Raw genomic sequence first — 55784 nt, 5'->3', positions numbered from 1 at the left:
GTGGTGCCGATCTGGTCGGCCGGCTCATCAAGCGCCCAGCCGCCCTCGACCGACCAGGCGATCTCGAACAGCGCGCCGCCCGGCGAACGGACGTAGCAGGACTTGAAATAGTTACGGTCCTTCTGGTCGGAAACGTCGGTGAATCCCAGCCCCTCCAGATGCGCCTTCAGCTGCAGCTGGTTCTGCTCGTCGCCGGTGTTGAGCGCCAGATGATGAATAGTGCCGCCGGCAAGCGTCCACGTGCCCTGCGGGCTATTTGCTTCATGCAGGATTTCTACCATGCTGTTGGGACCGTTTGCGTTTGGGACGGAGAACATCAGTCCCTCGTTGCTGTCGGCTTCCTTCGTCATCGACAGGCCGACAGTCAGGAAGTCATCCATGGCGGTACGGTCAAACACGGCAATCGCCGCGCCGTAGATACCCTTGATACCATGCTCGGCCGTAACCCCTTGCGCCTCATTGACGATGGGCGGCCGGTTGTCGGAAGGGCTTTCCACCAGTTCATGGGGAATGCCGCACGGATGTTTGAAGGCGACGCGCGCGATGCCGAAGCGAGATATCTTCGCAGCCTCGATGCCACGGGCATTGAGCCGCTCGACCCAGTAGCCGCATGCACCGGCGGGGATCGCCTGCTGGATAATCTTCGACTGGTTCGTACCACGCCTGCCGAAAACGGCGGGTTTGCGGAACGGAAAGGTGGTGATGATCGTCGAAGCCTCGCCGCTGCGAGACCCGTAATAGAGATGATAGACAGGGATGCTGCCATCGAACAGCACGGTACGCTTGACCGAATAAAGGCCCAACGCTTTGGTGTAAAAATCATAGTCCTCTTGCACACCGTCGGTGCAAAGGGTCAAGTGATGATAGCCGCTGACAAGTGCCATCGTTCTCCTCCTATAAAACAAACGATCGTCCCAGGGGAGCGGCTCCTCCTCCGCATTCCTCCCCATCGGTTCGCAATCAGCTCTCAGCCCCTCGCCAACCACTGCCAATATAGCTGATCTAAAACGGCGGTTGATGAGATTGTTCATAAATACTATAGCATTTTGCTATGAAGATCGTGGAACATCACCTTGTTCAGCTCGCCGCCGTCATCGAGACTGGAGGCGTAACGGAAGCCGCCGCCATGCTCGGCATGACGCAGTCGGCCGTATCGCGAACCATCTCCATCCTGGAGAAGCGGGTGGGTGAACCGCTATTCGTCTCGGGGCGACGGCCAATGCAGCCGACACCGCTCGGCGAACAGCTTGGCCTGCAGGGCAAAGCGATCTTCGCGTCATCGCGCAAGGCGATGGAAATCATCCGCAGTTTCAAGTCGGGTTCGTTCGGCCGCGTGCGGATTGGCGGCGTGCCTTTCTTCATGGATGCGGTTGTCTCGCCCATGATCGCCTCGTTCCAACGCGACGAGCCGGGGATCATGGTGCACCAGTCCTACGGCAACTATTCCGACCTGGTAAGCGAGCTCGAATCCGGTCAAATAGATGTCGCGGTCACACCGACGGGCTCCGCCGATCTTCGGGCCGACCAGCAGTTCGAACCATTGCTGCCTGCCCGAAACGTCCTGGCCTGTGGCGCTGGCCATCCGCTGATGCGCAAGCGCAATCTGGCAATCGAGGACATCCTCAACTACCCTTGGGTCGCTCCCCTGCCCGGCTCGCCGCTGGTACTGGACTTGCACAATATTCTGCTCACGCTCGGCATAGAGGAGGTTTCGATCCGTTATGCCGGAGGCTCTCTGATGAGCGTCTTGAATTATCTGATCGGAACGGACGCTCTGGCAATCCTGCCGCTTTCCGTCGCTTACGCGTTGCGCCGGGAAAACAGGATCAGCGTCATTCCGCTTGATATCCCGCAGCCGGAACGAGCACTGGGGATCATGACGAGAACGAAGCCCTATTCAAATCCGGCCGGACGCAAGCTTGTTGGACATCTGCGGCGCGAATTCTCCGAGCTGCGTCGATCAGTCGAAAAGCACGAGCGCGAAATCCATTGGGCTCACGGGCCTTTCATGGCCGAGCGCGAACGAAAGGGCCCGGACTGAGCCGGGCATGAGCACACAGACGGCTCAAGATATAAGAGAGTCAAACGCAAGTTGTCGCGTCCCGCTCCTTGGCATCGTCCGCAGAGTTTAGCTCTTCTTCGAAGGTGCCAACACGAAATCGTATTCGACCTCCCAGAACCAACCTGGAAACTCAAGCTCGCGTGCCCGCACCGCATCGTCGACCCGCTTGAATTCGGCCAGCAGGCTTTCCTTGACGCCGAAGACGGCGTCTGAGTTGATATAGGGATCGTGAGGATCGAAGATGTGTGTCGTTAGCGTCTCGAACCCGTCGGCCTTGAGGATGAAATGCAGGTGGGCTGGGCGGTACGGATGGCGGCCGAGCCCCGCCAGTAGCTTGCCGACCGTGCCGTCGTCGGGGATCGGATAGAACTTCGGCTTGACCGCTCGGAACCAGTAGCGACCGTCCTCGCCGGTGCGGAACACGCCGCGCAGATTGAAGTCGGGCTGAATGCCCTTCTGCTGGACGTCATAGAATCCTTCGTCATTAGCCTGCCAGACGTCGAGCACGGCATTAGCAACCGGCCGGCCATCGATATCGAGAATGCGGCCATGAATGACCATATCCTCGCCTTTCTGATCGAGGCAGATGTTTGCCCCCATCGGCAATTCGGGCGCGTCCGCGACATGGAACGGTCCGAGCACGGTCGATTCCGACGCACCCGACGGCTTGCGGTTGTTGATCGCATCGACAAGCATCGACACGCCGAGCACGTCTGAAAGCAGGATGAACTCCTGCCGCCACTCGTTGCAGAGATGGCCGGTCTGGGTCAGGTACATGATCGCTTTGAACCATTCATCCTGCGTCGGCTCGATTTCCTTGACCGCCTCATGCAGCTTGCGCGTGATGACCTCGATCACCTGCTTCAGCCGCGGATCACGCGCATTGGCGTTGCGCCCGGTGACGACCTCGACGGAGTTCTCCTCCGTGAAAAATCCCTTTTCATGCGTTTCCATAGCGAAATCTCACAGAGCTAGAACAAAGGATAGCGCGCGACGAAGCTCCGCCACCGGGTCTTCCGCGATGGTTTCGCGACGCCAGCAGACATGTTGGTCGGGTCGCACGAGAATGATGCCGCTGTCGCGGACTTCGCGCAGATTGGCCCAGTCGCCGGTCAGATCCTGCCAATGCTGGCGCGGCCCGATGACATGGGCTTCGATGTCGAGACCAAGTTCACGGCCGAGCTGCTTTGCTGCCTCGACCCAGCTGCGGCCGCCAATGCCGGTGAGCACCGTAAAGCGGCCCTTGCCGCAAAGATCGAGCGTCGAGGCCTTGGTTCCGTTGTCGGCAAAGATCCAGGCATGCGGCAGCCGCGCGCCCGGCCAGGTGGTCGGCTGGTAGTGCAGCTCCGCATCCTTCTCGAAGGCCGGCTCCGGCTGACCGTCGGCGAGAACGGCCTCCGACCGATAACGCTGGTTCATCTCGACGCCGTGAGCATCGAATTCATAGACCTTGGCTGCGATCGCCTGACGGATGGCAGCGCGCTGCGTTTCGGCCGCCGCCGTATCGTCGCAGCGCGCATCCATGTTCTGCTGCATTTTCACGGGGTCGATGGAATCGAGCAGGCCAAGCGCCTTGAAGATCGGTCCGAACTCCTCAATCGACTTATTGGCTCGGGTCACGATCTGCTTGGCGATCGGCGCGCGCTCGCGCTGGTAGCTGTCGAGCAAGGCGGGACCAGCCTTGCCTTTCAACACGTAACTGAGTTTCCACGCGAGATTGAAAGCATCCTGGATCGACGTATTGGAGCCCAGTCCGTTCGACGGCGGATGCCGATGGGTGGCATCCCCCATGCAAAAGACACGGCCGTTCTGCATTGTGGTTGCATAGAGGTTATTGACGGTCCAGGTCGAAACCGACTGAATTTCCACCGCCAGCTCGCGATCGCCGACAAGGTCACGCACCACCTTGGTGGCGAAGGCCGTGTCTACGTCCGGCGCTGGCTGATTGATGTCGTATCCCCAGACGATCAACCATTCATTCCACGGTCGAACCATGCGCACCAGGCCCATGCCAATGCCGCCGACGTCGGCGCCTGGCTGGACGACCCAGTAGAGCACCGAGGGGCGATGGGCGACGTATTTCGAAAGGTCGGCCTTGAAGAGGATGTTCATTGATCCGCCGACGCCCATACGGCCCTCGAAGGTGAGCCCCGCATCTTCAGCCACCTTGGAATTGCCGCCGTCGGCGCCAATCAGGTACTTGGACCGGACCGTGAGCTCCGCGCCGGTGAGCCTGTCGCGGCAGGTCGTCGTTACGCCGTCGGCGTCCTGCTCGTGGCGAATATATTCGGTCGACATGCGCGCCTGCGCGCCGCGCGAGCATGCCGTCTTGAAGAGCAACGGTTCCATGAAGGTCTGGGGCAGGTCGTTCATGTGCGAGGGCGACGACAGCTGGTGCTCGGCCCGGCTCACTGGATGCGTGCCCCAGCTGCGCATCCGGCCGATCTCTTCGCCGGCAAGCGAGGTGCAAAAGACATTCTGCCCCATCAAATCTTGCCCGGTGGCAAAGAGATAGGCCTCGTCCTCGACATCCTTTCCCAGATCGCGCAAAACCTCCATCGTACGTTGGTTGGTGATGTGCGCACGCGGCGTGTTGGCCAACCAACGGTAGCGGTTGATGACCATGGTCTCGACGCCGTAGCTGGCAAGCAGCGCCGCTGAGGCCGAGCCGGCAGGGCCGGTCCCTATGATCAAAACGTCGGTGTTGATGTCAGCCATGCGGCCCTCCCTTGATAGTCTTGGTCAATGGTCCGCCGGCAAGGATGCGGCGAACGGGGAAAAGTTGAAGTCCGGTGCGCTCGGTAAAGAGGCCCCACAGTCCGCGCGGGGCAAATAGCATGACGGCAATGCCGAGAAGGCCGAGAACGAGCAGATACCAAGAGCCATAATCGGCAAAAAGCTTCTGTAGAATGAAGAAGACGATGACGCCGACGATCGGTCCCTCGATCGTACCGATGCCGCCGATGACGACGATGAAGATCACATAAGCGGTCCAGTCGGTGACCGAGAAGGCGGCGTCTGGCGAGATGCGCGCTTTTTGTAGGTAAATGAGCGCGCCGGTCAGGCCCGTGACGAAGGCGGCGGCGAGATAGACGGCAAATTTAATGCGGTTTGGATCGATGCCGACCGATCTTGCCGCCTCGCGATTGTCACGCACGGCGGCAAGCCCCAGTCCCTGCTTGGAACGCAACAGCCGATAGGCAAAGCCAATGGCGGCAAACGCTAAAAAAAGCGCCAGCCAATAGCACACCATATCCGCGGCCTGGGCAGGCCGCACGCTGAACCAATCGGCGGCGAGGCGGGCGCCCGGCAGATCGCGCGTGATGCCGGAAGGCAACGATGTTCCCGTGCCGCCGCCGAGCGCCTTCCATTGCGCCAGAGACAGCCGCAAGACCTCGGCGATCACCCAGGTCCCGATCGCGAAATAGGCACCGTGTAACCGGAAGACGAAAAAGGCCGTGGGCACGGAAAGCATCATGGCGGCAAGCCCGCCGAGCATGATCGCGACAATAGGATTGAGCCCGCTGAGGATGACGGCGGCGGACATAATATAAGCCCCGAAGCCGACGAAGGCCTGCTGGCCAACCGAAACGAGCCCGGCATAGCCGGCAAGCAGGTTCCAACATTGCGCGAGCGTCAGCATCGTCAGGATGAAAAAGAGATTCTGAAGCGCCGCGCGTGGCACGAAAAAGGGAGCGGCAACGCCTGCTGCAATCATCGCAACGGCGAGAAGCACTGCAAACGACGAGGCGCGATCGCGAGTCGATACGGTCCAGCTAGACGGCGGCGCAGGCGAAGCGGAGTCGGGGGAAAGCGTATCGTGCACCATGTCAATCGACCGCCCTTGGAAAAAGCCCGCGCGGGCGGACCAACAGCACGAGAAGAAACGCCACATGCCCCGCGAGGATCTGCCACTCGGGGTTGACGGCTGCGCCGATCGTTTGTGCGACGCCGATGATCACGCCGCCTGCGAGCGTACCCCAGAAGGAGCCGAGCCCACCAATGATGACCGCCTCGAAGGCGTAGATCAGCCGCGCCGGCCCCATCGTCGGGTCGAAATTGGCGCGCGTGCCGAGAAAGAGGGCCGCGATCGTTACCACAACCATCGCGAGGCCCGTCGCGGTCGCGAAGATGCGGTCGGAGCGGATGCCCATCAGACCCGCCGTGGCGCGATCGTCCGAGGTGGCGCGGAAGGCGCGGCCGAGGCTTGTCTTGTAGAAGACGAGGTTGAGGCCGACGATGACGGCAATCGCCGCCAGGAAAGTCAGCAGCGGCATGGTGCCGACACTGATCGGCCCGATCTTGAGAGACGCAGTTTCCAGCGCGCCCACCGAAACGCGGCGGCTATCGGCAGAAAAGCCTTCCAACAGCGCGTTCTGGATAACGACCGAAAGGCCGAAGGTGACAAGCAGGGGCGGCAGTATGTCGTCTCCGATGGTGCGATTGAGCAAGAGGAACTGCAGGCCCCAGCCGACCGCATACATCACCGGAACGGCGACGAGTGCCGCGACGAAGGGATTGAGCCCGAGCGCGCTGACCAGCACCAGAAGCAAGAAGGCGGCCAGGACGATGAGATCGCCATGCGCGAGATTGACCAGCCGCATGATGCCGAAAACGAGGCTCAGGCCGGCAGCGAACAGAGCGTAGAGGCCACCAAGCAGAATTCCCTGTATAATCGTGTCGAGCCAGTTCATCCCGCATGCACTCCGAAATAGGCAGAATGGATGTCGGCGCGGCTAATTGCGTCCGGCGTTCCGGTCAGCGTCACCCGTCCCTCCATCATACAGTAGAGGCGGTCTGCTACCTTGAGCGCCTGGCCGATATCCTGCTCGACGATCACGATGGCGGCACCCTCGGCGCGGATTTTGGGGAAGGCCGCGTAAATATCGCGGATCACTACTGGTGCCAGGCCGAGGCTGATTTCGTCGCAGAGCAACACCCTTGGATTGGACATCAGCGCCCGGCCGATCGCCACCATCTGCTGCTGACCGCCCGATAGCGCCGTGCCGGGATTGTTGCGCCTTTCCCTCAAGACCGGAAAGAGCTCGTATATTGTCTCAAGTGTCCATGTCCCTTTGACGCTGCGCCCATATTTGCCAATCAGCAGATTTTCCTCTACCGTCAGAGACGGGAAGAGCTTGCGACCTTCCGGCACCATGGCGACGCCGAGCGCCATGACCTCGGGGGCTGGCAGCGCGCCGATGGGCCTTCCATCGAAGCTGATCTGGTTGGGCTCATTGGCAAGCATGCCCGAAATCGAGCGCATCAGCGTGGATTTGCCGGCGCCGTTCGCGCCGATGATCGCCAAAGTCTCACCGGCATCAAGCGTGATGTCGACCCCGAAGAGCGCCTGGAAGTCGCCATAGAAAGCCGTTAAGCCCTGTGTTTCAAGAAGTGCCATCAGACGTCAATCCCAAGATAGATCTGGCGGACCGCCTTCGATTCCATGATCTCGGTCGGCCTGCCGAGACCGACCACCTTGCCGAAATTCAGCACGAGAAGACGGCTCACTACGGAGTTGAGGGCATGAAGCACGTGTTCGACCCAGATGATAGCGACACCGGCTGCGTGGATCGTCCGGATTGTCTCCACCAGCTCGCCACACTCGCCCTCCGTGAGGCCGCCGGCGATCTCATCCAGCAGCAGCACCTTGGGCTCGGTCGCCAGCGCCCGCGCAAGTTCGAGGCGTTTGCGTTGAAGTAGGCCTAGACTACCGGCCGCCTGATTGGCGCGTGCGATCAGGCCGGTGTTCACCAGAATATCCGCGCAGCGCTCCGACACCTCCCGCTCGGTCTTTCGCGAACCGTAGGCCGCGGCGACCAGAAGGTTTTCGAAAACGGTCAGCTGCTGGAAGGGCTGCGGGATCTGGAATGTGCGGCCGAACCCCGCCAGGCATCGCGCCATCGGCGGCTGGCGCGTCACGTCTTCGTTGCGATAGATAATCCGCCCCTCATCGACGCGCAGATTGCCGCTGATGAGATTGAACAGGGAAGATTTTCCGGCACCGTTCGGCCCGATGATGCCGAGCGCCTCTCCGCTCTCCAGCGCAAACGACACGTCATCCGCGACCTTTAGGGCGCCGAAGCTCTTCGAAACATTTTCGAGGGCAAGTATGACCATCTTCTTCCTGATTGGTGTCCGTTTCGTCCATTCGCCGAATCGGGCGCATGACCGCCTCCTGGGCAGCCCCCGGCAGCGCATTACGCCGAGGCGATCGGCTCCATCTTGCCGCCCGCAGGAATATTGGGAGCGGTCCTGTTGTCGGTGATGACGAGATCGTAGCCACCGCCGTCCTTCAATCTCCACTGACCGCCAACGAGCGGTGTCTTGGCCACGTTCTTCGCGGCAAAAGGCGGAACATTGGCACCGTCCCAGGCGACCGGACCGACGATCGTGTCCAGCTTGGTCGCCGCGATCGTCTTAATTACAGCCGCGCTGTCCGTCGGGTCCGCCCGCTTCATGACATCCGCAGCCACCTCGAAGAGCGCGTGAACGAAGCCGATCGGCTGCGTCCAGGGCCGGCCTGTGGCTTTGGTAAAGCCTGCGGCGAGTTCCGCGGCGCTTTCTCCCGTCAGCGAGGACTTGAAAGGATGACTGGCCGACCACCAGACCTCGCAGGACAGATTGTGACCGCTTTTGCCCAGAGCCTCGACCGCCTGGGGGAACAGGATGGCCTTGCCGATGGAGGCGATTTTCGGATGGAAGCCCTGTTGTTTTGCCTGGTTCCAGAAGGTGGTGAAGTCCGGCGGGATCATGACGCCAGTGATGACCTCGCAGTTGCCCGACTTGAAGGCATTGATCTGTGCGGAAAAATCATCGGTCATGTTCTGGTAGCGGCCGGGATCGGTGAGGGTGTAACCGCCTTTTTCGAGAACCGGCGGGAAACCGACCACTTTATCGCCCCAGGCATTGCCATCCCCGTCGTTCGGGAAGAGGCCGCCCACCTTCTTGTTGGTTTCCAGCTGTTGCCACATGTTTGTGTAGACAGCGATCACATCCTCCAGGCCCCAGAAGAAGTGGAAGGCGCTGTTGAAGGGCTTCCACGATGACGGGTCACCTGGGTTGGCCTGCTGACCAATGAACCAGGGCTGCCAGGGCGCGGCCGTCGAGATGCAGGGCATCTCTTCCGCCTCGCAGGTGGTGGCGACCGGATTGGTGGTTTCCGGCGTCGATGCGACGAGCACGAGATTGACCTCGTCCTTGACGATCAGCTCCTTGGCGACTTCGGCGGCGCGGTTCGGGTTGGACTGGCTATCCTTGACTATAATTTCATAATCGAGCCCGGCAGCCTTGGTCTTGGCCAGGAAGCCATCGAGGATGAACTTGTCGGCCTCGGCGAAGGCGGCAAGCGGCCCGGTCTGCGGGCTGACATAGCCGAGCTTGATCGCCTTGCCCTTGGCGATCGCGGGCATGGCCAGGCTGGATGTCGCGGCAAGCGCGCTGGTCGCTGCTGCGGTTTTCAGCAGGTTACGTCTCGTAAACATTTTTGGTTTCCTCCTCCCAAAGTAAACACAAGCGTTTTAGAGTGGCGGGCGTTCTCCCGCCCATGCGTCCTGAAGCAGCGTTCGGATCGAGGCCCGCTCGATCGGCCGAGGATTGGCGTAAGGGTTGCGCGTGGCGATTTCGGCGGCGCGGTCGAGATCGCTCTCGGTGAGGCCGAAATCCTTCAGCGCCAGCGGCGAGCCAACGGATTTGGCGAAATCGTAGAGCCCCTGGCCCGGCGTGCCACCGAAAATGTCCCCGATCGGTGCAAGCAGCTCCGGCACCGCCGCAGCATTGAAGCCGATCGTATGCGGCAGCATGATCGCGTGTGTCTCTGCATGCGGCGTGTCGAAACTGCCACCCAGCGTGTGGCAGATCTTGTGATGCAGCGACATGGAAATCTGCCCAAGCACGGTGCCGCAGAGCCAGGCGCCATAGAGTGCCTTTTCCCGCGCCTCGGCATCCCGCGGCGCCTTGACGATCACCGGCAGCGCCTCGGCAAAGGCGCGCATACCCTCGATCGCCATCATGGTGGTGATGGGGTTGCGATCATCGGCATAGAGACCTTCGGCGGCGTGCGCGATGGCATTGAGCCCACTCGTGACGCTCATAGCGACCGGCAGGCCAAGCGTCAGTTCGGGATCGTAGATGACCACCTCCGGCACGATCCTCGGGCTGCGAACCGTCGTCTTGATGCCGCTTTCCGTCTGACCGAGGATCGGCGTTACTTCCGAACCGGCGTAGGTGGTCGGCACGACAAGCTGGTGAATGTCGGTACGGTAGGCCATTGCCTTGCCAAGACCGGTGGTCGAGCCGCCGCCGAGCGACACGACGCAATCGGCCTGAAGTGCGGCCGCGCGCGCCAGGGCCTGCTCGGTGACATCGACCGGAGTGTGCATCGTCGCACCCGCGAACGTGCCCACGGCAAGCGCGCCAAGACGAGCGGCCAGCGCCTCGCCGTCAGCGGCCTGCTGCGGCGTCGTCAGCACTAGCGCGCGGCGGCAGCCCAGCGTCTCGATCCATTGGGCAACGCCGGCGCTCGCTCCGGAAGCAAAGACGACGCGTGTCGAATGCGGCTGATAGGAAAAATCGAGTGTCATGCCGACCTGCGCTCCTCTCGCGCCCGCACCATTACGAAGGTGAAATCGAGCGACCAGCCATTGTCCCTGACCGGCGCTGGCCCATCGAGGCTGCCAACGGGCAGGAAGGTGCCAACCAACTCCTGCTTGACGCCAAACAGTGCGTCCTGCGACAGATGCGGATCGTGCCCGTCATAAACGTGGGTGCTGATCGTCTGGAAGCCGGGCGCGGTGATAGTAAAATGGAGATGCGCGGGGCGGCGCAGCGGATAGCCAATCGCATGCAGCATCCGTCCGACCGGTCCGTCGCAGGGCACGGCATAACCGCCCGGTCGAACCGTCCTATAGGAAAAGCCGCCATCTGCGTCGGTGCTGAAAACGCCACGCAGATTGAACTCCGGCTGGAGATCCGGCTGCTGGTTCTCGTAAAATCCCTGCGCATTCGCCTGCCACGTCTCAACCTTCGCGCCGGCGACGGGATTTCCGTCGAGGTCGGTGACGCGGGCATTGACAGCCAGCGGCTCGCCGATGCCGTCGAGCGATATATCCGCACCCGACATAAGCCGCGGCGCATCGGCGCGGTAGAACGGGCCGCGCACGGTGTTGGGCGTAGCACCCTTCGGTCGGCGGGTGTTGATCTCCTCCACCAGCGCCGTCACACCCAGAAGATCGGAGAGCAGTACCCATTCTTGCCGCTTATGATCACTTGCGTGACCAACTTCGGTCAGAAATTCGATGGCGTGTCGCCAGTCCGCATGGGTCGGCCGTGTTTCCTTGATGGCCTGGTGGATATGTCCGACCAACGCTGTAAGGAAGGCCGGTAGCGGTCCGGCGCACTGCGCCAGTCGCTCTGCCACAAGGGCAGCCGAATCCGCTTCTGTAAAAGACGTGATCCCCATACTTCCTCCTCAACTGCACGTTATCAGTTCGAAACGTAGCAGTTGATGATTTTTCTCCTATTTAATATAGCCGATTGCTATGAAGCTCGATGAACGACACCTGATTCAGCTTGCCGCCGTCGTACAGGCCGGCGGTGTGACGGAGGGCGCGGCCCTGCTCGGGCTCACCCAGCCGGCGGTGTCGCGTACCCTTGCCATGCTGGAAAAGCGGCTCGGAGAACCGCTGTTCGTCAAGGGCCGGCGGCCGTTGCAGCCGACCCCCCTCGGCAGGGCGCTCGCCGACCACGGTCAGGCCATGCTGGTGGCAGCGCGAAAGGCCTCGTCGCTTGTCGACGGCTTCCGACACGGACGGACGGGCGTGGTTCGCGTCGGCGGCACGCCCTTCTTCATGGATGCGCTGATCTCCGGCATGATCGCTGAGTTCCAGAATGCCACACCGGACGTGCGCATCGAGCAGAGCTACGGCTACCTTCCGGATCTGCGGGCGGCGATCGACGCCGATCGAATCGACCTTGCCATTTGCCCGATCGACGTGCTGGATGAGGGCTCCGGCATGCGCTTCCAGGAGTTGCTTCCCGGCCGCAATGTCGTCGCCTGCCGTATAACGCATCCCCTTCTCCTGAGACGCAAGCTCGCGCCTGCGGAACTCCTCGATTATCCCTGGATCGCTCCGCCCTCCGGCAGCCCGCTGTTTGCCGATCTGCACAGTCTCGTCCTCTCGCTCGGCGCCACCGAGGCGAAAATCCGCTATTCCGGCGGCTCGCTGGTGAGCGCAATCAACTATCTGAAGGCGAGCGATGCGCTCACCATCCTGCCGCACAGCGTCGTCTTCGCCTATCGCAACGACAAGTCGATCACGGCGCTGCCGGTCAACATTCCTCATCCCGAGCGCGCGCTCGGTCTCCTGCGGCGCACCGAGGAAATCCGCGTGCCGGCAGTCGAGGCCTTCTGCGCGCATATTCGCAAGAGCTTCGAAGACCTCAGACACCTGATCAAGCGCCACGAACAGACGGTGATCTGGAGCCTCTGACAGCTCACGGCGCTCCTCAAAAGGTTGCCGAATCGTCAGGCCACAGGAACAACGGTGCCAAGCCGGCGTCGGCGATCGGGCGCAGTCCATGCCAGGCGCGATTGGCATAGACCAGCGCGTCATCCGCCAGCCCCTCTTCTGTCCCGGGTGAAGCCTCAAGGAGTTCGGCTGAGACAAGGCAGGCTCCGGGGACCGGAAACAGTCCGCGAACCGCCGCCCGGAACCAGAGGCCGACATCCGGATAATACGGCTCGCCGCTATCAAGCCGCGCCCAACGGATGTCAGGCCCGAAGCGATCCCTGCCACGGGTGGCGCAGAGCCGGGCAAGCTCCATGTCGCTGCGGCGCACGAAATGCACGACCACCGTCTCAGCCCGGCGCACGGCGTGCGCACTGGAGGAATTATCCGACAGGGAGAAAGCAACCATTGGCGGCGAGGCGCTGATCGAGATCAGCGAGCTTACCGTCAGAGCCACTGGCCCGTCTCCCGGATCGGCGGTGATGATGGCGACACCCGCCGGATGGTGGCGGAAGGCCATCATGAAAGCCTCTGCCACGCCAGCGCCGGCCGTCGGTTGAGCTGCCCGCTCCTGCTTTTCGGACCGCGCCGTCATTTCTTCTCGACCAGATCGTAGAACTGCCAGACGCGATCGCTCCATAGCCCGCCGATCTCGCGGCCGGCGGCGCCGACAATGTTAGTGTTAATCGTAAAGTGGTTGGCCGCCACCAGCATCTCGCGGTAGGTGCGCTGCATGACGCCATCGCGCAACGACGCACCACCGGCAGCGCGATAGACGAAGTGGCATGCATCCACGCCCGCCTCGTGCACTTCCGACTTGGCGAGATGCACGAAGGTGATCTGGCGCGTCGAGACGCGCTTGCCCGCCTCGATCGAGGCCTCCAGGTCGCGCCAGACCTCAAACAAAAAGGCGCGGGCGGCGCGCACGCGGGCTTCCGCCCGGCCGTAATCGAACCAAAATTTATCACTCTCACCGAGCATGCCGGCGCGGCCGGTTTTGGTCACGGCAAACTTAGCCATTTCATCGAGCATACGGCGGGATGCGCCGATCGCCCAGCCTGAATGGCCGATGGCAGCCAGCCCGACGACGCCGAGGCTGAAGAATTCCTTCTGGCGCTGCGGCTCGGCGGTCATGATCGGAAAAACCATGTCGTCGGCGATGAAGACGTCCTTGGCGTCGTAGTCGATGCTGCCGGTTCCCTGCAGGCCGAGCACGCTCCAATTGCCGAGCAGTCCGTGCTCGCCGACCGGTGCGTGGGCGCAGAGCACCACGACGTTGCCATTCTCATCCTTGGCCGGATGACCTTTGCCGTCGTCGAGCAGGGCGGCGGTATGGGTGAATGTCGCGTGGTGAATGCCGCTCGCATAGGACCATTTGCCATTCAACAGATAGCCGCCATCGACCTTCTTCAGCATGCCGGTCGGCGTGCCCTGCCCCGAAAAACGGTTGTCGGTGCCGCCGCCGAAGAGCCGCGAGATCGCGGTGTCGGGCAGGAAGGCGGCAGACATCGCCCCGATGCAAGCATGCACCATCGACACCCAGCCGGCAGCGCCACTGTGGTAGGTAATGGCTTCGATCAACTGCAGGCCTTGCGTCGGCGAAAGCTGTGCGCCGCCGAGTTCCTCGGTCGCGAAGATATGCGACATACGCAGCGGCTTCAGCGCCTCGAAAGTGGGCTCATTCAGCTTGCCGAGCTTTTCGGTGGCCACCGCGTTTTCTTCAAGAACCGGCCCGATCTTGCTGATATGCTCGAGAAGGCTGGCGAAGTTTGTCTTGGTGCCCCAATATCCGGCACTATGTTTCAAAGGTGCGTTCATCTGTTCCTCCTGACAATCTGGTGTGTTCTCGCGGCAAGCTGTCTCAGCCGGCAAGGAAATCGCCGATGGCGGTCACCACGCGCGGGTCCTCCTGCATGGCGAAATGGCCGACCTCCGGCACCATGAGGGTGCGGGCGTTCGGGATTCGTCTCTCCCAGATCGGCGCCTGCGAAGCGGGCAGCATTCGGTCCTTCTCGCCCCAGACGATCAGCGTCTCGTTCGGGATGCGGGAAAGCCAGCGGCCGAGATTGGGATGGCCCATGCCGTGGGCCTTGACGATGTTGCCGAGCGCCCGCGCCTCCTTCTCGCGGGCGGCAAGGAAGGTGTCGAGCGGTGGGCATTCGGCTCCCCCCGGAAAATAACGCAGGGCAACGTCGACATTATGCGAGAGATAGCCGGGTAGCGCCTCGGGCCCGATCGCCGACAGGTCGGCGCCGGGGTGATCTGGATCGTTGAGGCCAGCCGGCGCATTCAGCACCAGCTTGCCAAAACGCTCGCCGGCGACGACGGCCATTTCGGCGGCCATCCAGCCGCCCATGGAATGGCCGAGGAGATGCGGTCGATCAAGATCGAGGGCGGCGACCAGATGCAGGTTGTGGACAATGATGTCCTGCATGCCTGTGACATGCGGCGCCTCGTCACTGTCGCCAAAGCCGGGATGGTGGGGCAAATAGACGCGGAAGCGATCGGCGAGGCCCCGCGCCCATTCCGTGCCTTCGATGGTGGCGGCGCCATGCAGCGCGAGCACGGCCGGGCCTTTGCCGATGACTCGTACAGCGGTCGCAACGCCCTCGATGTCGTAATGCACCGTTTCGAAATTCATTCCAATCCTCCTCCAATGCCGTTTCAGCCGACTGCGGGCGTAATCAGCACCTTGCATTGCGTTGTGCGCCGCCTGAGCGCTTCGAATGCGTCTGGTACAGCGGCAAGACCGATCCGGCCGGTCACCAGTGCCTGCGGCCGATGGCGGCCGGGGCCGAGCGCCTGCAGCGCCATGTCGAACTCCGCCATGGTAAAGAACACGGCGAAGATCACCTGTATTTCCTTGGAAATCGCGGCAAATGGATCCCATGTGTCGCCGCCGACGCAGAGGCCCACCGCGACCACCGTGCCATGCACGCGTACCAGCCGACAGGCAGCATCGATCAACCCGCGTTTGCCGACGCATTCAAAGACGATGTCCGGTGCGCCTCCGGTCAATGCGCGAAACTCCTCCGCCAGGCCTTCACCCGAGAGAGCAAAGGCGGTAGCGCCTATTTCTGCCGCGCGCTCTGCCTGATGGCGATTCAGATCGGCAACGACGACATGGGCGGCGCCGAGCCGTCTGGCCCAAAAGGCGACGAGCAGGCCGATCGGGCCTGCACCGAGGACCAGTACACGGTTGCCCGGCTTCAGCCCCGAACGCGTGACCGCATGCAGGCCGACTGCAACCGGCTCGGCCAGAGCCCCCTCCTCGGTCGGCAAATCGTCCGGCAGCCGACGGCACTGACGGGCAGCGACGGTGATGAATTCAGCATAGCCGCCGCCGATCAGTCGCATCTCGGCACACCACGCGGGTTCGCCGCTCGAGCAGCTGTCGCAATGACCGCAGCCGCGCATCGGCGCGACGGCAACCCGGTCGCCGGACTTGAAATTCGCGACCTTAGTGCCACAGGCCACCACTTCGCCGGAAATTTCATGGCCGAGGACGCCGCCTCTTTTGAGTGCGAAGGTTTCGGGATCTTCCGTCATGTGCAGGTCGGAGCCGCAAATGCCGCAGGCGGCAACGCGCAGCAATACCTCGTCGGCGCCGGGTTGCGGCGTTTCGATCGTTTTGACATCGAGCGGTCGTCCGACTGCCTCGAATAATGCCGCCCTCATCGCGGGTCCTCCAGAAGCGTGCGCCTCGTCGGGAACCAGGAGGCGTTTGTGGCCTTCTGGATCAATCCCCAGAGGCCACCGCGGGCAAAAAGGGCCATGATGAGGGTGAGCAGCCCGAGGACGACGAGATAGGTGGCGCCGTACTGTCCGAATAGACGGTCGGTGACAAAATAGACAAGCGCGCCAATCAGCACCCCTTCGAGCGAGCCGAGCCCACCGACCATGACGATGAAGATCGACACGTTCGCCCAGGTCGGGCTGTAGGCAGCCGGCGGCGTGATGCGTAGCTGCGCCATGAAGTAGATGGCACCGGCAAGGCCGGTACCGACGGCGGCGGCCACCCAGATCAGGAATTTCAGGAGGCCGACGTTGACGCCCTGGCTTGCCGCGGCAATCGGATTGTCGCGGACGGCGACCAGCGCCAAGCCATAGCGCGAACGCAACAGCAGATAGCTGCCGCCAACGGCGACAAGCAGCATCAGTGCCGCCAGTACCGAAATGCCGATTGCGCGTTCGCCAGGCGTATAGCTCGACATGACACGCAAGCTCATGCCAGCGCCGGCATTGACATAGCTGAAGACGGACGTGGCAAGGCGCATGACTTCCGCCACCACCCAGGTACCGATAGCGAAATATGGACCGTCGAGCCGATGGAGCAGGCCATAAGTGAGTGCCGCCAGTATCGCCGGTGCAATGACCGACAAAGGCACGGCGAGGAAGGGGCTCAAGCCCCAAAGCTGCGCCATGATGAACATCGCATAGGCGGCCGCACCGACGAAGGCCTGCTGGCCCACTGAGACAAGGCCACCATAACCGGCGAGCAGGTTCCACATCTGCGCGACGGTGATGTAGCAGCACAGTTCGACGACGTCGCGGATGAGGCCTTGGCTTGCCCAGAGCGGCATCGAAGCGACGGCCGCAAGCAGCGCGACGCTGATAATGAGCGCAATCAGGCTCGAGCGCGTCTGGCGCTGTACACGCGCAGCGGGCCGCGGGATGGCATCGGTCAAACAGGCGGCGAACGCATTGGTCACGGCTTCAACCCCTTCCTAGGAAGCCCTGGGGACGCAGGGCGAGGATGATCAGAAAAACGAGGTGGCCGGCGAGGATCCCGAACCCGGGATCGATGCGGAAACCGACGGACTGGCTGACCCCGAGCGCCATCGCTCCGAAAAAGGCGCCCCAGATCGAGCCCATGCCGCCGATGATGACAGCCTCGAAGGCGTAGATCAGCTGGAACGCCCCGTCGGCAGGCGCCACGGTCGAACGCAACGACTGGAAGACCGCGGCAAAGCCGAGGATCGCGACAGCGATTGCCGTTGCCCCGGTATAGACCGTCCTCGGGTTGACACCGGTCAGCGCCGCGGCTTCTACATCGGCCGAAGCTGCGCGCAGGGCACGGCCAAAGCGTGTCGAGCGCAACGCCATGTCGAGGCCGCCGGTCAGCACGGTCGCCGTCAGAAGCACGATCACTGGCAAGACGCCGACAAAGAGAGGCCCGAGTTGGAAGGAGGCATGCACGATGTCGCCGCCGCCTAGCGAGCGAGTGTCGGCTGACCATATCTGCAGCATGGCGTTCTGCAGGGCGATGGAGAGCCCGAAAGTGGCAATCAGCGAGGGAAGCGGATCGGCGCCGACGACACGGTTGAGGATGAGCCGCTGCAGGATGACGCCGATGACGGCCCCAAGCACCACGAGGATCACCAGTACCGACCACGGGCCGAGCGAGAAAGTGGTGGCCAGGCTGATGCCGATCAGCGCCAGGAGGATCACCAGGTCGCCATGGGTGATGTTGACGACACGCATGACGCCGAACATCAGCGCCATGCCGAGCGCGTATTGGGCATAGAGACCGCCGAGAAGAATGCCCTGGATGAGCCCGTCAAGCCACTGCATGAGCCCCTCCGAAATAAGCTTCGCCAATCGCTTCGCGCGAGACGTCAGCCGAGCGGCCGGTGAGGCTGACGTGTCCCTCAAGCATGCAGTAGAGCCGGTTCGACGAGGAGCGGGCTAGCCCGACGTCCTGCTCCACCAGTACGATCGCCGTACCGGTTTCACAGATCGACGGCAGCGCCTGGTAGATTTCCTTCACCACCTTCGGTGCCAGGCCGAGGCTGATTTCGTCACACAGAAGTACGCGCGGCTGGCTGAGCAACGCCCTGCCGATCGCCACCATCTGCTGCTGCCCGCCGGACAGGGATTCCACAGGCACGGCCTGCTTTTCCTTCAGGAGCGGAAAGAGCGCGAACAAGCGCTCCAGCGTCCAGCCAACGGCAGCGGATTTACCGGCGTGGTCGATGGCGACGCGCAGATTGTCGATCACCGACATGCCGACAAAGAGGCGACGGCCCTCGGGCACGATCGCTACGCCGTCGGCCACCATCCGATGCGGCTTGGCGCCTCCGACCGGCCGGCCATCGAGCTGTACCATGCCTGGCGCAACGCTCAGAAGGCCCATGATCGATTTCAGAAGCGTCGACTTGCCGGCACCATTGGCCCCGATCAGGGCGACGACCTCGCCCGCGGCAATCTCGAAGTCGATACCGTAAAGAGCCTGAAAATCGCCGTAGTGAGCGACCAGTCCGTGGGTGGAAAGCAGTGCTGCACTCATGCCTCGACCCCCATATAGACCCTTCGCACCTCCGGACTTTGGATGACTTCGGCCGGCACACCTTCCGCGATCTTCTCCCCGAAATTCAGCACCAGCATGCGGTCGGCAACGGCGAGCAGCGCGTGCAGCACATGTTCGATCCAGACGATGGTGACGCCACTGTCGCGGATGCGGCGAATAAGCGAGACGAGCGCCCTTCCCTCCTCGTCGGTAAGCCCACCGGCAATCTCGTCGAGCAACAGGAGCTTCGGCGACGAGGCGAGCGCACGCGCGAGTTCCAGCCGCTTACGGTCGAGCAGCGTCAGCGAGCCGGCTGAACGGTTCGCCTTGTCGGACAGCTCGCAGGCCGTGAGGATCTCCGCGCAACGCCGATAGCTCTCGGCATCCTTGGCACCGCTGCCGAAAAAGGCGGCGACGAGGAGGTTTTCGAACGTCGTCATACCGACATAGGGACGCGGGATCTGGTAGGTCCGGCCGATGCCGATTTTGCAACGGCGATAGGGCGGCTGGCCAACGAGTTTCTGACCGTCAAAGATCAACTCGCCACCATCGACGCGCATGTCGCCGCTGATCAGGTTGAACAGGGTTGTCTTGCCGGCGCCATTCGGCCCGACGATGCCCAGAACCTCACCAGAGCTGACCGTAAAACTCACCTCGTGCAAGACCTTGAGGGCCCCGAACGATTTGCTGAGGTCGCGTGCCTCGAGTAGTACGCCGTTTTCCATGCTCCTCCACTCCGGCTTTTTTGCCGCCGGCGGCGCGTTTAGGCGCGCCCTTCCGATCCTCCGTCCAATCCGCCCCGGCCCGATCGCATCGAGCAGGAGCGGCATCTCGCTTTGCCTTGGCTTCACGCCTTGCTTAGGCAGTCCGCCAGGGCAGCGGCACTATCTTGCGTTCCGGCTGGAAGAGCTTGTTGACGGTATTGTCGACGATCTTCAGGTCGTAGGGCCACTTGTCGCCCTTGACCCATTGCCCGCCGAAAATCGGTGAGGTCGCCACATTTTGGTGCGGTCCCTTGGCAAAATTGACCGGGCCGATCAGTGTCTGCATGTTGGTGGCAACAACCGCCTCGAGGTTGGCGGCGCGGTCGAGCGGGTTCTTGGAACGCTTGAGAACGTCGATCGCCACTTCGAGGATAGTGTGGCTGTAGCCGAGCGGCTGCGTCCACTGCTTCTTCTTTTCCGCTTCCCACTGGTCTGCGAGATCCCGGCTCACCTGACCGGTCAGCGTCGACTTGAATGGAAAGGCCGGTGTCCACCAGACTTCCGAAGACATACCCTCACCGAGCGAGCCCATGGCTTCCACGCCCGAGGCGAAGAGCAACGCGGCCGCGACCGTAATCGCCTTCGGCTTATAGCCCTGCTGGGCACACTGGTTGACGAAGGTCTTCAAATCGGCCGGATAGGCGATACCGCCGATGATATCGCAGTTCGCTTGCTTGAAAGCCGATATTTGCGCCGAAAAATCGTTGGTGCGCGGCTGGAAGAAGCCGGGAACGACGATTTCGAAGCCGGCTTTCTTGGTAGGGGCAGGCAGGCCGTAATCCATGTTGCCCCATGTTTCACCATCCGCGTTCTGCGGAAACAGCATGCCGACCTTGCGGTTGCTTTCCAGCGTGTTCCAGAGGCCGACATAGGTGTTCAGCGCTTCGTCCAGGCCCCAGAAGAAGTGATAGGTCCACTTGAACGGCTTGTCTTTGCCACCGCGCGGAAAGATGATCGCCTGCCAGGGCGCGCCCGTCGAGATGCAGGGGCATTCATTGAGTTCAGCCTGATCGGCAGCAGGACTTACAGTATCGGTCGTCGAGGCCGGCAGTAGCAGGTGAACGCCCTCATTGAGAATGAGATCGCCGGCAACTTCCGCGGACTTGTTGGGGTCCGACTGGCTGTCGCGGATCAGGAATTCGACATTGAAGTGGCCGGCCGCCGTATCCAGCCCGCCCTTGAGTTGTTCCTTGATCTTTTCCAGCGCCCAGCCGTCGGTCTCACCGAAAAGGGCGAGAGGCCCGGTCGCTGGCGTGATGAAGCCGACCTTGATGGTACCGGCCGATTGCGCGCGGGCAATCATCGGCGCAGCGAGCGCCGAGGCAGCAAGGCCAGCGCCTATTCCCTTCAGCACCGTGCGGCGCGAAGGCATCGACAAACTGCTTTTCGATTCCATTATTTTATCCTCCCTCTGAATCTCACTCGCCGGCTGCGATTTCCTCCTCCCGCATCCGGCAAAGTTCATTTATTTGATGCGGTGCATCGAACCTCCGTCGATGACAATCTGGCTGCCTGTGACGTAGGACGAGCAGGGCGACGCTAGATAGAGAGCAAGCCCCTTGATATCCTCGGGATCGCCGATCCGCCCAATCAGCGACTGCTGTTCGAACGCCTTGCGGTCCGCCGGTATTCGCAGCCTGCCGCCGGCAATGTTGGTCATGAAGGGACCAGGCGAGATACAGTTGACGAGAATACCGAACTGCCCCAATTCCATCGCCATCTGGCGTACGAAATGGTCGACGCCTGCCTTGGCTGGCATATAGGGCGTACCGACGATTGCCTCATTGATCTGAGCAGCGATGGACGAGGTGACGATGATACGACCGCCTCCCGTCGCCTTCATATGGCGGGCCGCATGCTTGACGGTTGTATAGACCGAGGAGAGATTGACCTCGATCACTCGATCCCAGTGATGATCGTCGAGAACATCGATGGCTCCGTCCTTGAGCCGCTCGCCTGTCGTAGACAGAAAGCCAGGCCCGGCATCGATTCCGGCATTTGCAAAGACGACGTCGATCCGTCCATGACGCTCGGCCACGGCATCGAAAGCAGCCGCCATGGTCGCCCGATCCGAGACATCGATCTCCAGACCGCAGACTTCAGCTCCATCTCGGGCGATTTCCGCCACCACACGGTCGAGATTGTCCGCATCCATATCGAAAATGCAGACACGCGCTGCATTGTCCGCCATTACCTCCGCATAGGCCCGTCCTATGCCACTCGCACCGCCGGTCACAATGACCGATTTGCCGCGAACGTCGAACATATCCTGCAAGCTCGTCATTTTTCCTCCCGTGCCGCCAGGGGCGGCATGCCCGAGCCTTGGCTCGAACTCCTCCATTCTGCCTTGCCCTCCCCGACGCAGCAGAATTGGTTCATTAGGACGAGAAATCTGAGCGGCCTGTCAAATAACACTGACGGCGAATGCGGAGAAGTTCTCCGGGTAAACTCCAATAACTTGAAACAGAACGATATTCTTTAAAGGAACTCTCCTCCCTACGTGGACTTGTCAAGGCGACCACTTGCTGAAAAGATGAAGTGACTTCATCAAATCATAAAGAGGCCATCCTAAAAAAGATCGCCGAACCGCTCGCTACGCAGAAGAGGTATTGATGCAGGGATTGGTCGAATCTTCGAGAATGCTGGATCGAGGCGGCAATCCGACCGTCCGGCAGCTTCTCTCCGGCCTGGTCTTCAATCCGAATGACGGAACGATCCAGCTGAATGGCGCGCGCATCGTTATGCAGCGCGCGTCCGCCCTTTCCGATCTAAGGCGGGAACTCGTGCGCTTGCTCGGCGAGAAGGAGGCGCGCGTCTTCCTTTTGCGCCTGGGCTTCATGTCCGGCCGGTCGGATGCACGCTTCGTGCGCGCCGGCTGGCCAAATCTGGACATAGGCGATGCCTTCACCGCCGGAACGCGGCTGCATACCTTCAGCGGCGTGGTGCGTGTCGAGACCGTCTTCAACACCTACGACTTTCGCAAAAAGCGATTTTCTGCCGAATTCCTTTGGCGCGACAGCGTCGAAGCCGCCGAATTCAGTAAGACGCGACTGGCATCTGAACCCGTTTGCTGGACACAGCTTGGCTACGCTTCAGGTTATGCCAGCGAGTTCTTTGATACGCTGATCGTGTACAAGGAGATCGAATGCGCGGCGCAGGGCCACAGCCATTGCCGGGTAGTCGGAAAGCCAGCCGATGGCTGGGGCCTCAGTGATCCAGAGGTGATGCTTTTCTGCGAACGTATCGACGTTGCCGACGACATCAGCACCGTCCCTGCTTCGCGCAGCAGCGCCGCGCGTGCTGCCAGCACCTCCCTCTCCAGCCTCGACCGCCTGATACTTATGCCGGTGCGCGACCGACTCGACCGCCTCGCGGCCACAACCCTGCCCGTGCTGATAACCGGTGCGCCGGGGACTGGACGCGGCATTGCCGCGCGCTATCTGCATCGCGGATCTGCTGCCACTGCCACCAATCTACGGCGGGTAGTTGGGATGCAAGTCGATCTTGCGCTTTGCGCCGAGGTCGCACGACCGGTTAAGGCAACCCGCCGCGCGCCTCAGCGCGAGACGATCGTGATCGACGCTGTCGAAACCATACCCGCCGACATTCAACCGCATTTTGCCCGGGCCGTCGAGGAGGGCATGGCGGAAGGAGGCCCGCGCATTCTTGCGATAGCGGACGAATACCAGGCATCGGAGATGCCGGCCTTTTCAACCGAGCTTCACTCGGTCTTATCGCCGCTGCACGTTCGTATGCCACCGTTGGCCGAGCGGGAAGGCGAGCGGCTGGCACTCGCCCACGCCATGTTACAGGAACTTGCAGTTCGCATGGGGCTAGAGCCTCCAAGCTTTGAGGCAGGCGCCAAAAAGCTGATCGAGACGCAACTTTGGCCGGGCAATCTGCGCCAGATGCGTGGTGTCCTTATCGCCGTGCTCAATTCGCTGATCACCGGCGCGACGATTTCCGCCGCTCAGATCGAAATCGCATTGGCGCGTCTTGCTCCCAATCCACGCAATAGCGCCACCGGATCCGGAAAAAGCGCAATCGATCCGAACCAGCTATTAGGATCCAACGGATTTTCGCTCGACGCTCTCGAGCACTCCTTGTATGAGATCGCGATGGTGCAGGCACAAGGGAACCTTTCGGCGGCCGCTCGCATGCTTGGCCTGACACGCGCACAGCTTGCCTATCGTATCGACAACGCACGGCGCAGCAAGTGAGGGCTATGCCGTAGCCCATGATGGCTCGGTTCCAGGCTACGCCGATTTCGAAACCGGTCTTGCGTTGGATGACGCGGAAGTCCGGGGCGTCTTCGCTCGCCGCTTGGCCGCAGACACTGTGTGGATCTGATTGATCGCCGCCGTGGGGAGAAGCATATCCACCAGCGCCCCGGCGCATCCCGCATAGGATCGTGGCGACTTCTATCCAAGACGACCGCGCGCCCGCTTGCATCCTTCCGGCAACGTCGCGGCACTTTCGATCAAGCCGGCAAGTTCATAATCAACTTTTCCATCGAGAAGTCCCGCGTCAAACTCACCCATGGTAGGCGCGTCATTGTCGATAGCCAGCCGGCGATGCGCTGGCCGGTCGCTTGTCCAGTGCGTGCTGTTCAGATAGATCGCTGCGACCTGCCAGATATTCAAACAACCGAGCGACCGCTTCCGCGCCGGGATCGATGTGGCCCTCAAGTTGCTTGGCATTGATGTAGGCGGCGCGTCCGGCCTTGGCATGGACGAGCGTGGCGGTCATGTCTGCGCCGGCGCGAGCTGCATGCGCCGCTGCTGCCAAACCGCCGTTGAGCGCATCCAGGGCCGGCAAGAGAGCATCGACCATGGTTCGGTCTCCCAGACGAGCACCGCCGATCTCCTGCATGCGGTAAAGCCCGGCCTGCAGCGCCTCGCGAATGGCGAGCCCACTCGACGCTCCATCGCCGGCAGCGGCAAAGAAGATCGCTAGAAGCACCCCCGACGATCCGCCCATAGTCTGACTGAGTTCCTGCCCCATAGCCCGGAAGAGTTGCGTATAGTCTGAAAGAGGAAGGCGGTCGAGCGCGTCGATAAGCGCGCGTGCCGCGCCGGCCAAGGTCGACCCCGTATCACCGTCTCCCGACTTCGCGTCAAGCGCGTTCAGATCCATCTCTGAGAGAATGAGAAGATTGCAGCAATCCGTCAAAAACTGGCGGGTAGGCTCGTGCTTCGATGCGAGAGGAGCAATCGGCGTCAGCCCATCCGGGAGTGCAAACGCCGCGGCCGGTTTGATCGCTGCCAAGCCTGGCCAAGCCGGTAGCGCGACCGGCTTGGCCAACAGCGCCAGTTCTTTCTTGTCGGCAGGAAAGACCGAGATAGAGAAGCCGTGCATGTCAAGCGACGTCATCATCGCAGCAGGTCCGATCACATGCGAGATCTTTCCTGAAATAGCCGATCGGGCAATTTCGTGGACAATGACCGACATTTCCAGCATCGATGCGCCGCCCAGATTATTCACGAGCACGACATGGGGCCTATCATCCATGGTTGCCGCAAGACGCTCAACCATGGCGGCAACCGCAGCTCGGACACCGGTATACTCTACCAGCTCGACACCGGCCTCGCCGTGGATCCCGAGCCCGAGTTCGGCGCGGCCTTCCGGAATCCTGTGTTCCTTCGGCGAACCAGGCACGGTGCATGTGTCGAGCGACATTCCGATCGACCGCGTACCCGCAATGACATGGCGCGCGGCTTCAGTGATAGTCTCCAGATCAGCATCGTTCTCCGACAAGGCTCCCGCGATCTTGTGAACAAAGAGCGTGCCCGCCACGCCGCGAGATTGCGGGAGATGCGGTAACGCGATGTCATCGTCCACAATGACCATGCTGACATTCAAGCCAAAGGCGCGAGCACGCTCCGCCGCCAAACCGAAGTTGAGGCGGTCGCCCGTATAGTTCTTGACGATCAGGAGGCAGCCGGCCGGCCCTGTGACGGACAGGATACCGGCGAGGATTGCATCGACGCTGGGAGACGCAAAAATATCTCCGCAGACGGCTGCGGTGAGCATCCCCTTGCCGACGAAGCCCGCGTGAGCCGGCTCATGGCCCGATCCGCCTCCAGAGACGATCGCGACCTTGCTCTTATCCCAATCCGAACGCACGACGACACGGATATGCGGAAAACCATCGAGGCGGCTCAGGGCGCCCCCCGATGCAACGAGAAGGCCCTCGATTGCTTCGGTGACCGCCTTTTCCCTGCTGTTGAGGAACTGTGACATTCTCGCCTCCCTTAAACCAAGCGCATGCCGGCCGCGTCGAAATAGAGCGGCTTGTTCGGCTGGATCTTAACGATCTCGCCACTTCTGAGGGCCGTATGAGCCTCGGTGACGGTGATCAAATTGTGTTTCTTGAACGAAAGATGCAGGCGCGTCTGATCGCCCAGATGCTCGACACGGGTAACAGTCGCCTCTTGGCCATCGCCTTGAGCGATATGCTCGGGACGCAGGCCTATCGATTTGGCGTTTGCCGGGGCACCGGGGAAAAGCTCGGCAGGCAGCACGTTGATGCGCGGCTGTCCGAGGCGAGTGGCGGCGTAGACGCTCACCGGCTGTTCATAAATTTCGCGCGGAGAACCGAACTGGGCGAGCCTACCCTCGTGAAGGACGCCGACATGTGTTGCCATCGTCATCGCCTCGACCTGATCGTGGGTCACGTAAAGCAAGGTTGCGCCGGATTTGGCTTGAATGCTCTTGAGCTCGATACGCAGATCGGCGCGCAGCTTGGCGTCAAGCGAGCTCAGCGGTTCATCCATGAGATAGATCTGCGGATTTCTGACCAGTGCGCGCCCGATGGACACGCGTTGCATTTCACCGCCGGAAAGAGCCGTCGCCTTATTATCGAGCTTATGGGAGATCTGGAGAATTTCGGCGACCGTGTTCACCTTCTCGTCAATTATGCGTTGCGGCGTCTTCAGCAAGGGCGACTTCAGCGGAAATTCAAGGTTCTGACGTACCGAAAGGTGCGGGTAGAGCGAATATTGCTGAAACACCATCGCGACGTTGCGCTGCGCCGGTGTCAGCCCGCGCATGGATCGCCCACCGATCATGATCTCGCCGACATCAGGGTTATCGAGCCCTGACACCATCCGCAAAGTCGTCGTCTTGCCCGCACCCGTCGGCCCCAGAAGAACGACGAACGAACCGTCGGGAACGATCATGGACAGCTCATCGAGTGCCCGGTGACCGGCGAAAGATTTCGTAATATTCTTCAAGATGACCTCAGCCACGGCGCAACACTCCCTCGTTGGCTTCGGAAACAAGCGCGGCCCCGGTCGCAGAGTTGAAGACCGTCAGGCTCCTGGAATCGAAGTCCAGTCCAATCAGTTCTTCGACATGTGCGACCTGGTGGGATGGTGTACGAACCTTGATCTCGCCATGCGGCGTGTCGATCGTGACGATCTGCGTCGTACCCAGATATTCCACGGCTATGACCCGCCCTCTATAAGCGGAATCGTCGTTGAAGCGTATGTGTTCGGGCCTGACGCCCAGCGCCAGCTTGCCGGCATGTTCTTCGCGAGACATTGGCACCCTCACCATGTGTCCGGCAAGGCTGACATGAGTTCCGCCGGTTCCGACCGAACCATCGAACTCCAGGAAATTCATGGGCGGCGAGCCGATGAACTTTGCCACGAATTTCGTCGCCGGCCAGTCATAGATCTCCTGCGGCTTGCCGAACTGCTCGACGACCCCGTGGTTCATCACCACGATCTTGTCGCCCATCTGCATGGCTTCCAACTGATCATGGGTGACATAGACGGTGGTGGCGCCCATGCGGTCGTGCAGTGCCCGCAGCTCTTGCGCCATGTGTTCGCGGAATTCGGCGTCAAGTGCGCCTAGCGGCTCATCCATGAAGAAGGCTTTCGGGTTGCGGACAATGGCGCGACCTACCGCCACACGCTGCCGGTCGCCGCCGGAAAGCCCGCCGATCGGCTTGTCGAGGATATTTTCGATCCGCAGGATCTTGGCTACTTCTGCGACCCGTTTTGCGACCTCAGCCTTTCTCATGCCCTGGCTGACCAACGGATAGGAAATATTTCTTCGGACATTCATATGTGGATAAAGAGCAAACATCTGGAAAACGAATGCGATATCGCGCTCGCTTGCCCTCTTCATCCCAACCTCTTCGCCACCGATATAGATTTCACCGCTGGTTGGCAGCTCGAGACCGGCCATCATCCGCAGGGTGGTCGTCTTCCCGCAGCCGGAGGGCCCGAGCAGCATAAAGAACTCCCCATCTTCCACGGTGAAGGTGGAAGACTTCACCGCGTTGAAAGCTCCAAAGTCCTTGCGCACATTGTGAATTCTGATCTGCGCCATGATTCACTCCGGGAAATGGCTGACGATGATGAACATGACTGTTCCTACCAGCGTCACTAGGAAGGAATAGGAATAAAGCGACAGCCACAGCGGCTGCATCAGCATGACGACGCCGAGTGCGATCAGGACCGAAGCGAGAATTTCCCACGCATCGCGGCGCAGGCGTACCAAGCGATTGAGAAACGTCGTCATTTGCGTACCGCTCCGAAGGTGATGCCGCGCAGCAGATGTTTGCGAAGCAGGATCGTGAAGACCATGACGGGAACCAGGAAGATCGTTGCGCCGGCGGCAACCGCTGGCCAGTCCTGGCCGCTGACGCCAATGATGGTCGGGATGAAGGGCGGCGCCGTCTGGGCATTGCCTGATGTGAGCAATACGGCAAACGCATATTCATTCCAGGCGAAGATCAGACAGAAGATTGCCGTTGACGCGATGCCGGTAACGGCCTGCGGCAGCACGACCTTGTAGAAGGCCTGGAACCGCGTATAGCCGTCGATCAGCGCGGCCTCCTCGTACTCAATCGGGATTTCGTCGATAAAGCCCTTGAGAAGCCATACCGACAACGACAGGTTGACGGCGGTATAGAGGAGGATCATGCCCGCATGCGTGTCGCTGAGGCCGAGCGATCGGAACATCAGGAAGATCGGAATTGCAACGGCGATCGGCGGCATCATGCGGGTCGAAAGAATGAAGAAGAGTAGATCATCCTTCAGCGGAACCTTGAAGCGGGAAAAGGCATACGCCGCCGTCGTGCCAAGCACGATGCAAAGGACCGTGGAGCCGAACCCGATGATGACGGAATTATAGAAGCGCTCGGCGAAGCGCGAGGCACCGGTGATGATCAGGCCGTCCTTGCGAACCAGCTTGTCGTACCACGTCGTAGGTTCACCAAGCGCTCTGAGTTGATCCTCAGGCACGCGAGTCCGGGTGGTAAAAAGATTGACATATCCCTCCATCGTCGGCTGGAAGACCAGTTTCGGCGGATAGGAAATCGCATCGGCTGGTGATTTGAAGCCGGTCGCGATGATCCACAGCAGCGGGAGGAGGGTTATGACGGAATAGAGGACGACTAGAATACCGGCAAACCATTTCTGACGTGCGGATGGCTCGGTTACGGAATAGCTGCTCATCGTTGTTTGACCCTATTTAGAGCTTTGACGTAGATCGATGCCAAACCGAATACGGTGACGAAAAGAATGACGGCGTAGGCGGATGCGTAACCGGTTCGCCATTGTTCGAAAGCGGCGCGCTTCAAGTTGATGGATGTCAGCTCTGTGATCGATCCCGGCCCGCCGCCGGTCAACTGTACGACGAGATCGAACATCTTGAAGTTCTCGATGCCACGGAAGAGGACCGCCAGCATCAGGAACGGCAGTACCATCGGGATGGTAATGGTCCAGAACTGACGCCATTTACTGGCACGGTCGCATTCGGCAGCCTCGTAAATGCTGCTGGGAATGGAACGCAGTCCCGCCAGGCAGATCAGCATTACGAAGGGCGTCCACATCCAGGTATCCACGATGACGATGGCCCATGGTGCCAACGTGGTGCTCGCAATCATCGAGAAGCTGGAGGGATCGTTCCCGGTCAGGAAAGCGACCACATAGTTGAAGAGGCCGATTTGCGGCTGGTACAGGAAGGTCCAGAAGTTGCCGACAACCGCCGGACTAAGCATCATCGGAAGCACGATGATCGTCGTCCACAGATCGTTGCCGCGAAACTTCTTGTTGATCAGATAGGCAAGCAAGAAACCGATCAGAACCTGCAGGATGATGGTCCAGATCAAGAAATGGGCGGTTGCCTGCATGCTCCGCCATACATCGCCATCCGTCAGGATATTGATGTAATTTCTCAGGCCGACAAACCGTATCGGCTCGTTGGGTCGGTTCACGCGGAAGTTCGTGAAGCTGAGGCGGATCGTCCAAATCAATGGAAAGATGTTGATGGCAAGCAGCAACACGATCGAGGGCGCGACGAAAAGCCAGGCTATGGCGCGATCAGAAAGACCTTTGACGCGCGCTGCGATCGCGGGCGGCGTCGCACCGGCAATCCGATCGATCGGTGAGTGGAGCATGTCCGTCTCCTTGGCATGAAATTGGTGGTGGGCAGAGCCAGCCCAGTCGGCACGGCTGACCCTGCGTGACGCCACTATCGGGGAATACCCCTATGCCGGCGTCAATATTTTCCGTCGTCCTGGAAGACACCCTTCCAGTCCTTGACGAGCCCGTCGAGCGCGTCCTTTGCGGTACCTTGGTTTGCGACTACATAGTCATGAAACCGCTTCTGCGATGCCTGCAGGAGGGAGGCGTAGGAGGGCTCGGCCCAGAAATCTTCGACGATTGCCATCGAATCGAGGAACGGCTTTGCATAGGGCTGGCTTGACGCAAAGCCCGGATCGTCCACGACAGCCTTCAGTGCCGAATAGCCGCCAAGCGCCCACCACTTTCGCTGGATCTCAGGTTGCGCGAACCATTTGATGTAATCGAGGGCCTCGGTCTTTTTATCGGAGTTGGCAACCACGGAGATGCCCTGCCCTCCGAGCTGGGCGAACTGTGCACCCTTCGGGCCGGCGGGGTTTGGGAAATAGCCGGTCTTTTTGCCACCGACATTGGCATCGGCATTGATGCCTGGCCAGGTGAAGGTGAAGTTCATCTGCAATGCGACCTGCCCTGACTTATAGGCATCGACGTCTTCGGTCATATAGGCATCGGAATGACCGGGAGGCGTGCAGCACTCATAGAGCTTCTTGTATTTCTCCAGGCCCGCGACTGCTTCCGCCGAGTTTACGAAGCCTTCCAGATCATAGGGTTTGTTCGGATTCTGATATTGGAAGCCGTAGCTATAAAGGGCATTCATTGCCCCCATGGTGATGCCTTCAGAGCCACGCTCGGTGTAGATTGCCGCGCCATAGACTTTCTTGCCGTCGATTTCGCGCCCCTGGAAGAAGGCAGCGATGTCCGTCAGCTCGTCCCAGGTCTTCGGAACGGCAAGGTCGCGGCCGTACTTCTTCTTGAACTCCGCCTGAAGCTCTGGGCGGGAGAACCAGTCCGCGCGATAGGTCCACCCAACGACATCGGCGAATGCCGGCAGCGCCCAGTAATTCGGTGTATTCTTTGGCCACTCGGCGTATCCGACCACGGTCGCGGGGATGAAATCGTCCATCTTGATTCCTTCCTTATCGAAGAAATCGTTGAGCTTGACGTATTGACCGTTTTCCGCCGCGCCGCCGATCCACTGGCTGTCGCCGATCATCAGGTCGCAAAGCTTGCCGCTGGAATTCAGTTCATTGAGCATACGGTCTGCGAAATTCGGCCAAGGCACAAATTCATAGTGCATCTTATTGCCGCTCTTCTTCTCAAAATCCTTGCTCAGCTCCACCAGAGCATTGGCGGGATCCCACGCCGCCCAGCATAGAGTCAGATCGGCGGCTTGAGCGTGCGACGCCGCGACCGCGGATACGGCAACATATATCCCTGCAGCAACTGCCGGGCTCAGCAAAAGAGACCTCATGGCTTCAATCCTCCCGTTGAACCTCTCGACCTCCATCGAGAAGATAAGTGAAAGCGTGACGGCCGGAATGTTGCGAAACGCACTCCGAACCCGGCCCATCTCCCTTCGATCCGACCCGATGGCCAGACAACAAAGAAATAACTGAGGTGCGCACCTCAATGCAAGCAGTTTTTGAGGTCCGCACATCAATTCTTGCCTTTCTCTCGTTTTTGAGGGAAATGTCTGCTGTCTGTAATTCAAGTGGAGCTATCATGCGGCCAACAGCAAAGGACCTTGCGGAAGCCGCCGGCGTAAGCCTTGCCACAGTCGACCGGGTTTTGAACAATCGCCCCAATGTGAGCAAGAAAGCGGCCCGCAGCGTTCAAGAAGCCATTGAACGCATTGGCTTTATCCGAAACCCTGCCGCCGTCAGCCTCGCACGCAACAAGAGCTATAAGTTTCGGTTCATCCTGCCAAAGTCGGGAGATCTTTATCTTGGCGAGCTGTTGCGTCGGGTGGAGAATCTCGGAGCGGCGCTCAAAAGCGACCTGACCGATATAGACTGCGTTCAGATCCCCACCGAGGACGCCCATGGTGTTGCGAAATATCTCACCGGCATCAGCGAGGAAACCGTCGACGGCATAGCCCTGATGGCGCCGGAGTCGCCCCAAGTACGCGATGCCTTGATGCGGCTTTTGGAAAGGGACATCAAGGTCGTCCAATTTCTGTCCGGTCAGGAAAAGCTTCCCGCCGCGGATTTCGTGGGCGTTGACAACTTCGCGGCAGGTGCAACGGCAGGACGATTGATCGGCACGTTTGTCCGTCAGACGCGGGGGAAGGTGATGATCGTCGCAGAGACCATGCAATCACTGGACAGTATTCAGCGGCGTCACGGCTTCGATACCATAATCAATGAGCAGTTTGCGAACCTCACCTGCCTTCCATCGATCGAGACACACGCTGACGAGAAGCGGGCAAGCCAGATTATCGGCCGCGTACTTGAGAGCAACAAAGATGTTGTTGCCGCCTACATACTGAGCTCAGAGGCGCGCATCCCCCTCTTGGCAGCCGCGGCGACAAGCGATCTGCGCAATCTATCGGTCGTGGTCCACGAGCGCACCCCTTTTACTGAAGAAGGATTGCGCGACGGCAGCATCAATGCGGTCATCGCGCTGGATCCCGGTCATGCCGTGCGCAGCGCGGTTCGCATCATGCGCGCTCGTGCCGACGCACGTGAGCTATTGGCCGAACAAGAGCGGTTACGCATTGAGATCCTCCTGAAAGAAAATCTGTAGACGCTCCTCTCCTTTAGAACGCCCGCACGCCGAGGTCCTGATGTGCGCAGCTCATATGGCATCGCATAAAAAACCGTTAGAGACATGCCATTCTACGATGCCTAGAAGAATGAGGCGGACATTTCCGGTGGGCCTTCGAGCGCATGCGCCATGAAGTCGAGCGCGCCTTTCAGTCGGTCGCGGCCGATCGGCCCGCCAAGGCAGATGCGCACGGCCTCGCTGACCGCACCATCGACAGTAAAGGCGTCGCTCGCCACGACGCCGATTCCGGAGGAACGCATGTGACTGCTGAAGGTCGACCGGGTCCAGCCGTTGGTTAGCGGCATCCAGATGTTGAAGCTGATCGGATCGGCCTTGTAGCTGCCCTCGGGCAGAATATCGGCCACCATCTGCTGGCGGGCAGCTGCCTCGGCGCGGATGAAGCGCAGGATCGAATCGGCCGTGCCGTCCTCGATCCAGCGCGTGGCGAGCGCAACCGTCATCGGCGAGGCCATGACATTGTTTGTACGCATGGCGCTGACGAAGGGCCAGATCGCCTTGGTGTCCGGAGCAACCACATAGGCAAGGCGAAGGCCGGCGCCGATGCATTTTGCAAGACCACCAATATGCCATGTCAAGTCTGGCGCGATGGCGCCAAACGGCGGCGGCCCGTGCAAAGGAATGAAACCGTAGGCGTCATCCTCGATAATAGGCACATGATATTTGCGGGCGACGGCGGCGATCTCCCCGCGACGCTTCTCGGGAATGGTCAGCGTCAAAGGGTTCTGCAGCGTCGGATTGAGATAGAGCGCTTTCGGCTGCAGCCGCTCGCAAGCCTCGGCAAAAGCAGCGGGCAATATGCCCTCATCATCCATCTGCAAGCCTGAGAGATTGAGGCGCAACTGGGCAGCGATCGAGCGCATACCCGGATAGGTAATGATTTCCGACAATACGGTCTCGCCAGGCTTTGCCAGAAGACCGAAGATCGCCAGCAGCGCCGGATGCGCGCCTGGCGTTACGAAGATACGCTCCTGCGAAGGCACCAGGCCGCGACGGCTGAGCCAGGCGGCAGCGGCATCCTTATCCATGCCCGATCCGCCGAAGCCCTGGTATCGCAGCAGCGGAACCAGATTGCTTGCCACGGCTGACAGGCCTTCGCGCATGCGGGCAATCAAATCCGCATCGTCAGGCTCCGGTGGAAGGTTCATCGACAAGTCCACCAACGAAGTTCGACGTGGATCGGGCATGGCATCGGACACGAAACCATGCCTTTCGCGATCTTGCCCGCCTGTGACGAAGGTGCCCCTGCCGACGTGCGAATCCACCAGGCCGCGCTTCTGCGCCTCGACATAACCGCGAGCCACCGTGGTGAAATCGATGTTCAGCCGCTTGGCCATCTCCCTTTGCGGCGGCAAACGGTCTCCCACCGCGAGCACGCCGCTTCTCAAATCCATTTCGATCAGGTCGGCGATAGCCATATAGCGAGGGCTGGAGGAGCGACTAAGGTCAGGATGCCAGTCTTTCATGTCGTGATCCGCAATGTGTGATGGGCGCATGGGCGAGCCACCATTGACCATATATTGTTGCAAAATTCCCTGTCACGGAAAAACGCCTGCGCATAAGTGCGATGCTTCACGAACAGTTACAGGTGATCATCATCACAATGGCAAATTGCATCCAAAATTGATCTCTTAATTGAATGTTTTTTTGAAGGAATTGGATGCAAATTGTGTAGCATCAATTTGGCGCGGCGCTTGTTATTTTATGGCACACCGCCACAAGAGCTCTTCTTGGGGGCGCCTAATCCGATACGCTCTCACCCGATTGGCAGTGGCCATCGCCGAAGCCACGCTCGCCAGGACGGACTATCCGGTGATAGGGGTCAATCGAACGGGTTATCGAGATATACCCGATCTACGAGCTTCAGGCTGCGGTCAGGCTGCAGGATGTAGGTCTCGCGCACTCGTTCACCCCACTGATCCGTGAATGTGTGAGGGACAATGCTGCCGACCGGTGACTTTTGTAACCGTTGGCTCGGCTGCCCGCCGTAGGTGATGCTTCCGGGAATAGGCTTCAGCCCCTCTTGGCTGGCTTGGCAGGCCGCAAGCATTCCCGCCAGAATTCCCGCTGCGACTATTCTTTTCATCGCCTGCTCCAATCTTGCTTCGATACACCAAACCAAATGTTGGTATGGAGGTCCACCAGTGGATCATGGATCAGCGAAGAGCATCAAGCCCGAATATTCGCCCTGCCACCGGAGATTCCTCCAATGACAGGGCGGACCGCCGACGGGTGATAGTGGTGTCGGCGACCGGGGGCGGTCATCCACTATCCGAATAGACCCGCGTTGAACACGGACCTTAGTCTGATGACGAGTGACACTCTTGCCAAGATGAACCGGAATTCGGTGGGTATCGAAACGCCGCAAAGGCCGGATGCCAATCACTGGCCGCGTCTGACCGCTTTCGCTCCATTATTCTTCCAGCTAAGCAGATAGGATCGTACAAGTGATTATTTGCGCTGAGGCTTAAAGTTGACGAGCAATGATTTAAGCTCGATTTCACGCACGCGGCGTGCCGCCTCGTCGGGGCTGACCCAATCAATCCGGCGCTGTCCTCGCTCCTTGAACTCCGCCCCGACCTCCTTCACTTCGATTTGGAACATGTCGACGACGCAGGGCGCGACTTTTCCGTCAGGGAGTTCTTTAAGATAGGTGTACCGGCCAAACGGCACCTTCCTTACCTTGCCACGAACGCCCGCCTCCTCCCAGGCTTCGATCGCAGCCGCTTCGTGAGGCTCCTTGCCTTTCATTGGCCAACCTTTCGGTACAATCCAACGGCCGCTCTCGCGTGACGTAATCACCAATATCTCGATTTCGCCTTCATCACCCTTGTAGCGGAAACAAAGAGCGCCATACTGATTGCGGAAAGCACTTGAAAACAGCTTCTCCGGCGTCCGCGCAAGCTGCTGCAGTAAGTGTTTCGGTTTGGGTGATGCAGGCTTTCCGCCTTGCTTTTTCGACTTCATGCCGTCCAGCTTGTCAGATTTTCACCCGTGCCTCAATTACGCTAGCGGCGTTTTGAACCCGAAGATACTGCTGGCGCCTACCTGATATGACGGGCAGGCGGCGCAAGTCGTTCCACCTGCCACGCTCAAACATTGCGCGATCCATCAACCAAGATCCCAAACCGTCGGCAATCGCCATCGCAGAAACCGGCGCAGCAGCGACATCGCGGACGCAAGTTAATAATAATTGCGTTTTGCAAGTAAATAGTTGACATTACGCTCCGAGCCCTGTGCACCTTGTGCTGAACTCGCCGCTTGCCTGGATTACCGTCTGGCCACAAAGGATGTGAGATGACCGCAGCCCTGTTTCTTGCGACTGTGCTTTTTTGGGGGTCGGGCGCCATTGTGACGTCCCTTCAGGCAAGTGCTTCCGCACCTGAGCTATCGGTCGCCATTCGCATGTTTCTTGTTGGGTCAGGCATGCTCGGCTTTTCGATCGCAACCGGCAAACCGATCACAATTATGCGCGGCGACCGCTCTTGGGTGGCAATGCAGGGCATATTGTTTTTCGGGCTTGCTTTCATCGCCTTTTACAAGGCGACACAAGGTATACCGAGCGGGATCGCAGCTCTGGTGCTGTCGAGTTCCTCGCTTTTCGCCGCGGTAGCCAGCCGGTTTCTGCTGGATCTACGAATAAGCCGCCGCGCCGCGATCGGCATAATCTTTGGTCTACTGGGCCTCGGCATCGTGGCCGCCCCACAGATCTTTGCCTTGCATCTCAACCCGCAAACCCTGAAAGGCTTCATATGGGCCGCCATTGCCGCGATAGCGACCGGCGCAGGGACGGCGATCGCTGCGCGCAACCAGCGGCGCGGCGTGCCCATCCCAGTCCTCATGGGTTGGGGCGCATTGTGCGGATGCGGCTTCGGGTTCGCCTGGGCTGTGGTTGTCGGCACGTCCCTGACAATACCTGTAACAACCAGCTATCTGGCACAGCTTGCCTATCTCGCAATTGTCGCCTCCTGCGTCACCTTTCTCATGTATTTCACGCTGATTGAAAAGGTCGGCCCAGCCCGCGCGGCTTATGCGCTAACCGTTGTTCCCATTGTTGCTATGACAATTTCCGTCATATTCGAAGGGCTGCACGTCGATACACGTCTCGCCCTCGGTGGCGCAACGATCATTCTGGGCAATATCCTGATCCTTAATGCCTGAAACCGGACCGTTAACAATCATTTGAGATCAGGATCATACCCGGCTGTGCGTTGGCAAGCATTGGGATCATGACCGGCTATAGCTTGGCGGCCCCTGCGAAATCCGGGATAGGGCTATTCCAATCAGGGAGAATATCCTCTTCAGGCAGCAATTGTCTCGGGCAAAACTGCCTCCAAATAGATCGATTGCACAAAGCTTATGCATGTCTAAATTACTTGCAAATAGCAATTGATTTCCTATCAAATCTATGTTGTAGCTTTAATCATAAGAGGTAAATCGCATCGCGATTACCCGCATAACTAGAATCTAGGGAGATGTCCGAACCGCAACAATTTTGGAAGGCATATGTTCATGTATATGTCCTCGACACCGATTGAATCTGAGGTCGTCTTTTCAGGCCGCCGCTCGGCGACCTACCGCGATGCACTCCACCTCTTTCCCGATGCCTGGCTTGACGATATTGCCGCCATGCGCCGCTTCCTGCAGCCGGTCGACGGCCGACGCGTCTTGGAAATCGGCGCCGGCAACGGTCATTTCAGCCGAGCGATTGCCGAAGATGTAGGCCCTACAGGCTTACTGGTCGCAACCGATCCGTCCACCGAACAACTTGAGGATCTCGAAATCGAAAGTGGCGGCCGGATCAGGATCTTCGGTCAGGCAGCGCACATGCTCGACCTGCCGATCCGCGATTTTGACATGGCCTGGTCGCGCGGCGCTGTCCACCATATTTCCGACAAGACAGCGGCTTGGACGGCTATCGCAGCCCATATGCGCCCCGGCGGCAAGCTGGTAGTTGCCGACATCTTCGCCGGAACGCGGCTTGCCGCCTATTTCGACGATTTTATCGCCCTGAGTTGCTGTACCGGCCACGAGGTCTCTTTCCTCTCGCGGGAATTTGCCACCAGCCTGTGCGCTCTGACCGGATGGGACAAGCCTCAATTTACCGATGTCACCACCCGCTGGCGCTTCGACACCAAGGCAGATCTCGGACATTTTCTGCGATTGCTGTTCTCGGCAACCGAGATCTTCACCGACGACGACTGCCTTGTTGCAGCAGAACGCCATCTTGACATCGTTTCCGACGGCAACGGCATCGCCCTGCTGTGGCCGATGACAGTGATGGAAACGACAAGGCTGCCGACCGCAAATTAATCATGGATGAGCGATCACAGGCGCTCGACGCGGGACGGGACAATCCTGCCCGCGGCGTGACCTGGCATGCGCAAATTTCCTTCGGAGTTCGCCTATGACATCGACCGCCGCAAACCGTGGATCCACGGCCCCTCGCCCCGCGATCCCTTTCGATCCGCATACAAGTACATTGCCTCCGGTTGCCACGAAACTTGGCTCGGAGCTTGCGGTCCATAAGGTCGGCTATAATGGTCGGCCCGGTGCATTTGCGGATGTTGCCTGCAGGATGGCGTTCCCATCCGCCGACCGCATCGCCCTGCCGAGCCTGGAGACCACGATTGCCAGCACCGTCCGCGGTGAAGTCGACCGGATCCTCCTGCCATGCGAAAACAGCTTGGTCGGGCGGGTGCCGGATGTGCACAGAATCGTGCCCGACAGTGGTTTGCACATCGTCGGTGAGCATTTTCAACGCGTCGAACATTGCCTCATGGCGCCGCCAGGCGCATCGCTTGCAAGCATCAGGCGCGTGCGTTCGCACCCCGTCGCACTTGGTCAGGTCAGCCGGCTGATTGCGGCGCTCGATCTGGAGGCCATTGCCGCTCCGACGACATCGCACGCCGCCGAGCTGGTGGCATCTTGCAAGGATCCGAGCGAGGCCGCGATTGCCTCGGATGTCGCAGCCGACCTTTATGGATTGGATATCCTCAAACGCAATGTCGAAGACGATCCGCATAACACGACACGGTTCTACGTGCTGTCTGCCGAACCTCAAGCGGTCGAGCAAAAAACACAGCTTCTGACGACGATCGTCTTCCGCACCCAGAACCGGCCGGGCTGCCTCTACCATGCCATTGCCGGATTTGCCGAAAACGGCATCAACATGACCAAGATCGAAAGCTACCTTGTCGGCGGACAGTTCGTGCCATCCCGCTTCCTTTGCGAGTTCGAGGGCGATCCAGCCACGCCGGAGGTGGCCGATGCGCTCGATATTCTCGCCCATCATGCTCGCGAGCTGGTCGTGCTTGGGACATTCCCGATGGCAAGCCGCCACCTGCGCAACCGCAGTGAGGAAAATCTCTCGTCATGGGGGACCAAGCCTCCAGCCGCCTTTCGATGGTCTGATGGCCAGCAGGAGGCCGAGCGATGACGTCTGCGGTAAACCACTACGGACGCCATGGCGATCTTGTCGATGCGGCAATCGCGAAATTGAAGCTGCATTTTGGCGAGCGGCTGACAACGGCGACGGCCGTGCGTGATCAGCATGGCCATGATATGAGCTGGCATCCCTCCTATCCGCCGGATGCGGTCGTCTTCCCGGATACGGCGGATGAGGTATCACGCATCGTCGCGACCTGCCACGCCTTCGATGTGCCGGTAATCCCGTTTGGAACCGGCACCTCCTGTGAGGGTCATGTTGCCGCCCTTATGGGTGGAATATGCATCGATCTCTCGCGGCTGGATCGAATTTTGACGATTCAACCGGACGATATGACGGCGACGGTCGAGGCAGGCGTCACCCGCAAGCGCCTGAACGCCGAACTGCGCGATACCGGACTGTTCTTTCCCGTCGATCCCGGCGCGGATGCCTCACTTGGCGGAATGGCTTCGACGCGCGCCTCCGGTACGAATGCCATGCGGTATGGCACGATGAAGGACAATGTCGTTTCACTCGGTGTCGTTCTGCCCAATGGCGATCGGATCCGCACCGCAAGCCATGCCCGCAAATCGGCTGCGGGCTATGATCTGACACGTCTCTGGGTGGGATCGGAAGGCACGCTCGGCATCGTGACCGACGTGACTGTCAAATTGCATCCAATTCCGGACCACGTCGTTGCGATTTCGGCGAGTTTCTCCACGCTGGAACAAGCGGTGGGCTTCGTGCTTGTTGCAACCAGGCTCACGGATACATTGGCACGCATCGAACTGCTCGATGAACTGCAGGTCGAGGCCGTCAACAGCTATTCAAAACTCTCCTTGCCGGTCGAGCCGACGCTTTTTATCGAACTGCACGGTAGTCGCGCAGCGGTCGAGGCCGCGTTGCCGTTCATAGAAGCGGAGGCACATGCCGCTGGCGCCAGTCGATTTGACACGGCCGTATCGGCGGAGGCCCGAGGCAGGCTCTGGCAGGCACGTCATGATATTTGGTGGGCCAACCTTGCGCTGCGCCCGGGCGCAAGCGCCCTGCCGACAGATAGCTGCGTGCCGGTATCCCGGCTGGTCGAGGCAATTCTTGCTGCCAAGGCCGATGTGCGAGACCTTGGTCTTCTCGCACCGATCTGCGGCCATGTGGGGGACGGAAATTTCCATCTTTGCGTCCTATTCGATCCCGCCGATCCCGATGAGCGTCAGCGCGTCGAAACCCTGACCAAACGTCTTGCGGCCCGCGCAATCGCGCTGCAGGGGACATCGACCGGCGAGCATGGGATCGGCCACGGCAAGATGGCCGCGCTCGTCGCAGAGCATGGTCCCGCCATTCGAGTGATGGCCGCGATCAAACGTGCCGTCGACCCTCACAACATCATGAATCCAGGCAAGATTTTCAATCTCGCCGAGGCACCGCCGTTCAATTGAGCAAGATCCATAAACCAGGGAGGGAATAGAATATTCATGTCCAGCCAGCATGGTCCGGCCTCCATTGCCGACTTCAGAATCGCCGCGCAACGCGCATTGCCGAAAATGGTCTTTGATTTTTTCGACGGCGGCGCCGGCTCGGAACTCACATTGCGCGAAAACAGGGCTGCACTGGATCGGATCCGTCTCGTCGGCTCTGCGCCGGTCGATGTTGGCCACCGCTCGGCGGCCATCTCGCTCTTCGGCAAACCGCTCTCAATGCCGATCATCATCGGACCGACCGGGCTGGCGGGTGCTGCATGGCCCGCGGGCGACCAGGCATTGGCCCGGGCAGCCGCACAAGCAGGAATCCCCTTTGTCATGAGTTCGGCGGCCAGCGCGTCCATGGAAGCCGTGGCAGCCGCCGGTGAGGGCAGGAAGTGGTTTCAGCTCTACCTGTTCCGGGACCGCGAGGTGAGCCTTAGACTGTTGCAGCACGCCCAGGCCTTGGGCTTCGAAGCAATCGAGATCACCGTCGACAACGCCATTCCCGGCAGGCGGCTGCGCGATGCCCGCAATGGCTTTTCACTGCCGTTCCGCTGGACGCCAAAGAAGCTCCTGAGCCTTGCCACCCATCCCGGCTGGGCATTGCGGATGGCGCGTGCCGGTGCACCGAGGCTGGAGGTCATGGCGGCCGAGTTCGACCTCAGGTCCGCCGCCACCATCGCCGAGGTGATGGAACAGCAGCTCGATCCGACCGTATCCTGGGACGATATCGCCTTCATACGCGATCGCTGGAAAGGCCCTTTGATCCTTAAGGGGTTACCCGATCCAGTGCAGGGGGCAAGGGCAGCCGAATTGGGACTGGACGGTATCGTGGTCAGCAATCATGGCGGCCGGCAGCTCGATGGAGCCGTTGCAAGTATCGATATGCTGCCGGAATTCGCTGCCGCGGTGGCCGGTCGGCTGGCCATTCTCGTCGATAGCGGATTTCGCAGCGGCACCGACGTCATCAAGGCCCTTGCCCTCGGCGCCACGGCTGTGCAGCTCGGCCGTGCAACCCTCTACGCGCTTGCGAGCGGTGGAGAGGAAGCGGTCTCCCGCGCTTTGAGCATCCTCGCTGCAGAACTCGATGTTGCCCAGGCGATGACGGGTTCACCGACCATCGCCGATATCGGCCCTGCAAAGCTCCGGCTGCCGCCGCCTCTGATCCGGGCCGAAAGGGTGGCGACACCTGGTGGGCCTACCTCATCCCGCCCGCAAACCTTCGCAGCCGCTTGAACGAATTTTCCGAAAACCCTTCCGAGGAGATCATTCCCATGCGCCGTAGAACTGCTCTGTTTCACGCCCTCGCCCTCTCAGCATTGCTGATGCCGCTGCCCACAGCGACCGCATTTGCGGCCGACAAGACGGTTGCCCTGACCTATATCGTCGAACATCCGGCCATCGATGCGGCCCGCAAAGGGATCGTCGATGCGCTGGCGGATGCCGGCTTCGTTGACGGCAAAACCATCACGCTCGATGTCGCCAGCGCTCAAGGGAGCATGCCGACGCAAACGCAGATCGCCAAAACTTTTGCCGGCAAGGCACCGGACCTGATCGTTGCCATCTCGACGCCGTCGGCTCAGGCCTGTCAGGCGGCAGCGAAAGGGGCAATCCCGATCGTGTTTTCTGCGGTAACAGATCCCGTTGCGGCAAAATTGGTCAAAAGCTTCACGCAACCAGACGGTACGCTCACCGGCACCAGCGACAAGCAACCCCTAAATCTGACCTTTGAACTGATCCACAAACTGACGCCAACGGCAACGAAGGTCGGCGTTCTCTATAATGCCGGCGAAGCCAACTCAGTCGCACAGGTGGCGGACATGAAGGCGGCGGCGGCGAAATTCGGCATGAGTATCGTCGAGGCGACGGCAGCGCAGTCGGCCGCCGTGCCGGATGCTGCCCGCAGCCTGGTGGGCAAGGCCGACGTCATCCTGCTCCCGACCGACAGCACGGTGGTTTCGGCGGTTGAAAGCGTGGTCAAGGTCGGCGTCGATGCAAAGATCCCCGTCTATGCCAGTGACACCAACTCCGTCGAACGCGGCGCAATGGCTGCGCTTGGCTTCAATTACTATAAGCTCGGACGGCTGACGGGCGAGATCGCCGCCAAAGTTCTGAACGGTGCGAAGCCCGCCGACATCCCGGTTGGAACTCTGGACAGCGAGGATCTCTATCTCAATCTCGTCTCGGCCAAGAAGATGGGCGTTACTCTGTCCGAGGCCACGACGCAAAGCGCAGCAAAGGTGATCGCACAATGAGCCTGATTGCCCTTTCCGGCGCCTGCGAGGCAGGCCTGCTGTTTGCCCTCGTTGCCCTTGGCGTCTATCTTTCGTTTCGGGTGCTCGATTTTCCGGATCTGACTGTCGATGGCAGCTTTCCGCTGGGCGCTGCAGTCGCAGCATCCGCGATTATGGCCGGCGTGCCGCCCATCGTCGCAACACTCCTCGGCTTTGCGGCGGGCGCGGTCGCCGGCTTCGTAACGGCATTTCTGTCGGTTCGATTGAAAATCATGAACCTGCTGGCGGGTATCCTGACCATGGTTGCGCTGTTTTCGATCAACCTGCGCATCATGGGCAAACCGAATATATCGCTCTACGGCACCGACACCATATTTTCCTGGATCGGCACGATTGCCGCACTCGGTGTCTGGGGCAATACAATATTGCTCCTCTGCATCGTGGTGACCGCAAAGGTTCTGGTTGACTGGTTCCTCGCGACGCACATGGGACTTGCCTTGCGTGCAACCGGCGCCAATCCGAAGATGGCCGAAGCGCAGGCCGTCGACAACGGCCGCATGGTCATGCTTGGCATGGCTCTCGCCAACGGCTTCGTTGGCCTTGCCGGAGCGCTGTATGCCGAAAGCCAGGGTGTTGCCGATGTCTCCATGGGTATCGGCACCATCGTCACCGGTCTTGCCGCCGTCATTATCGGCGAGACAATCGTCGGCACCGGGTCGGTTGCACGCGCCACTCTCGGCTGCATCCTCGGCGCATTGATCTACCGGCTGGTCATCGCCCTGGCACTCGATGGGGGCGTGATCGGGATCCAGGCGCAGGATCTCAATCTGGTAACCGCACTGGTGGTCGCCGTTGCCGTGATGATTTCAAAAACGCGGCTGAAGAAGCTGCCCGCCATCAGGCGTACCCGGCTGTCGGAGCCGTCGAAAGCAGAAGGAGCAGCCTCATGATGCTGAAACTCGATACGATCTCGGTCACGTTCAATCCCGGCACTGCTCTCGAAGTAGCGGCGCTGCGTGGCGCTTCACTGGCCATTCCCCATGGCCAGTTCGTAACCGTGATCGGCAGCAATGGCGCGGGAAAATCCACGCTGCTTTCGGCCATTGCCGGCGCAATTTCGCCCGACAAGGGCCGGATCGTGATTGATGGCGTAGACGTCACGCGACTGTCTGCCCAGGCGCGGGCGCGATTCATCGGCCGCGTATTTCAGGACCCACGGATCGGAACCTGTGAGGCTCTGACCGTCGAGGAAAATCTTGCGCTCGCCTCCGCACGCGCCGGGCGACGAGGACTATCCCTTGCGCTTGGCGGGAGACGTGGCCGCTCGCGATTTGAGGAACAGCTCGCCGGCCTCGGGCTCGGACTTGAAACGAAGCTTAGAGCGCGAATTGGCACACTTTCCGGCGGTCAGCGGCAGGCGGTAAGCCTGTTGATGGCAACGTTGCTGCCAATGAAGATACTTCTTCTCGACGAACATACAGCCGCGCTTGACCCCAAGGCGGCAGCGCGCATCCTGGCACTTTCGGCGGAGATCAGCGAGCGTCAGCATCTCACCACGCTGATGGTCACGCACAGCATGCGCCATGCTCTCGACTATGGCCAGCGCACCATCATGATGAGTGGCGGGCGCATCGTGCTTGATGTTGCAGGCGATGAACGGGCAGGTTACGACGTTCCCGACCTGATCGCCCTGTTCGGGGCAGTAAGCGGCGGCGAGATCGCCGAGGACAGGTTGCTGCTCGCTTGATTGTCGCCCGGCGTGGCGGCTTGTTTTCACAATTGCGCTGGAATATATCTGCAATATGCAATTAAAAAACGATCAAGCTGACAATGGGCTGGCGGAGGAACGCGAGGATGGGACGGCATTAAAGCCGGCCTTCCGGCTCGATCGCTGGATACCCTATCGAATGTTTCTGGTCGCAAGCAGCACCGCTGAGCTGCTCGCCTCCTATTACGGACCAAGATACGGTCTGTCGCAAGCCTCGTGGCGAATTCTCGCCATCGCCGGTGGCCGTCCCGGGCTTTCGAGCAAGGAAATCTGCCACGCAGGCGCGCTCGATCAATTTGCCGTCAGCCGCGGTATCGCGCAACTGGTTTCGCTGGGCTTTGCCCGGCGCAACGCCGGCGCGGGCGACCGGCGGTTTTCGGCCGTCGAACTCACATCCGAGGGCTACAAGGTGCTCGACGAGATCGTGTCGATCGGTCAGGCGATGGAGGCACGCATTCTCGAAAGCCTGTCTGAACACGAGCGCGAGATGCTCCATGCCATGCTCGATCGCATCGAGGATGCTTGCGCTGGAGCTGTCGCTCGCGGGTGGCAGGCCGTGGTTGGCGACGTCAGATCTGGAGGCTGATCCAATTCGGCATGCAAGCGGCCCGGCACATGGCTGAAACCAGCCGCTTGTTCTTCCCGACGTTTGCGGCATGTGCCGATGGCGAGTTCAGCCTTAGTTCGAGACTCGATCGGCTCTTTTTTCCACGTCCTCTACCGCCAACCTAGCGAGAGCAAGTATAGCTTCTCGCGTTTTGGCGGCGGCAATAAAACGGCCGTTATGGCAGAAGCTGGCTCCCTCGACCCCCGTCGCCACTTCCAAATCGCGCCCGCTCAACCCCGCCCAAGCCGCCGGCAGGTCGGCGCGCAGCTCGAACCCTTCCTCCGCGCGGCGAATTCCCGTCAGGCACCAATCGGCCTCGCGAGGATGAACCACAAACAGAAGGTGATCGGCACCTGCCTTCATGATGGCCGGACGAAACGGCATGCCCATCGGCAGCTCGAGAACACGGCCCTCCCCGGCGGACGCAATCGCCTTCAGAACCAGGGTTTCAGCGCGTAGTTTCGCGTGGATCCCGGCAATCTTTGCTTCGACAAAACTGCGGGCGATCGCAACCGCAGCATGGAAGGCTCGATCGGTCGCCTCCGGATCCGGATCGTCGAAGACAGGTTTCAATGTTTCGAGCAGGGACGGCAGGGTCAATCCCGCCAGCAGACCGGCGCTATCCGGGCTGAGTGCGCCATTGTCGACCAGGTCGATCGGCAACACGAAGCTTGCATCGAAGGCGGCATGCACCGTCTCGACGAAGGCGCCCGGAACAGAGAGCGCGGCCATATAGTCACGACCGAAATGTTTCCAGATCAAGCCGAACGAGCTGAAGGGCTGGCCATCGTTGCGCTGCGGGGCGCCGCGCTGATGATGGTCGAAAATCCCGGCAGCGGCATCATAGGCGCCGCCGACATCATAGACGATGCGATCGGCGCCGGGGGTGATCCATTCCGGCGCCCTGCTGCGAACAAGCCGTGCTTCAGGGAAAATCTGCGTGAGAATGACGCTGGACAACACTTCGTCGGCGTGAAAGCCGCCGGAATGCGTGACGAGGAAATTTGGAGCCATACGGCTATAGCCTTACTGTTCGCGAATTGGACAGCCCGGCAGATAACCAGTTCCGGCCGTTATCTCAACTGCTTATCGCGAAAGTAAAGGGATACTGACAGGTGCGCCATGTTGAACCGCAGAACGATGTGCAAGGTGGAACGATACTTCAGGCAGCGCGAACCCGGTCGCGGCCGCTGAGCTTGGCAGCGTAGAGAGCCTGATCGGCGCGCCGGTACAAATCTGGCGCACTGTCGGTTTCCAGGCAGGCAGCAATGCCGGCCGAGCAAGTGTAACCGAAATCCGGCGAGGCTGTGAGCGGTCGGGAAAACCGGATCGTCGTCAACATCCGTTCAATAAGTTCGATTGCATCTTGCTGCGTTGTTCCCGGCATGACGAGAACGAACTCCTCGCCGCCGACGCGCCCGAAACAGTCGGTACGCCGCACATATTGATGGAGCCTATGTGCAAAATCCCGCAGGACGAGATCTCCGGCGTCGTGACCGTGCTTATCGTTGATCAGTTTGAAATTGTCGATATCGAATACGGCAAGGCATCCGATATCGCCACTCCTGGCGCCGGCCAGCATATCGTCTATTCGCGCCATGACGAAACGGCGATTGGCGATCCCTGTGAGCTCGTCGGTTTGAGAAGCCTTGATGGCCTGGTCGCGATCTTGCCGGACGCTTCGGCCTTCCGCACGCAATGTTGTTATATCGCTCGCAATGCACAGCATCCAGCCATTCTTCTGCATGGTTTCGGTCATCCAAAGCCAGCGACCGTCTACCAAATCTGTCTCGAAGGCTCGATAGCCGATCTTCCCGCGACGTGACTGCGTCGACCGTAGCCATCCGTCGAAGTCGACTGTGCGAATGACCGTACCGCGCCCAAGTGTGAAGTTGCGCCGCATCAGATCCGGCCATAGCGGTGCTTCATCGGGATCGATAAAATAGGCTGATCGAAAGGCAGGGTTCGCATATCGCAACCGATCCTCGGCGTCATAAACCGCCATAAGCGTCGAACTGGTCGCACAAAGGTGCAGAAGCTGTTCGATTATTTCGTCCATGTCGGCTCCTGCTAATTCAGCCGCACAATACTTACCGCAGAATCGCTGCGAGAAAAGGGGCGAGCCAGCTGGACGGAATCGGCTTGCCCTTCAATTTGCTTTGGCCCCGCCTGCGATCGATTGGTTGCTCGAAATCGCCGAATCATTGGAAGTACTTATGCGATTTCCGCACCAAGCATCTTTAAACCTATAGGCGTAATCCCTACGTGGTCTACCGTTATGTCTATCAAGGCAACACCGATGTGAGATTACTCACGACCACGCAGTTCCCCAGTGGGGACTGGAGACGCGCGGTCATTTTTCCAGACAATGAGCAGCCCAAACTTTCGACACGCCCCTGGTGCGTCGAGTGCTTAGGCGCGCAATCTCCCCGTCTTATCAACCAATACCAACCGGGCGGCTGTCGGGTGGATGAACCCGTGCGCCCACAGGAGAGAAGAGATGGAAGCCCTCACCAATCTCAGTCCGATGGAATGGCTGGCGATCGAGATCGCCGGTGCCGCAATCGTGCTCGCGATAGTTTTCCGATGGAGCGGCGTGATCCGCTATATTCCCAACGACAGGCTCGGCATCCTCGAAAAGCTGTGGAGCTTTCGCGGTTCCGTGAAGAACGGTTTCATTGCGCTGAACGGCGAGGCCGGTTTCCAGCCTGAGGTCGTGCGCGGCGGCCTGCATTTTTTCATGCCGTTTCAGTATTCCCTGCATCGCGCCAATCTCGTGACCATTCCACAGGGTCAGATCGGTTACGTCTTTGCCCGTGACGGCAAGCCGCTGCCGCCCACCCAGACGCTTGCCTCGAACATGGAAGCCGATGACTTCCAGGACGTGCACGACTTTCTCCTCAAAGGCGGACAGAAAGGCCCGCAGCGTAAAATCCTGCGCGAAGGCACCTATGCCATCAATCTTGCGCAGTTCATCGTGCTGACCGCACAATCGATCTATGCCGTCAACCTCAGTTCGTCGGAACAGAAACTGTTTGCCGACATGTCGACGCAGATCACCGAGCGGGAGGGCTTCGAGCCCGTCGTCATTCATGACGCAGAGGACATGATCGGCATCGTGACCATCCATGACGGCCCGGCCCTGCCCGACGGCGAGATCATCGCACCGACGGTTGCCAACGATCCGACGGATGCAAACTTCCATAACAATTTCCAGGATCCGGAGAAATTTCTCAATGCCGGCGGCTATCGCGGCCGTCAATTGCAGGTGCTTGCCGACGGCAGCTACTTCCTTAATCGCATTTTTGCGACCGTCGAACTGGTCGACAAGACGATTATAGATGTCGGCACGGTCGGTGTTGTTGTCTCTTATACCGGCCGCCGCGGCGCAGACATTTCCGGCAAGTCCTATCGCCATGGCGAACTGGTGGAGACCGGCGCGCGCGGCGTCTGGTCGGCACCGCTTCTGCCCGGCAAGTATGCGTTCAACACCTATGCCGGTAGTATCGTCATCGTACCGACCACCAACTTCGTACTCAAATGGACGAAGGAACAGTTCGGCGAGCACAGGCTGGATGAGAATCTGTCTGAAGTATCGCTGATCACCAAGGACGCGTTCGAACCCGTGCTGCCGCTCTCGGTCGTCGTACATATCGACTATATGAAGGCACCGCTCGTCGTGCAGCGCTTCGGCGATATCAAGCGCCTGGTGGAGCAGACGCTCGATCCAATGGTCTCGGCCTATTTCAAGAATATTGCCCAGACCAAGACCTTGATAGAACTCCTGCAGGAACGCAGCGAAATCCAGCGCAAATCCGGCGAGGAAATGCGCGAGAAGTTCGCCTCTTACAGTCTCGAACTGCAGGAAGTTCTGATCGGCACCCCGCGCGCCAGCAACGGCCAGAACAGCATAGAGCAGATCCTGATCCAGCTGCGCGAACGCCAGATCGCCGTCGAAAAGGTCGAGACCTATAAGCTGCAGGAAGTTGCGGCCGTCCAGGAGCGCACATTGCGCGAGAAGGAAGCGCTTGCCGAACAACAGGCCAAGATCACCACTTCTGCATTGACCATCGAGATCAGCGAGAACGAAGGTAAGGCGCAGCTGGCCCGCACCCGCCAGCAGGCGGAAACCATCCAGGTCACTGCCAAGGCTGAGGCCGAGAAGGTACGCCTTGCGGGCCTCGGCGAGGCCGACCGTATCAAGGCGATTGCGCTTGCCGATGCCGAGCGCATTAAGGCCACAGGCCTTGCCGATGCCGAAAAGGTGCGCGCCGTCGGTCTGGCGGAAGCAGAAGCCACCGAAAAGAAGGTCGCAGCCTTCGGCGGGCCGGATTATCAGCTGAATTCGCAGGTTCTGATGCGCTTCGCTGAAGCGATCGAGAACGGCAGGCTGCCTCTCGTGCCGCAGATCCAGGTCGGCGGTGGCGCTGGGGAAAAGGGTGCCGCCAACGGTCTTGTCGAAATGATGTTGTCGATGCTGGTCGCCGACCGGCTTGGGCGGCAGGAAGCGCCGGCTGCTGCCCCCACAGCGATCGCCCATGATTGATTGCGGATGGGCCGGCTATGCCGGCCCATCTTGTCCAGTGGCTCGCTTCCAGCCGCAACTCACTGCGGCTCGACATCGCGCTAACCGATTTCCCGGAAGGTAATCGAATAGCGAAGCCGATCAACCGGCGGGATGGAATGCTCCCATTCGCTTCGCGCAGGACCTGACAGCACGTAAGCGGAACCGGGTTCGCAGATTAGCGTGGCGCGCTGCCATTTATCCCCGGCACGGCGCCTCAGCCTGAACGTACAAGGCGATAGCAGGGAAATGCCGACAACCCGCCCGAACACCTTCTTGTCCCTATGCCAGCCGATCGGCGCACCCGGCGCGTATTCAGTGACGAGGGCTTGCTGCAGATCATCAGGCGCTATTCCCGCAAACTCAGCCGCGATGCTACGCATGGGCAGAAGGAACGACGGAATTTCGCCAGTGCGCCTCGGACGCTGCGCCTCGTAATCGTATTTCCAACCATAGGAGACGACGCGTCGCCTACCTTCGAAGCCATGAAAGTCGAACGGCTTCAGCGGCAATTGCGGTATCTCGCGAAGCAGATCCAACTGGATGGACTCCGGAACGATATCGGCTTGGTAGCGGAAACCCTCCGGCAACGGCGGTTCTACTGCCGCAAACAGGTTTCCTTGCGCTGAAATGCCCATGGCCGCTCCTTCTGTTTAATGGACACTTGGAACTTTCGCGACCGCGGCGAAATCCTCCGCGACAAGTTCGCTGATCGCAATCAGGACCTCTTCGGCCGAGAAACCGGAGACAATCGTGCTCCGGATCAGCTCCTGCAGATCGAACTCAATAGCATCGCGGCAGTCTTCCAGCCGCTGCTCCGAAACCGTAATGCTGTGCAGTTCTTCCATTATGTTATCCTTTCGTAGGTGCCCATGATTTATCGAGCCGCCGCCCGGCGCCTGGAGGAAGGAAGAAGCCCTTCACGCTGCATCTTCTTGCGAGTAGCCTTGCGCTGGCGGGCAATCGCTTGCGCCCTTTCGCGCACACGCCGCTCGGACGGCTTTTCATAGGCCCGATGTTCCTTCATCTCGCGGAACAGACCTTCACGCTGCATCTTCTTTTTCAGTGCCCGAATGGCCTGTTCGACATTGTTGTCTCTAACGATGACTTGCATTCTCGTTCTCCTTGTTTCGTTGATAGTTCCGCTCAACCGAGCTGCTCGGCTATGATCGCCTTCAATTCGGCGCGCGTGAGCAGGCAGGGATATGGCTTCTGGTTTTTGTCCGGTCGTTCGATGCGTTCACCGCGGTCGCGCGGCTCCATCGCCGCCGGAGCGGCGGGGATATTTGCTTTGTTCAATTGAAATTCCTTACCGGCCATTCGGCGAAATGGCGGTCCGGCGCTGTTGCGCACGGGAGCGCCGACGACTTCAGCCGTCCGCTGTGGCCAATTATGTGAGTGATGTCGGAAATATAAGGAGTGGCATATCGCATTACAAGGCGATATCCAGGCTTTGAAAGGCTTGGATCCAACACCATTGGAGCCGGAACATCGCACGTCGGGTCGAAGGGTGGATTAATCAGCTATTGACGTGCTTGATCGAGCCCGGTGTGAGAGGCCCGAATCTCGCCGGCTCGGCAACGAGGACGCAAACCTAGAGCAGTTCCAGCAAAAGTGCGAAGCGGTTTTGCGTCCGGAACTGTGTAAAAGCAAGAATGCATGACGAAGTTCTGAAGACCGCCCTTCTATCGCTCACCAAGTGAAACGAGGACCGAAAGAGCCGTAGTAGCCCGGTGTCGAGCCGCCTGGAGCAAGCTCATTATCTCGTTGGACTCTCTCCGCCCATCGCCGCCGCTCGGCCGCTTTTTTGGCGGCGGCAGGATCTGTCGATTTGCTTGCCGCTACGGAACCCGATTGACCGCCACTTCGATCTCCCGTCGAGCAGGACGCACAGACAACAGCCGGAAAAACAATCAGAATGCCCAGGGCTATTGCCCTTTTGAGCCTGTAGTAGATCAGCTGCATAGACATTCTCAATACTCTCTGACCATTCGCGATGAGAAGAGACATTATTCGATTCCACATAGCATGGGAACTAAAGGCTATTCGCGTTTCCGCTACGACGATAACGGCCGTTCCTCCATCCGCGCATGGGAAAACGCCGGGTAACCTCAACTGTATCGGCGGATTTTCAGTCTTGCCATGCTGGTGCCGGATTCTTCTGATGTTTGGCTGCGCCGACATTGGAAGGGCGCACTATGGAATTGCTCAATCGCTACATCGATCTTCCGCTGCTTCGTGGCGGATCGGCAGCCATGCGGCTGTGGCACAAACAAACCGGTCTTTCTCCGCAGACGCTAAGCCCGTCATGGAGCCTTATCGTTGTTCTTGCCCTTATGGCGGCAAGCGGCCTGTTGCTGAATGGCCCGATTTACGCTTTCGCCATCGGCACGCTCTTCATGCTTTCCGTTCCGTCATTGCGATTTTTGATGCCGGGTCGAATGGGGCGCAATTACGATATACGATCCTATCAGGCACTGGCAGCTACAGCCACGCGTAAGCGTGAGAGCGAATGGGCGACCCGACTGACAGTTTTGCTTACCGCCGTCATTTTCCCCTTCTGTGTCTACGCCGGCGACGAGGCGGCAGGCACCTTCCTGCTTGGCGCCAGCCTGTGGTTTGTGCTCACGGCTCCGGTAAAGATGTATCTGGATGCCGCCGAACCGCCGCCGCCGGACGCCGGCGGAAAGCAAGTTTGGTTGAAACAAGCCGTAACCACGGCGTAACGCCAGCCCCATTCAAGGAACAAAGTGCACTTTACTCCGTTCTCCATCCAGCAACCAATGGAGAGCGAAATGCTTTATTATGCACTGGTATTTCTCGTCGTGGCCTTGATTGCAGGAGCCCTCGGCTTCGGCGGCATAGCAGGCGCCTCTGCGTCGATCGCCCAGGTCCTGTTCTTTATCTTTCTTATCTTCTTCGTCGTTTCGCTCGTCATGAATGTGATGAGACGCTGAAGGCGATGAGACCATGATCCGAATGCCAGCCCACCCGATCAACCATGACGGTGGGCTGGCCGGCGCCCTTCCTTAATTGATTACGACAAATATTCTCCGGGACGGCCCCTTCCCGTCACATTTCATAGCTGCGGCGAGAACTCGGCAGAGGTTCATTGGTAAGAGCGGCCTCAGCCCTTTAGCACCCCTATTTCTCAGATCGCTGCAGAAGAACTCGCATCTCCTCAAAATGTCGCTTGCGATCCGCATCCCCGTCATTAGGCACATAGCATGTGCTGGAGACGCAAAATTTGACGAGGTTGTGAGGCTTGTCCGCCTTTTCGAACTCGCATTCGAAAGTGTCGCTCATCTCGGCTGCCGCAGTGCCGGGCCGGGTGGAGTAGGTCATACGAACGCCAGGCGGCTTGAGTTCCGGAAAGGACTGCACCGTTCCAATCGCAAGCCCGTCCGATAAAAAGAAATTCTTGGCGACGGTCTTGCATGTTGCTTCTAGATCAGGGGACTGGGCAAGAACGGCGGTTGGAAAGAGGATGATGCTGAATAAAACAGGAAATTTAAACACGATAGCCTCCTGTAAAGATCTCCAGGATCGAAGAGATCGCGATCAGCAAACGTCGGTCGAAACATAGAGTTCCATGAACCTATGCCAAGCAATTCCCGCTACTCGCATCAACGCTATTAAGTTCGAAAGCCTTTCGCTTCAACAGCACGGACTACCGCGAGTGTGCTGTTTTCCGTCGCTATATATCTACTCTGCGAACCGGATCTTCTGCCCATCAAGGTAGCCATGCTCGTAGGCTTTCGCCTGTTCGCTATCCTCGGAATAGGGGTTCTTTCTATTTTCGGCGTCGCATTTTCCATCCTTCACCCCCTTCTCGTAAGCCTCCTTTTCGCTCTCCGAAGCCGGAAGGCGAGGCGATGGCTCGGGGAAATATTGTATGGGGTTCGGCAGTCCAAGCGCAGGTGCGAAGTCTGAGGCCGTAATCGGCATTTGCGGGCACATGGTGAATTCCTCCTCTCATTGAAACGCCCTTTGCGGTCGACGGTTCCCTCAAGTCTTTTAACCCTCGCGCTGCTTCCGCGCAGCATGTCCTCCAAGCCACTGGATGCATGCTCATGATCAAGGGTGAAACTTTTTGAATTTTGGGCCGTTGTCGTGCTTATGACCGACGCAAAATCCATTCCGAAATCGGTCGATGATGCCAAGCCGGCTGATGCCGAAAGGTTGCATCGGGGGAAGAGTTCGACTATCGAGGCCGAGCGGCCACCCGATTTAGTAGAACCTGACCCGGATTTGACCCCCGAGCAAACAGAGCAGGCACGCAAACGATATTTGCTCAGCCGTTTCTGGATCAGCGCCCGCGGTTATTGGAGCCGTCGTGGAGACCGTTTTGCCTGGCCATGCTCGATTGGCCTCCTTGCCCTAATCGGCCTGAATGTCTGTTTCCAGTATGGGATCAATATCTGGAACCGGGCGATTTTTGACGCGATCGAGCAACGCAACGCTCATGCCGTCTACGTCCTGAGCGCGGTGTTTCCCCCACTCGTGCTCGGCAGCGTCGCCCTCGTCACCATACAAGTCTATGTTCGTATGATGATGCAAAGACGCTGGCGCTTCTGGCTCACAACCGCTTTGATCGCCCGGTGGCTCGCCAACGGCCGCTATTATCAACTGAATCTGATCGGCGGCGACGATCACAAGAACCCCGAGGCCCGTCTCTCGGAGGATTTGCGGATCGCCACGGAATCCCCGGTCGATTTCATTGCTGGCGTCATTTCAGCATTTCTCTCGGCCTCGACCTTCATCGTGGTCCTCTGGACGATCGGCGGCGCCCTGACTTTCGAGGTCGCCGGTTCAATCATTACGATTCCCGGCTTCCTCGTCGTCACGGCGGTCCTTTACGCCGTGATCACGTCTACCTCTATGGCGGTCATCGGCCGCCACTTCGTGCGGGTTTCCGAGGTCAAAAACCAGGTGGAAGCGGAGTTTCGCTACACGCTGACGCATGTCCGCGAAAACGGTGAGAGCATCGCATTGCTCGGCGGTGAAGAGGAAGAGCGCAACGACCTCGAGCGGACATTCGGAAACGTGTTGAAACAGTGGGCGCTGCTTGCCCATCAATATATGCGCACGACCCTCGTGTCGCAGGTCTCCATGTTGATTGCGCCTGTCGTGCCGGTCCTGCTTTGTGCGCCGAAATTTCTGGAAGGCAGTATGACGCTCGGTCAAGTCATGCAGGCTGCCTCTGCCTTCGCCATCGTTCAGAGCGCATTCGGATGGCTGGTCGACAATTATCCGCGCCTTGCCGACTGGAACGCCTCGGCGCATCGTGTCGCCTCGCTTATGACCTCGCTTGATGGGCTCGAGCGCGCCGAAAAGAACGATACGCTCGGACGGATCAAGCATGGAGAAACCGAAGACGAGACAATGTTGTCGCTCAACGATCTCTCCGTGACGCTCGACGACGGCACGTCCGTAGTTAAGGAAACGGAGGTGGAAATCGATCCGGGGGAACGCGTCTTGGTCGCCGGCGAATCCGGTTCGGGCAAAAGCACGCTGATACGGGCAATTTCCGGTCTGTGGCCTTGGGGTCATGGCGGCGTCAATGTCCACCCCGATAGCCGGTTGTTCATGTTGCCGCAGCGGCCTTACATACCGTCGGGCACACTTCGCCGCGCCGTCGCCTATCCCCGCGCGGCCGACGACTGGACGCCGGACGAGATCAAGGCCGCCCTTGAAAAGGTTGGTCTCGACTATCTCAACGAAAAGATCGAGGAGGACGCACCCTGGGATCAGACGTTGTCAGGCGGCGAAAAGCAGAGGCTCGCCTTCGCGCGTCTTCTGCTGCACGATCCCGATATCATCGTGCTGGATGAGGCAACCTCAGCCCTTGATGAGAAGAGCCAGGATAATATGATGGAGATGATCATCCGCGAATTGCCGAAGGTCACCATTATCAGCGTCGCGCACAGGGCTGAGC

The 55784-nt window shown here is 59.9% G+C and carries 55 protein-coding genes and 1 pseudogene (2 of these 56 running past the window's edge); 17 read left to right on the top strand and 39 right to left on the bottom strand.

Going from position 1 to position 55784, the window contains the following annotated elements; all coding sequences use genetic code 11:
• On the bottom strand, positions 1-884 hold the 5' portion of the coding sequence (locus tag FHT73_RS11985) for a VOC family protein (RefSeq protein WP_183711788.1). 73 nt of this gene lie to the left of the window's left edge; the window shows 884 of its 957 coding nt (coding positions 1-884); the start codon lies at positions 882-884; its stop codon lies off the left edge, out of view.
• A 167-nt stretch (positions 885-1051) separates the two neighbouring features.
• Between FHT73_RS11985 and FHT73_RS11980 the strand changes: the two genes are divergently transcribed.
• Positions 1052-2041, top strand: a complete 990-nt coding sequence (locus tag FHT73_RS11980) for a LysR family transcriptional regulator (protein ID WP_183711786.1) — start codon at positions 1052-1054, stop codon at positions 2039-2041.
• An 87-nt stretch (positions 2042-2128) separates the two neighbouring features.
• On the opposite strand, the gene FHT73_RS11975 is transcribed toward FHT73_RS11980, so the two are convergent.
• The 9 genes from FHT73_RS11975 to FHT73_RS11935 all read right to left on the bottom strand — a co-directional run bounded on the left by FHT73_RS11975 (position 2129) and on the right by FHT73_RS11935 (position 11522).
• Positions 2129-3016 carry an intradiol ring-cleavage dioxygenase gene (locus tag FHT73_RS11975; RefSeq protein WP_112413305.1) on the bottom strand — a complete coding sequence of 296 codons (888 nt, stop codon included), beginning with the start codon at positions 3014-3016 and terminating at the stop codon, positions 2129-2131.
• A 9-nt stretch (positions 3017-3025) separates the two neighbouring features.
• Complete coding sequence (locus tag FHT73_RS11970) at positions 3026-4780, bottom strand: FAD-dependent monooxygenase (protein WP_183711785.1); 1755 nt, start codon at positions 4778-4780, stop codon at positions 3026-3028.
• Positions 4773-5891, bottom strand: a complete 1119-nt coding sequence (locus FHT73_RS11965; RefSeq protein WP_112609083.1) for a branched-chain amino acid ABC transporter permease — start codon at positions 5889-5891, stop codon at positions 4773-4775. The genes FHT73_RS11970 and FHT73_RS11965 overlap by 8 nt, the downstream gene beginning before the upstream one ends.
• Position 5892: 1 nt before the next feature.
• On the bottom strand, positions 5893-6756 hold the full coding sequence (locus tag FHT73_RS11960; RefSeq protein WP_112337689.1) for a branched-chain amino acid ABC transporter permease: 864 nt from the start codon (positions 6754-6756) through the stop codon (positions 5893-5895).
• Positions 6753-7463, bottom strand: coding sequence for an ABC transporter ATP-binding protein (locus FHT73_RS11955; RefSeq protein ID WP_183711783.1), 711 nt, complete (start codon positions 7461-7463; stop codon positions 6753-6755). Before FHT73_RS11955 ends, FHT73_RS11960 begins: the two co-directional genes overlap by 4 nt.
• Positions 7463-8182, bottom strand: coding sequence for an ABC transporter ATP-binding protein (locus FHT73_RS11950; protein ID WP_183711781.1), 720 nt, complete (start codon positions 8180-8182; stop codon positions 7463-7465). The genes FHT73_RS11955 and FHT73_RS11950 overlap by 1 nt, the downstream gene beginning before the upstream one ends.
• An 80-nt stretch (positions 8183-8262) precedes the next feature.
• Entirely contained in the window at positions 8263-9546 is a 1284-nt protein-coding gene (locus FHT73_RS11945; protein WP_112609079.1) for an ABC transporter substrate-binding protein, read from the bottom strand.
• Between the two features lie 36 nt (positions 9547-9582).
• Positions 9583-10644, bottom strand: coding sequence for a maleylacetate reductase (locus FHT73_RS11940; protein ID WP_112609077.1), 1062 nt, complete (start codon positions 10642-10644; stop codon positions 9583-9585).
• Positions 10641-11522, bottom strand: coding sequence for a dioxygenase (locus FHT73_RS11935; protein WP_112609075.1), 882 nt, complete (start codon positions 11520-11522; stop codon positions 10641-10643). Before FHT73_RS11935 ends, FHT73_RS11940 begins: the two co-directional genes overlap by 4 nt.
• Before the next feature lie 79 nt (positions 11523-11601).
• Here FHT73_RS11935 and FHT73_RS11930 point away from each other — a divergent pair, with 79 nt between their 5' ends.
• Positions 11602-12552: a LysR family transcriptional regulator gene (locus tag FHT73_RS11930; protein WP_112609073.1), complete on the top strand. Its 951-nt coding sequence runs from the start codon at positions 11602-11604 to the stop codon at positions 12550-12552.
• A gap of 16 nt (positions 12553-12568) precedes the next feature.
• Here the strand turns inward: FHT73_RS11930 and FHT73_RS11925 are convergent, their stop codons facing one another.
• The 10 genes from FHT73_RS11925 to FHT73_RS11880 all read right to left on the bottom strand — a co-directional run bounded on the left by FHT73_RS11925 (position 12569) and on the right by FHT73_RS11880 (position 21907).
• The gene (locus FHT73_RS11925) at positions 12569-13165 is read right to left on the bottom strand and encodes a flavin reductase family protein (protein WP_112609071.1); all 597 of its coding nucleotides are present in this window, start codon (positions 13163-13165) and stop codon (positions 12569-12571) included.
• Positions 13162-14388, bottom strand: coding sequence for an acyl-CoA dehydrogenase family protein (locus tag FHT73_RS11920; protein ID WP_183711779.1), 1227 nt, complete (start codon positions 14386-14388; stop codon positions 13162-13164). Before FHT73_RS11920 ends, FHT73_RS11925 begins: the two co-directional genes overlap by 4 nt.
• Before the next feature lie 43 nt (positions 14389-14431).
• The gene (locus tag FHT73_RS11915) at positions 14432-15211 is read right to left on the bottom strand and encodes an alpha/beta hydrolase (protein WP_183711777.1); all 780 of its coding nucleotides are present in this window, start codon (positions 15209-15211) and stop codon (positions 14432-14434) included.
• 23 nt (positions 15212-15234) lie between these two features.
• Complete coding sequence (locus FHT73_RS11910) at positions 15235-16248, bottom strand: alcohol dehydrogenase catalytic domain-containing protein (protein ID WP_183711775.1); 1014 nt, start codon at positions 16246-16248, stop codon at positions 15235-15237.
• The gene (locus FHT73_RS11905; protein ID WP_348648130.1) at positions 16245-17282 is read right to left on the bottom strand and encodes a branched-chain amino acid ABC transporter permease; all 1038 of its coding nucleotides are present in this window, start codon (positions 17280-17282) and stop codon (positions 16245-16247) included. Before FHT73_RS11905 ends, FHT73_RS11910 begins: the two co-directional genes overlap by 4 nt.
• 4 nt (positions 17283-17286) lie before the next feature.
• Positions 17287-18144: a branched-chain amino acid ABC transporter permease gene (locus tag FHT73_RS11900; protein ID WP_183711773.1), complete on the bottom strand. Its 858-nt coding sequence runs from the start codon at positions 18142-18144 to the stop codon at positions 17287-17289.
• Positions 18131-18859, bottom strand: a complete 729-nt coding sequence (locus tag FHT73_RS11895) for an ABC transporter ATP-binding protein (RefSeq protein ID WP_112413317.1) — start codon at positions 18857-18859, stop codon at positions 18131-18133. Before FHT73_RS11895 ends, FHT73_RS11900 begins: the two co-directional genes overlap by 14 nt.
• The gene (locus FHT73_RS11890) at positions 18856-19584 is read right to left on the bottom strand and encodes an ABC transporter ATP-binding protein (RefSeq protein WP_183711771.1); all 729 of its coding nucleotides are present in this window, start codon (positions 19582-19584) and stop codon (positions 18856-18858) included. The genes FHT73_RS11895 and FHT73_RS11890 overlap by 4 nt, the downstream gene beginning before the upstream one ends.
• A gap of 133 nt (positions 19585-19717) precedes the next feature.
• Positions 19718-21019, bottom strand: a complete 1302-nt coding sequence (locus FHT73_RS11885; RefSeq protein WP_246712079.1) for an ABC transporter substrate-binding protein — start codon at positions 21017-21019, stop codon at positions 19718-19720.
• Positions 21020-21088: 69 nt separating this feature from the next.
• Positions 21089-21907, bottom strand: a complete 819-nt coding sequence (locus FHT73_RS11880) for an SDR family NAD(P)-dependent oxidoreductase (RefSeq protein WP_183711767.1) — start codon at positions 21905-21907, stop codon at positions 21089-21091.
• A gap of 328 nt (positions 21908-22235) precedes the next feature.
• On the opposite strand from FHT73_RS11880, the gene FHT73_RS11875 reads away from it, so the two are divergent.
• On the top strand, positions 22236-23843 hold the full coding sequence (locus tag FHT73_RS11875; protein WP_183711765.1) for a XylR N-terminal domain-containing protein: 1608 nt from the start codon (positions 22236-22238) through the stop codon (positions 23841-23843).
• A 25-nt stretch (positions 23844-23868) separates the two neighbouring features.
• Here FHT73_RS11875 and FHT73_RS11870 read toward each other — a convergent pair.
• From FHT73_RS11870 to FHT73_RS11835, 8 genes and pseudogenes are all read right to left on the bottom strand, one after another.
• Positions 23869-23943, bottom strand: a pseudogene (locus tag FHT73_RS11870) (DUF736 domain-containing protein); the annotation flags it as partial.
• A 231-nt stretch (positions 23944-24174) separates the two neighbouring features.
• A complete protein-coding gene (locus FHT73_RS11865; protein ID WP_183711763.1) occupies positions 24175-25866 on the bottom strand; it encodes a dihydroxyacetone kinase subunit DhaK in 1692 nt (563 codons plus the stop codon).
• An 11-nt stretch (positions 25867-25877) separates the two neighbouring features.
• Positions 25878-26873 (bottom strand): ABC transporter ATP-binding protein, encoded by a 996-nt coding sequence (locus FHT73_RS11860; protein ID WP_112337707.1) that lies wholly within the window; start codon positions 26871-26873, stop codon positions 25878-25880.
• Positions 26866-27963 carry an ABC transporter ATP-binding protein gene (locus FHT73_RS11855; protein WP_183711761.1) on the bottom strand — a complete coding sequence of 366 codons (1098 nt, stop codon included), beginning with the start codon at positions 27961-27963 and terminating at the stop codon, positions 26866-26868. The genes FHT73_RS11860 and FHT73_RS11855 overlap by 8 nt, the downstream gene beginning before the upstream one ends.
• A 3-nt stretch (positions 27964-27966) precedes the next feature.
• Entirely contained in the window at positions 27967-28155 is a 189-nt protein-coding gene (locus FHT73_RS11850; RefSeq protein ID WP_183711759.1) for a hypothetical protein, read from the bottom strand.
• Positions 28152-29093 carry a carbohydrate ABC transporter permease gene (locus FHT73_RS11845; protein WP_112337709.1) on the bottom strand — a complete coding sequence of 314 codons (942 nt, stop codon included), beginning with the start codon at positions 29091-29093 and terminating at the stop codon, positions 28152-28154. Before FHT73_RS11845 ends, FHT73_RS11850 begins: the two co-directional genes overlap by 4 nt.
• Positions 29090-30037: a sugar ABC transporter permease gene (locus FHT73_RS11840; RefSeq protein ID WP_112337710.1), complete on the bottom strand. Its 948-nt coding sequence runs from the start codon at positions 30035-30037 to the stop codon at positions 29090-29092. Before FHT73_RS11840 ends, FHT73_RS11845 begins: the two co-directional genes overlap by 4 nt.
• 101 nt (positions 30038-30138) lie before the next feature.
• Positions 30139-31473, bottom strand: a complete 1335-nt coding sequence (locus FHT73_RS11835) for an extracellular solute-binding protein (protein WP_183711757.1) — start codon at positions 31471-31473, stop codon at positions 30139-30141.
• 251 nt (positions 31474-31724) lie between these two features.
• Between FHT73_RS11835 and FHT73_RS11830 the strand changes: the two genes are divergently transcribed.
• On the top strand, positions 31725-32747 hold the full coding sequence (locus FHT73_RS11830; RefSeq protein ID WP_183711755.1) for a LacI family DNA-binding transcriptional regulator: 1023 nt from the start codon (positions 31725-31727) through the stop codon (positions 32745-32747).
• Between the two features lie 101 nt (positions 32748-32848).
• Here the strand turns inward: FHT73_RS11830 and FHT73_RS11825 are convergent, their stop codons facing one another.
• The 3 genes from FHT73_RS11825 to FHT73_RS11815 form a co-directional block, all read right to left on the bottom strand.
• A complete protein-coding gene (locus FHT73_RS11825; protein ID WP_183711753.1) occupies positions 32849-34252 on the bottom strand; it encodes a PLP-dependent aminotransferase family protein in 1404 nt (467 codons plus the stop codon).
• A 356-nt stretch (positions 34253-34608) separates the two neighbouring features.
• The gene (locus FHT73_RS11820) at positions 34609-34872 is read right to left on the bottom strand and encodes a hypothetical protein (protein WP_112412537.1); all 264 of its coding nucleotides are present in this window, start codon (positions 34870-34872) and stop codon (positions 34609-34611) included.
• A 365-nt stretch (positions 34873-35237) separates the two neighbouring features.
• On the bottom strand, positions 35238-35753 hold the full coding sequence (locus FHT73_RS11815) for an NUDIX hydrolase (protein ID WP_112337713.1): 516 nt from the start codon (positions 35751-35753) through the stop codon (positions 35238-35240).
• Positions 35754-36083: 330 nt separating this feature from the next.
• Here FHT73_RS11815 and FHT73_RS11810 point away from each other — a divergent pair, with 330 nt between their 5' ends.
• The 9 genes from FHT73_RS11810 (at position 36084) to FHT73_RS11770 (ending at position 45261) form a co-directional block, all read left to right on the top strand.
• On the top strand, positions 36084-36947 hold the full coding sequence (locus tag FHT73_RS11810; RefSeq protein ID WP_183711751.1) for a DMT family transporter: 864 nt from the start codon (positions 36084-36086) through the stop codon (positions 36945-36947).
• 351 nt (positions 36948-37298) lie between these two features.
• Positions 37299-38099, top strand: a complete 801-nt coding sequence (locus FHT73_RS11805) for a class I SAM-dependent methyltransferase (protein ID WP_246712080.1) — start codon at positions 37299-37301, stop codon at positions 38097-38099.
• Positions 38100-38193: 94 nt separating this feature from the next.
• Entirely contained in the window at positions 38194-39225 is a 1032-nt protein-coding gene (locus FHT73_RS11800) for a prephenate dehydratase domain-containing protein (protein WP_183711747.1), read from the top strand.
• Complete coding sequence (locus FHT73_RS11795) at positions 39222-40649, top strand: FAD-linked oxidase C-terminal domain-containing protein (protein ID WP_183711745.1); 1428 nt, start codon at positions 39222-39224, stop codon at positions 40647-40649. The genes FHT73_RS11800 and FHT73_RS11795 overlap by 4 nt, the downstream gene beginning before the upstream one ends.
• Before the next feature lie 36 nt (positions 40650-40685).
• Positions 40686-41909 (top strand): alpha-hydroxy acid oxidase, encoded by a 1224-nt coding sequence (locus FHT73_RS11790; RefSeq protein ID WP_183711743.1) that lies wholly within the window; start codon positions 40686-40688, stop codon positions 41907-41909.
• Positions 41910-41947: 38 nt separating this feature from the next.
• Entirely contained in the window at positions 41948-42928 is a 981-nt protein-coding gene (locus FHT73_RS11785; RefSeq protein WP_162700898.1) for an ABC transporter substrate-binding protein, read from the top strand.
• Positions 42925-43857: an ABC transporter permease gene (locus FHT73_RS11780; protein ID WP_183711741.1), complete on the top strand. Its 933-nt coding sequence runs from the start codon at positions 42925-42927 to the stop codon at positions 43855-43857. Before FHT73_RS11785 ends, FHT73_RS11780 begins: the two co-directional genes overlap by 4 nt.
• Positions 43857-44654 (top strand): ABC transporter ATP-binding protein, encoded by a 798-nt coding sequence (locus FHT73_RS11775; RefSeq protein WP_041678435.1) that lies wholly within the window; start codon positions 43857-43859, stop codon positions 44652-44654. Before FHT73_RS11780 ends, FHT73_RS11775 begins: the two co-directional genes overlap by 1 nt.
• Before the next feature lie 55 nt (positions 44655-44709).
• Positions 44710-45261: a MarR family transcriptional regulator gene (locus FHT73_RS11770; RefSeq protein ID WP_112337722.1), complete on the top strand. Its 552-nt coding sequence runs from the start codon at positions 44710-44712 to the stop codon at positions 45259-45261.
• A gap of 93 nt (positions 45262-45354) precedes the next feature.
• Here FHT73_RS11770 and FHT73_RS11765 read toward each other — a convergent pair whose 3' ends face one another.
• Positions 45355-46296, bottom strand: a complete 942-nt coding sequence (locus FHT73_RS11765) for an MYG1 family protein (protein ID WP_183711739.1) — start codon at positions 46294-46296, stop codon at positions 45355-45357.
• Between the two features lie 148 nt (positions 46297-46444).
• The gene (locus tag FHT73_RS11760; protein WP_183711737.1) at positions 46445-47341 is read right to left on the bottom strand and encodes a GGDEF domain-containing protein; all 897 of its coding nucleotides are present in this window, start codon (positions 47339-47341) and stop codon (positions 46445-46447) included.
• Between the two features lie 441 nt (positions 47342-47782).
• Between FHT73_RS11760 and FHT73_RS11755 the strand changes: the two genes are divergently transcribed.
• Positions 47783-49828 carry a flotillin family protein gene (locus FHT73_RS11755; RefSeq protein WP_183711735.1) on the top strand — a complete coding sequence of 682 codons (2046 nt, stop codon included), beginning with the start codon at positions 47783-47785 and terminating at the stop codon, positions 49826-49828.
• Between the two features lie 80 nt (positions 49829-49908).
• Here the strand turns inward: FHT73_RS11755 and FHT73_RS11750 are convergent, their stop codons facing one another.
• From FHT73_RS11750 to FHT73_RS11735, 4 genes are read right to left on the bottom strand one after another with little or no spacing between them, the layout of a single operon-like run.
• Positions 49909-50484, bottom strand: coding sequence for an alpha-ketoglutarate-dependent dioxygenase AlkB (locus FHT73_RS11750; protein ID WP_183711733.1), 576 nt, complete (start codon positions 50482-50484; stop codon positions 49909-49911).
• Positions 50485-50499: 15 nt separating this feature from the next.
• The gene (locus FHT73_RS11745; protein ID WP_015343205.1) at positions 50500-50694 is read right to left on the bottom strand and encodes a hypothetical protein; all 195 of its coding nucleotides are present in this window, start codon (positions 50692-50694) and stop codon (positions 50500-50502) included.
• 29 nt (positions 50695-50723) lie between these two features.
• Positions 50724-50960 carry a 30S ribosomal protein S21 gene (gene rpsU / locus FHT73_RS11740; RefSeq protein ID WP_112609018.1) on the bottom strand — a complete coding sequence of 79 codons (237 nt, stop codon included), beginning with the start codon at positions 50958-50960 and terminating at the stop codon, positions 50724-50726.
• Between the two features lie 32 nt (positions 50961-50992).
• A complete protein-coding gene (locus tag FHT73_RS11735; RefSeq protein ID WP_183711731.1) occupies positions 50993-51145 on the bottom strand; it encodes a hypothetical protein in 153 nt (50 codons plus the stop codon).
• A gap of 899 nt (positions 51146-52044) precedes the next feature.
• Between FHT73_RS11735 and FHT73_RS11730 the strand changes: the two genes are divergently transcribed.
• Both FHT73_RS11730 and FHT73_RS11725 read left to right on the top strand, forming a co-directional pair.
• On the top strand, positions 52045-52572 hold the full coding sequence (locus FHT73_RS11730) for a hypothetical protein (protein WP_112609016.1): 528 nt from the start codon (positions 52045-52047) through the stop codon (positions 52570-52572).
• Positions 52573-52641: 69 nt separating this feature from the next.
• Entirely contained in the window at positions 52642-52803 is a 162-nt protein-coding gene (locus tag FHT73_RS11725; RefSeq protein ID WP_015343210.1) for a DUF1328 domain-containing protein, read from the top strand.
• Between the two features lie 187 nt (positions 52804-52990).
• Here FHT73_RS11725 and FHT73_RS11720 read toward each other — a convergent pair whose 3' ends face one another.
• A complete protein-coding gene (locus FHT73_RS11720) occupies positions 52991-53365 on the bottom strand; it encodes a hypothetical protein (RefSeq protein WP_183711729.1) in 375 nt (124 codons plus the stop codon).
• A gap of 186 nt (positions 53366-53551) precedes the next feature.
• Positions 53552-53806 (bottom strand): hypothetical protein, encoded by a 255-nt coding sequence (locus tag FHT73_RS11715; protein ID WP_112337731.1) that lies wholly within the window; start codon positions 53804-53806, stop codon positions 53552-53554.
• A gap of 159 nt (positions 53807-53965) precedes the next feature.
• Between FHT73_RS11715 and FHT73_RS11710 the strand changes: the two genes are divergently transcribed.
• Positions 53966-55784, top strand: the 5' portion of a protein-coding gene (locus tag FHT73_RS11710) for an ABC transporter ATP-binding protein/permease (RefSeq protein WP_183711727.1). Its footprint extends 188 nt past the window's final position; the window shows 1819 of its 2007 coding nt (coding positions 1-1819); the start codon lies at positions 53966-53968; its stop codon lies beyond the right edge, outside the window.

Origin of the sequence: Rhizobium sp. BK098, assembly GCF_014193155.1 — a bacterium.
GTDB lineage: Bacteria > Pseudomonadota > Alphaproteobacteria > Rhizobiales > Rhizobiaceae > Rhizobium.
This window is presented reverse-complemented; position numbering and strand designations above follow the sequence as displayed.

Excerpts from the sequence above, each read along its gene's own strand:
- FHT73_RS11935 (WP_112609075.1), bottom strand. The coding sequence starts at position 11,522 with ATGGGGATCACGTCTTTTACAGAAGCGGATTCGGCTGCCCTTGTGGCA.
- FHT73_RS11885 (WP_246712079.1), bottom strand. The coding sequence starts at position 21,019 with ATGGAATCGAAAAGCAGTTTGTCGATGCCTTCGCGCCGCACGGTGCTG.
- FHT73_RS11920 (WP_183711779.1), bottom strand. The coding sequence starts at position 14,388 with ATGAACGCACCTTTGAAACATAGTGCCGGATATTGGGGCACCAAGACA.
- FHT73_RS11955 (WP_183711783.1), bottom strand. The coding sequence starts at position 7,463 with ATGGCACTTCTTGAAACACAGGGCTTAACGGCTTTCTATGGCGACTTC.
- FHT73_RS11970 (WP_183711785.1), bottom strand. The coding sequence starts at position 4,780 with ATGGCTGACATCAACACCGACGTTTTGATCATAGGGACCGGCCCTGCC.
- FHT73_RS11980 (WP_183711786.1), top strand. The coding sequence starts at position 1,052 with ATGAAGATCGTGGAACATCACCTTGTTCAGCTCGCCGCCGTCATCGAG.
- rpsU (WP_112609018.1), bottom strand. The coding sequence starts at position 50,960 with ATGCAAGTCATCGTTAGAGACAACAATGTCGAACAGGCCATTCGGGCA.
- FHT73_RS11850 (WP_183711759.1), bottom strand. The coding sequence starts at position 28,155 with ATGACGACGTTTCTCAATCGCTTGGTACGCCTGCGCCGCGATGCGTGG.
- FHT73_RS11765 (WP_183711739.1), bottom strand. The coding sequence starts at position 46,296 with ATGGCTCCAAATTTCCTCGTCACGCATTCCGGCGGCTTTCACGCCGAC.
- FHT73_RS11855 (WP_183711761.1), bottom strand. The coding sequence starts at position 27,963 with ATGGCGCAGATCAGAATTCACAATGTGCGCAAGGACTTTGGAGCTTTC.
- FHT73_RS11775 (WP_041678435.1), top strand. The coding sequence starts at position 43,857 with ATGCTGAAACTCGATACGATCTCGGTCACGTTCAATCCCGGCACTGCT.
- FHT73_RS11900 (WP_183711773.1), bottom strand. The coding sequence starts at position 18,144 with ATGCAGTGGCTTGACGGGCTCATCCAGGGCATTCTTCTCGGCGGTCTC.
- FHT73_RS11975 (WP_112413305.1), bottom strand. The coding sequence starts at position 3,016 with ATGGAAACGCATGAAAAGGGATTTTTCACGGAGGAGAACTCCGTCGAG.
- FHT73_RS11785 (WP_162700898.1), top strand. The coding sequence starts at position 41,948 with ATGCGCCGTAGAACTGCTCTGTTTCACGCCCTCGCCCTCTCAGCATTG.
- FHT73_RS11725 (WP_015343210.1), top strand. The coding sequence starts at position 52,642 with ATGCTTTATTATGCACTGGTATTTCTCGTCGTGGCCTTGATTGCAGGA.
- FHT73_RS11965 (WP_112609083.1), bottom strand. The coding sequence starts at position 5,891 with ATGGTGCACGATACGCTTTCCCCCGACTCCGCTTCGCCTGCGCCGCCG.
- FHT73_RS11780 (WP_183711741.1), top strand. The coding sequence starts at position 42,925 with ATGAGCCTGATTGCCCTTTCCGGCGCCTGCGAGGCAGGCCTGCTGTTT.
- FHT73_RS11820 (WP_112412537.1), bottom strand. The coding sequence starts at position 34,872 with ATGAAAAGAATAGTCGCAGCGGGAATTCTGGCGGGAATGCTTGCGGCC.
- FHT73_RS11875 (WP_183711765.1), top strand. The coding sequence starts at position 22,236 with ATGCAGGGATTGGTCGAATCTTCGAGAATGCTGGATCGAGGCGGCAAT.
- FHT73_RS11795 (WP_183711745.1), top strand. The coding sequence starts at position 39,222 with ATGACGTCTGCGGTAAACCACTACGGACGCCATGGCGATCTTGTCGAT.
- FHT73_RS11915 (WP_183711777.1), bottom strand. The coding sequence starts at position 15,211 with ATGAATTTCGAAACGGTGCATTACGACATCGAGGGCGTTGCGACCGCT.
- FHT73_RS11835 (WP_183711757.1), bottom strand. The coding sequence starts at position 31,473 with ATGAGGTCTCTTTTGCTGAGCCCGGCAGTTGCTGCAGGGATATATGTT.
- FHT73_RS11750 (WP_183711733.1), bottom strand. The coding sequence starts at position 50,484 with ATGGGCATTTCAGCGCAAGGAAACCTGTTTGCGGCAGTAGAACCGCCG.
- FHT73_RS11805 (WP_246712080.1), top strand. The coding sequence starts at position 37,299 with ATGTATATGTCCTCGACACCGATTGAATCTGAGGTCGTCTTTTCAGGC.
- FHT73_RS11770 (WP_112337722.1), top strand. The coding sequence starts at position 44,710 with ATGCAATTAAAAAACGATCAAGCTGACAATGGGCTGGCGGAGGAACGC.
- FHT73_RS11755 (WP_183711735.1), top strand. The coding sequence starts at position 47,783 with ATGGAAGCCCTCACCAATCTCAGTCCGATGGAATGGCTGGCGATCGAG.
- FHT73_RS11715 (WP_112337731.1), bottom strand. The coding sequence starts at position 53,806 with ATGTGCCCGCAAATGCCGATTACGGCCTCAGACTTCGCACCTGCGCTT.
- FHT73_RS11945 (WP_112609079.1), bottom strand. The coding sequence starts at position 9,546 with ATGTTTACGAGACGTAACCTGCTGAAAACCGCAGCAGCGACCAGCGCG.
- FHT73_RS11730 (WP_112609016.1), top strand. The coding sequence starts at position 52,045 with ATGGAATTGCTCAATCGCTACATCGATCTTCCGCTGCTTCGTGGCGGA.
- FHT73_RS11940 (WP_112609077.1), bottom strand. The coding sequence starts at position 10,644 with ATGACACTCGATTTTTCCTATCAGCCGCATTCGACACGCGTCGTCTTT.
- FHT73_RS11825 (WP_183711753.1), bottom strand. The coding sequence starts at position 34,252 with ATGAAAGACTGGCATCCTGACCTTAGTCGCTCCTCCAGCCCTCGCTAT.
- FHT73_RS11845 (WP_112337709.1), bottom strand. The coding sequence starts at position 29,093 with ATGAGCAGCTATTCCGTAACCGAGCCATCCGCACGTCAGAAATGGTTT.
- FHT73_RS11890 (WP_183711771.1), bottom strand. The coding sequence starts at position 19,584 with ATGGAAAACGGCGTACTACTCGAGGCACGCGACCTCAGCAAATCGTTC.
- FHT73_RS11895 (WP_112413317.1), bottom strand. The coding sequence starts at position 18,859 with ATGAGTGCAGCACTGCTTTCCACCCACGGACTGGTCGCTCACTACGGC.
- FHT73_RS11810 (WP_183711751.1), top strand. The coding sequence starts at position 36,084 with ATGACCGCAGCCCTGTTTCTTGCGACTGTGCTTTTTTGGGGGTCGGGC.
- FHT73_RS11815 (WP_112337713.1), bottom strand. The coding sequence starts at position 35,753 with ATGAAGTCGAAAAAGCAAGGCGGAAAGCCTGCATCACCCAAACCGAAA.
- FHT73_RS11880 (WP_183711767.1), bottom strand. The coding sequence starts at position 21,907 with ATGACGAGCTTGCAGGATATGTTCGACGTTCGCGGCAAATCGGTCATT.
- FHT73_RS11865 (WP_183711763.1), bottom strand. The coding sequence starts at position 25,866 with ATGTCACAGTTCCTCAACAGCAGGGAAAAGGCGGTCACCGAAGCAATC.
- FHT73_RS11790 (WP_183711743.1), top strand. The coding sequence starts at position 40,686 with ATGTCCAGCCAGCATGGTCCGGCCTCCATTGCCGACTTCAGAATCGCC.
- FHT73_RS11950 (WP_183711781.1), bottom strand. The coding sequence starts at position 8,182 with ATGGTCATACTTGCCCTCGAAAATGTTTCGAAGAGCTTCGGCGCCCTA.
- FHT73_RS11925 (WP_112609071.1), bottom strand. The coding sequence starts at position 13,165 with ATGACGGCGCGGTCCGAAAAGCAGGAGCGGGCAGCTCAACCGACGGCC.
- FHT73_RS11800 (WP_183711747.1), top strand. The coding sequence starts at position 38,194 with ATGACATCGACCGCCGCAAACCGTGGATCCACGGCCCCTCGCCCCGCG.
- FHT73_RS11830 (WP_183711755.1), top strand. The coding sequence starts at position 31,725 with ATGCGGCCAACAGCAAAGGACCTTGCGGAAGCCGCCGGCGTAAGCCTT.
- FHT73_RS11930 (WP_112609073.1), top strand. The coding sequence starts at position 11,602 with ATGAAGCTCGATGAACGACACCTGATTCAGCTTGCCGCCGTCGTACAG.
- FHT73_RS11960 (WP_112337689.1), bottom strand. The coding sequence starts at position 6,756 with ATGAACTGGCTCGACACGATTATACAGGGAATTCTGCTTGGTGGCCTC.
- FHT73_RS11840 (WP_112337710.1), bottom strand. The coding sequence starts at position 30,037 with ATGCTCCACTCACCGATCGATCGGATTGCCGGTGCGACGCCGCCCGCG.
- FHT73_RS11745 (WP_015343205.1), bottom strand. The coding sequence starts at position 50,694 with ATGGAAGAACTGCACAGCATTACGGTTTCGGAGCAGCGGCTGGAAGAC.
- FHT73_RS11910 (WP_183711775.1), bottom strand. The coding sequence starts at position 16,248 with ATGAGGGCGGCATTATTCGAGGCAGTCGGACGACCGCTCGATGTCAAA.
- FHT73_RS11760 (WP_183711737.1), bottom strand. The coding sequence starts at position 47,341 with ATGGACGAAATAATCGAACAGCTTCTGCACCTTTGTGCGACCAGTTCG.